At 72.0% G+C, this 56,856-nt stretch carries 53 protein-coding genes and 1 riboswitch (2 of these 54 cut by a window edge); of the genes, 34 read left to right on the forward strand and 19 right to left on the reverse strand.

Features of this window, described 5'->3' with window-relative positions:
- Positions 1-103, reverse strand: the beginning of a protein-coding gene (locus KVT45_RS35580; RefSeq protein ID WP_217553293.1) for a DUF5995 family protein. Its footprint begins 584 nt before the window's first position; the window shows 103 of its 687 coding nt (coding positions 1-103); the start codon lies at positions 101-103; its stop codon lies beyond the left edge, outside the window.
- 123 nt (positions 104-226) lie between these two features.
- Positions 227-1,606: a uracil-xanthine permease family protein gene (locus tag KVT45_RS35585; protein ID WP_217553294.1), complete on the reverse strand. Its 1,380-nt coding sequence runs from the start codon at positions 1,604-1,606 to the stop codon at positions 227-229.
- Between the two features lie 132 nt (positions 1,607-1,738).
- Here KVT45_RS35585 and KVT45_RS35590 point away from each other — a divergent pair, with 132 nt between their 5' ends.
- Positions 1,739-2,998, forward strand: a complete 1,260-nt coding sequence (locus tag KVT45_RS35590; protein ID WP_217553295.1) for an alginate lyase family protein — start codon at positions 1,739-1,741, stop codon at positions 2,996-2,998.
- 86 nt (positions 2,999-3,084) lie between these two features.
- Positions 3,085-3,543 (forward strand): thioesterase family protein, encoded by a 459-nt coding sequence (locus KVT45_RS35595; RefSeq protein ID WP_217553296.1) that lies wholly within the window; start codon positions 3,085-3,087, stop codon positions 3,541-3,543.
- On the opposite strand, the gene KVT45_RS35600 is transcribed toward KVT45_RS35595, so the two are convergent.
- Complete coding sequence (locus KVT45_RS35600) at positions 3,503-4,717, reverse strand: MFS transporter (RefSeq protein ID WP_217553297.1); 1,215 nt, start codon at positions 4,715-4,717, stop codon at positions 3,503-3,505. The two genes, KVT45_RS35595 and KVT45_RS35600, sit on opposite strands and share 41 nt — an antisense overlap.
- Positions 4,718-4,839: 122 nt before the next feature.
- Between KVT45_RS35600 and KVT45_RS35605 the strand changes: the two genes are divergently transcribed.
- The 10 genes from KVT45_RS35605 (at position 4,840) to KVT45_RS35650 (ending at position 14,058) form a co-directional block, all read left to right on the forward strand.
- Positions 4,840-6,111, forward strand: coding sequence for an ROK family transcriptional regulator (locus KVT45_RS35605; RefSeq protein WP_217553298.1), 1,272 nt, complete (start codon positions 4,840-4,842; stop codon positions 6,109-6,111).
- A 249-nt stretch (positions 6,112-6,360) separates the two neighbouring features.
- Positions 6,361-6,491, forward strand: a riboswitch (FMN riboswitch).
- A 156-nt stretch (positions 6,492-6,647) separates the two neighbouring features.
- Entirely contained in the window at positions 6,648-7,253 is a 606-nt protein-coding gene (locus KVT45_RS35610; protein WP_217553299.1) for a riboflavin synthase, read from the forward strand.
- Positions 7,250-7,891: a nicotinamide riboside transporter PnuC gene (gene pnuC, locus KVT45_RS35615; RefSeq protein ID WP_217553300.1), complete on the forward strand. Its 642-nt coding sequence runs from the start codon at positions 7,250-7,252 to the stop codon at positions 7,889-7,891. Before KVT45_RS35610 ends, pnuC begins: the two co-directional genes overlap by 4 nt.
- Entirely contained in the window at positions 7,888-9,180 is a 1,293-nt protein-coding gene (locus KVT45_RS35620) for a bifunctional 3,4-dihydroxy-2-butanone-4-phosphate synthase/GTP cyclohydrolase II (protein WP_217553301.1), read from the forward strand. The genes pnuC and KVT45_RS35620 overlap by 4 nt, the downstream gene beginning before the upstream one ends.
- Positions 9,181-9,228: 48 nt before the next feature.
- A complete protein-coding gene (gene ribH / locus KVT45_RS35625) occupies positions 9,229-9,714 on the forward strand; it encodes a 6,7-dimethyl-8-ribityllumazine synthase (protein WP_217553302.1) in 486 nt (161 codons plus the stop codon).
- Positions 9,715-9,748: 34 nt separating this feature from the next.
- Positions 9,749-10,021, forward strand: coding sequence for a phosphoribosyl-ATP diphosphatase (locus KVT45_RS35630; protein ID WP_030946750.1), 273 nt, complete (start codon positions 9,749-9,751; stop codon positions 10,019-10,021).
- A gap of 46 nt (positions 10,022-10,067) precedes the next feature.
- Positions 10,068-10,916 (forward strand): ATP phosphoribosyltransferase, encoded by an 849-nt coding sequence (hisG, locus tag KVT45_RS35635; protein WP_217553303.1) that lies wholly within the window; start codon positions 10,068-10,070, stop codon positions 10,914-10,916.
- Positions 10,917-10,929: 13 nt separating this feature from the next.
- Positions 10,930-11,385 (forward strand): PH domain-containing protein, encoded by a 456-nt coding sequence (locus KVT45_RS35640; RefSeq protein ID WP_217553304.1) that lies wholly within the window; start codon positions 10,930-10,932, stop codon positions 11,383-11,385.
- Between the two features lie 256 nt (positions 11,386-11,641).
- Complete coding sequence (locus KVT45_RS35645; protein ID WP_217553305.1) at positions 11,642-12,970, forward strand: hemolysin family protein; 1,329 nt, start codon at positions 11,642-11,644, stop codon at positions 12,968-12,970.
- On the forward strand, positions 12,967-14,058 hold the full coding sequence (locus tag KVT45_RS35650) for a hemolysin family protein (RefSeq protein WP_217553306.1): 1,092 nt from the start codon (positions 12,967-12,969) through the stop codon (positions 14,056-14,058). The genes KVT45_RS35645 and KVT45_RS35650 overlap by 4 nt, the downstream gene beginning before the upstream one ends.
- Before the next feature lie 216 nt (positions 14,059-14,274).
- Here the strand turns inward: KVT45_RS35650 and KVT45_RS35655 are convergent, their stop codons facing one another.
- Together KVT45_RS35655 and KVT45_RS35660 are read right to left on the reverse strand one after the other, a co-directional pair.
- A complete protein-coding gene (locus KVT45_RS35655; protein ID WP_217553307.1) occupies positions 14,275-16,137 on the reverse strand; it encodes an AAA family ATPase in 1,863 nt (620 codons plus the stop codon).
- A gap of 430 nt (positions 16,138-16,567) precedes the next feature.
- Positions 16,568-17,188, reverse strand: coding sequence for a uridine kinase (locus KVT45_RS35660; RefSeq protein ID WP_217553358.1), 621 nt, complete (start codon positions 17,186-17,188; stop codon positions 16,568-16,570).
- Between the two features lie 245 nt (positions 17,189-17,433).
- On the opposite strand from KVT45_RS35660, the gene KVT45_RS35665 reads away from it, so the two are divergent.
- The 5 genes from KVT45_RS35665 to KVT45_RS35685 all read left to right on the forward strand — a co-directional run bounded on the left by KVT45_RS35665 (position 17,434) and on the right by KVT45_RS35685 (position 22,497).
- The gene (locus tag KVT45_RS35665; RefSeq protein ID WP_217553308.1) at positions 17,434-18,384 is read left to right on the forward strand and encodes a hypothetical protein; all 951 of its coding nucleotides are present in this window, start codon (positions 17,434-17,436) and stop codon (positions 18,382-18,384) included.
- A 71-nt stretch (positions 18,385-18,455) separates the two neighbouring features.
- Positions 18,456-19,910 (forward strand): amino acid permease, encoded by a 1,455-nt coding sequence (locus KVT45_RS35670; protein ID WP_217553359.1) that lies wholly within the window; start codon positions 18,456-18,458, stop codon positions 19,908-19,910.
- A 200-nt stretch (positions 19,911-20,110) separates the two neighbouring features.
- Positions 20,111-21,535 (forward strand): peptidase C39 family protein, encoded by a 1,425-nt coding sequence (locus tag KVT45_RS35675; RefSeq protein ID WP_217553309.1) that lies wholly within the window; start codon positions 20,111-20,113, stop codon positions 21,533-21,535.
- Between the two features lie 96 nt (positions 21,536-21,631).
- Positions 21,632-21,772 (forward strand): SCO1431 family membrane protein, encoded by a 141-nt coding sequence (locus KVT45_RS35680; protein ID WP_308310962.1) that lies wholly within the window; start codon positions 21,632-21,634, stop codon positions 21,770-21,772.
- 65 nt (positions 21,773-21,837) lie between these two features.
- Entirely contained in the window at positions 21,838-22,497 is a 660-nt protein-coding gene (locus KVT45_RS35685) for a TetR/AcrR family transcriptional regulator (protein WP_217553310.1), read from the forward strand.
- A gap of 56 nt (positions 22,498-22,553) precedes the next feature.
- Here the strand turns inward: KVT45_RS35685 and KVT45_RS35690 are convergent, their stop codons facing one another.
- Positions 22,554-23,786, reverse strand: coding sequence for a glycoside hydrolase family 18 protein (locus KVT45_RS35690; protein WP_217553311.1), 1,233 nt, complete (start codon positions 23,784-23,786; stop codon positions 22,554-22,556).
- 330 nt (positions 23,787-24,116) lie between these two features.
- Here KVT45_RS35690 and KVT45_RS35695 point away from each other — a divergent pair, with 330 nt between their 5' ends.
- A complete protein-coding gene (locus KVT45_RS35695) occupies positions 24,117-25,289 on the forward strand; it encodes an acyl-CoA dehydrogenase family protein (protein WP_217553312.1) in 1,173 nt (390 codons plus the stop codon).
- Here the strand turns inward: KVT45_RS35695 and KVT45_RS35700 are convergent.
- A complete protein-coding gene (locus KVT45_RS35700) occupies positions 25,252-25,503 on the reverse strand; it encodes a hypothetical protein (RefSeq protein ID WP_217553313.1) in 252 nt (83 codons plus the stop codon). The genes KVT45_RS35695 and KVT45_RS35700 overlap by 38 nt on opposite strands.
- A gap of 146 nt (positions 25,504-25,649) precedes the next feature.
- On the opposite strand from KVT45_RS35700, the gene KVT45_RS35705 reads away from it, so the two are divergent.
- Together KVT45_RS35705 and KVT45_RS35710 are read left to right on the forward strand one after the other, a co-directional pair.
- The gene (locus KVT45_RS35705; RefSeq protein ID WP_217553314.1) at positions 25,650-26,747 is read left to right on the forward strand and encodes a hypothetical protein; all 1,098 of its coding nucleotides are present in this window, start codon (positions 25,650-25,652) and stop codon (positions 26,745-26,747) included.
- Between the two features lie 14 nt (positions 26,748-26,761).
- Entirely contained in the window at positions 26,762-27,865 is a 1,104-nt protein-coding gene (locus tag KVT45_RS35710) for a phosphotransferase family protein (protein ID WP_217553315.1), read from the forward strand.
- Between the two features lies 1 nt (position 27,866).
- On the opposite strand, the gene KVT45_RS35715 is transcribed toward KVT45_RS35710, so the two are convergent.
- Positions 27,867-28,325 carry a hypothetical protein gene (locus KVT45_RS35715; RefSeq protein ID WP_217553316.1) on the reverse strand — a complete coding sequence of 153 codons (459 nt, stop codon included), beginning with the start codon at positions 28,323-28,325 and terminating at the stop codon, positions 27,867-27,869.
- Positions 28,326-28,592: 267 nt separating this feature from the next.
- On the opposite strand from KVT45_RS35715, the gene KVT45_RS35720 reads away from it, so the two are divergent.
- From KVT45_RS35720 to fxsA, 4 genes are all read left to right on the forward strand, one after another.
- Positions 28,593-29,033, forward strand: coding sequence for an Lrp/AsnC family transcriptional regulator (locus KVT45_RS35720; RefSeq protein ID WP_066997022.1), 441 nt, complete (start codon positions 28,593-28,595; stop codon positions 29,031-29,033).
- A gap of 166 nt (positions 29,034-29,199) precedes the next feature.
- Positions 29,200-30,807 (forward strand): amidohydrolase, encoded by a 1,608-nt coding sequence (locus KVT45_RS35725; protein WP_217553317.1) that lies wholly within the window; start codon positions 29,200-29,202, stop codon positions 30,805-30,807.
- Positions 30,808-31,436: 629 nt separating this feature from the next.
- Positions 31,437-32,231 (forward strand): polyprenol monophosphomannose synthase, encoded by a 795-nt coding sequence (locus KVT45_RS35730; RefSeq protein WP_217553318.1) that lies wholly within the window; start codon positions 31,437-31,439, stop codon positions 32,229-32,231.
- Between the two features lie 128 nt (positions 32,232-32,359).
- Positions 32,360-32,923: an FxsA family membrane protein gene (gene fxsA, locus KVT45_RS35735; RefSeq protein WP_217553319.1), complete on the forward strand. Its 564-nt coding sequence runs from the start codon at positions 32,360-32,362 to the stop codon at positions 32,921-32,923.
- A gap of 88 nt (positions 32,924-33,011) precedes the next feature.
- Here fxsA and KVT45_RS35740 read toward each other — a convergent pair whose 3' ends face one another.
- From KVT45_RS35740 to KVT45_RS35755, 4 genes are all read right to left on the reverse strand, one after another.
- On the reverse strand, positions 33,012-33,386 hold the full coding sequence (locus tag KVT45_RS35740; RefSeq protein ID WP_010046329.1) for an RNA polymerase-binding protein RbpA: 375 nt from the start codon (positions 33,384-33,386) through the stop codon (positions 33,012-33,014).
- A 289-nt stretch (positions 33,387-33,675) separates the two neighbouring features.
- Positions 33,676-35,031, reverse strand: a complete 1,356-nt coding sequence (locus KVT45_RS35745) for an MFS transporter (protein WP_217553320.1) — start codon at positions 35,029-35,031, stop codon at positions 33,676-33,678.
- A 42-nt stretch (positions 35,032-35,073) separates the two neighbouring features.
- Positions 35,074-35,841 (reverse strand): glycerophosphodiester phosphodiesterase, encoded by a 768-nt coding sequence (locus tag KVT45_RS35750; RefSeq protein ID WP_217553321.1) that lies wholly within the window; start codon positions 35,839-35,841, stop codon positions 35,074-35,076.
- The gene (locus KVT45_RS35755) at positions 35,838-36,491 is read right to left on the reverse strand and encodes a YitT family protein (RefSeq protein WP_217553322.1); all 654 of its coding nucleotides are present in this window, start codon (positions 36,489-36,491) and stop codon (positions 35,838-35,840) included. The genes KVT45_RS35750 and KVT45_RS35755 overlap by 4 nt, the downstream gene beginning before the upstream one ends.
- Positions 36,492-36,592: 101 nt before the next feature.
- On the opposite strand from KVT45_RS35755, the gene KVT45_RS35760 reads away from it, so the two are divergent.
- On the forward strand, positions 36,593-38,095 hold the full coding sequence (locus tag KVT45_RS35760; RefSeq protein WP_217553323.1) for a PLP-dependent aminotransferase family protein: 1,503 nt from the start codon (positions 36,593-36,595) through the stop codon (positions 38,093-38,095).
- Between the two features lie 168 nt (positions 38,096-38,263).
- Here the strand turns inward: KVT45_RS35760 and KVT45_RS35765 are convergent, their stop codons facing one another.
- Complete coding sequence (locus KVT45_RS35765; protein ID WP_217553324.1) at positions 38,264-39,820, reverse strand: hypothetical protein; 1,557 nt, start codon at positions 39,818-39,820, stop codon at positions 38,264-38,266.
- A 37-nt stretch (positions 39,821-39,857) separates the two neighbouring features.
- A complete protein-coding gene (locus KVT45_RS35770; RefSeq protein WP_189268091.1) occupies positions 39,858-40,052 on the reverse strand; it encodes a hypothetical protein in 195 nt (64 codons plus the stop codon).
- A 340-nt stretch (positions 40,053-40,392) separates the two neighbouring features.
- On the opposite strand from KVT45_RS35770, the gene KVT45_RS35775 reads away from it, so the two are divergent.
- From KVT45_RS35775 to KVT45_RS35795, 5 genes are all read left to right on the forward strand, one after another.
- A complete protein-coding gene (locus KVT45_RS35775) occupies positions 40,393-40,785 on the forward strand; it encodes an ankyrin repeat domain-containing protein (RefSeq protein WP_217553325.1) in 393 nt (130 codons plus the stop codon).
- A gap of 301 nt (positions 40,786-41,086) precedes the next feature.
- Entirely contained in the window at positions 41,087-42,505 is a 1,419-nt protein-coding gene (locus KVT45_RS35780) for a HEAT repeat domain-containing protein (protein ID WP_217553326.1), read from the forward strand.
- Between the two features lie 228 nt (positions 42,506-42,733).
- A complete protein-coding gene (locus KVT45_RS35785; protein WP_217553327.1) occupies positions 42,734-43,864 on the forward strand; it encodes a glycosyltransferase family 1 protein in 1,131 nt (376 codons plus the stop codon).
- Entirely contained in the window at positions 43,861-45,066 is a 1,206-nt protein-coding gene (locus KVT45_RS35790) for a glycosyltransferase (RefSeq protein ID WP_217553328.1), read from the forward strand. Before KVT45_RS35785 ends, KVT45_RS35790 begins: the two co-directional genes overlap by 4 nt.
- Complete coding sequence (locus tag KVT45_RS35795; protein WP_217553329.1) at positions 45,063-45,914, forward strand: SGNH/GDSL hydrolase family protein; 852 nt, start codon at positions 45,063-45,065, stop codon at positions 45,912-45,914. Before KVT45_RS35790 ends, KVT45_RS35795 begins: the two co-directional genes overlap by 4 nt.
- A 53-nt stretch (positions 45,915-45,967) precedes the next feature.
- On the opposite strand, the gene KVT45_RS35800 is transcribed toward KVT45_RS35795, so the two are convergent.
- The 5 genes from KVT45_RS35800 to KVT45_RS35820 form a co-directional block, all read right to left on the reverse strand.
- On the reverse strand, positions 45,968-46,837 hold the full coding sequence (locus KVT45_RS35800; RefSeq protein ID WP_217553330.1) for a biotin-dependent carboxyltransferase family protein: 870 nt from the start codon (positions 46,835-46,837) through the stop codon (positions 45,968-45,970).
- Complete coding sequence (locus tag KVT45_RS35805; RefSeq protein ID WP_217553360.1) at positions 46,834-47,451, reverse strand: allophanate hydrolase subunit 1; 618 nt, start codon at positions 47,449-47,451, stop codon at positions 46,834-46,836. Before KVT45_RS35805 ends, KVT45_RS35800 begins: the two co-directional genes overlap by 4 nt.
- Positions 47,452-47,537: 86 nt before the next feature.
- Positions 47,538-48,296: a LamB/YcsF family protein gene (locus tag KVT45_RS35810; protein WP_217553331.1), complete on the reverse strand. Its 759-nt coding sequence runs from the start codon at positions 48,294-48,296 to the stop codon at positions 47,538-47,540.
- A 19-nt stretch (positions 48,297-48,315) separates the two neighbouring features.
- Positions 48,316-49,164 carry a putative hydro-lyase gene (locus KVT45_RS35815; RefSeq protein WP_217553332.1) on the reverse strand — a complete coding sequence of 283 codons (849 nt, stop codon included), beginning with the start codon at positions 49,162-49,164 and terminating at the stop codon, positions 48,316-48,318.
- Positions 49,161-50,480: an MFS transporter gene (locus KVT45_RS35820; RefSeq protein ID WP_217553333.1), complete on the reverse strand. Its 1,320-nt coding sequence runs from the start codon at positions 50,478-50,480 to the stop codon at positions 49,161-49,163. Before KVT45_RS35820 ends, KVT45_RS35815 begins: the two co-directional genes overlap by 4 nt.
- A 172-nt stretch (positions 50,481-50,652) precedes the next feature.
- Between KVT45_RS35820 and KVT45_RS35825 the strand changes: the two genes are divergently transcribed.
- From KVT45_RS35825 to KVT45_RS35840, 4 genes are all read left to right on the forward strand, one after another.
- Positions 50,653-51,351, forward strand: a complete 699-nt coding sequence (locus KVT45_RS35825) for a GntR family transcriptional regulator (RefSeq protein ID WP_217553334.1) — start codon at positions 50,653-50,655, stop codon at positions 51,349-51,351.
- Between the two features lie 187 nt (positions 51,352-51,538).
- Positions 51,539-53,068 (forward strand): hypothetical protein, encoded by a 1,530-nt coding sequence (locus KVT45_RS35830; protein WP_217553335.1) that lies wholly within the window; start codon positions 51,539-51,541, stop codon positions 53,066-53,068.
- Between the two features lie 133 nt (positions 53,069-53,201).
- Positions 53,202-54,071 carry a hypothetical protein gene (locus tag KVT45_RS35835; RefSeq protein WP_217553336.1) on the forward strand — a complete coding sequence of 290 codons (870 nt, stop codon included), beginning with the start codon at positions 53,202-53,204 and terminating at the stop codon, positions 54,069-54,071.
- Positions 54,072-54,111: 40 nt separating this feature from the next.
- On the forward strand, positions 54,112-56,856 hold the 5' portion of the coding sequence (locus KVT45_RS35840; protein WP_217553337.1) for a hypothetical protein. 1,851 nt of this gene lie beyond the right edge of the window; the window shows 2,745 of its 4,596 coding nt (coding positions 1-2,745); it begins with the start codon at positions 54,112-54,114; its stop codon lies beyond the right edge, outside the window.

Consider the following 56,856-nt stretch of genomic DNA (forward strand, 5'->3'; position numbering starts at 1 on the left):
TGAAGACCGCGATGCCGTCGCGCTCGGGCAGGTCCGCGTCCAGGGCGCGCATCCGGGCGACGACGGTGCCGACCGGAGCGGTGAAGTGTTCCAACTGCGCCATGGGGGAAGGGTCCCAGCCCCGGGCCGACGCGCGCGCCGACGGGCCCGGCGCTTCCCCGGAACGGGGGAACGGACCTGCCGCACGGGGCGGGGAGCGCGCCGCGCGGGACGAGGCACCGCCCGCCTACGCCTGGGTGTCGTCGTAGGAGCTGGCGCCCTCGTCGAGGAGCGGGTCCTGGCGCTTGAGGTGGGCCGGGGCCAGGGCGCGCAGGGCGTGGTAGCCGATGATGACCACCAGGGTGCCGAGGGCGATGCCGCTGAGGGAGAAGGTGTCGGTGAACTTCAGGCTCACGTTGCCGACGCCGATGATGATGCCGGCGGCCGCCGGGACCAGGTTCAGCGGGTTGCGCAGGTCGACCTCGGCGTGCAGCCAGATCTGGGCGCCGAGCAGGCCGATCATGCCGTAGAGGATGACCGTGATGCCGCCGAGGACCCCGCCCGGGACCGCGGCCACGATCGCGCCGAACTTCGGGCAGACGCCGAAGAGCAGCGCGAAGCCGGCGGCGGCCCAGTAGGCGGCGGTGGAGTAGACGCGGGTCGCGGCCATCACGCCGATGTTCTCGGAGTAGGTGGTGTTGGGCGGGCCGCCCACGGCGGTGGAGAGCATCGAGGCGACGCCGTCGGCCGAGATCGCGGTGCCGAGCTTGTCGTCCAGCGGGTCGCCGGTCATCTCGCCGACCGCCTTGATGTGCCCGGTGTTCTCGGCGACCAGGGCGATGACGACGGGCAGGGCGACCAGGATCGCGGACCACTGGAAGGACGGGCCGTGGAAGGACGGCAGCCCGATCCAGTCGGCCCTGCCGACGCCGGAGAGGTCCAGGCGCCAGTGGTCGGTGACCTTGCCGCCGGGGCCCATGGAGTGGATCCTGCCGAAGATCCGGTCCAGGGCCCAGGAGAGGGCGTACCCGAAGACCAGGCCCAGGAAGATCGCGATGCGTGACCAGAAACCACGCAGACAGACGACGGCCAGACCGGTGAACGACATCACCAGCAGGGCGGTCCACTGGTCCTGCGGCCAGTAGGTGGAGGCGGTGACCGGCGCGAGGTTGAAGCCGATCAGCATCACCACCGCGCCGGTGACGATGGGCGGCATCGCGGCGTGGATGATCCGCGCCCCGAAGCGCTGCACGGCCACACCCACCAGGAACAGCACCACGCCGACCACGAAGACCGCGCCGGTCACGGTGGCGCTGGTGCCGCCCTGTGCGCGGATGACGGCGGCCACCCCGACGAAGGACAGCGAGCAGCCCAGGTAGCTGGGCACCCGGCCGCGGGTCGCCAGCAGGAAGATCACGGTCGCGACGCCGGACATCATGATCGCGAGGTTGGGGTTCAGGCCCATCAGAACGGGCGCCACGAAGGAGGCGCCGAACATGGCCACCACGTGCTGGGCGCCGAGCCCGACCGTGCGCGGCCAGGAGAGCCGTTCGTCGGGGCGTACCACCGCTCCCGGCGCGGGCGTGCGCCCGTCGCCGTGCAGTTTCCAGCGCACGCCGAGATCCATGGTGGGCTTCGCTTTCTTTGTACGTGAAGACGGTCCGAACCATTGTCACGGCTACCTGGTGGTTCTACGCTCGCACGGTCCTACTCATGAACTGGGTTCACATATCTGATTTCACGTTGATCGGAGTGCTCGATGAGTGGAAGATCCCGCGCGGCCGTTGTGCTGACGGCCCTGGTGGCGTTCGGAGCGGTCCTCGTCCCCTCCGCCCATGCCGCGACCAAGGCCCCGGACACCGCCGTCCTCGACGGCGCCCGGCTCCAGCGCACCAAGGCCGAACTGCGCGCCGGCGACCCGCAACTGCGGCGCGCGCTCGGCGACTTGACGACCCGCGCCGACACCTGGCTGGACCAGGGTCCCTGGACGGTCGTCGACAAGCCCAAGCCCGCCCCGGGCGGCGACGTCCACGACTACCTCAGCCAGGCCCCCTACTGGTGGCCCACCACCGCACCCACCGCCGGCAACCCCTGGGGCTGCCCCTACGTCCAGCGTGACGGCCAGCGCAATCCCGAGGTCGACAGCGGCACCGACCGCCAGGACGTCGAGAAGGTCTTCGACTCGACGTACGACCTCTCCCTGGCCTGGTACTACACCGGCAGGCGGGAGTACGCCGAGAAGGCCGGACAGATCCTGCGCACCTGGTTCCTCGACCCGGCGACCCGGATGAACCCGAACCTGAACCACGCCCAGTTCATCCCGTGCAAGTACGACGGCCGGGCCATCGGGATCATCGACTTCTCCCAGTCGTACACGAGCGTGGTCGACGCGCTGGCGATCCTCGGCACCGGGGCGCCCGGCTGGAGCTCCGGGGACCGGGCGGGGATGCGGAGCTGGAACACGGACTTCCTCGGCTGGCTGAAGAACAGCGCCTTCGGCAAGGAGGAGGGGGCCGCCGCCAACAACCACGGCACCTTCTACGACATGCAGCTCGCCGCCCTCGCCTACGCGACCGGCGACAAGGCGCTGGCCAGGCAGACCGTGCTGGACGCGCGGGCGAAGCGGATCGACCCGCAGGTCGCGGGGGACGGCAGTCAGCCGCAGGAGCTGGCCCGCACCAGGAGCTGGCACTACTCGACCTTCGACCTGGTCGCCTACACCCGGCTCGCGGCCATCGGCCGGCACGTCGGCGTCAACCTGTGGACTTATCAGGGGCCGGCCGGGCAGAGCCTGTTCAAGGCCGTGGACTACCTGCTGCCGGCCGCGACCGGTGCGGCCGCCTGGCCGTATCCGGAGCTGGAGTTCCACCGCTACGCGGCGAGCGACGTCGTGCACGCGGCGGCCGACGCCGGCGACAAGGCGGCCCAGAAGGCGGTACGGAGGCTGGAGACACCGCCCGGCGGTGACCTCTGGGCGCTGCGGCCGGCCGCCGAGCAGCTGGACTCGATCGCGGGCTGACCGGCCCCTCCCCGGCCGGGGCTCCTGAGCGTCCGCTTAGGATGGAGTGTCCCCACCGCTTCGTCCAGTGCTCAGGAGCCCCACCCGTGACCGCCGAAGCCCTGCCCGCCCCGGCCCTCTCCTACGGCCGGCTGCTGCCGGTCAGCGTCCACTTCGACGACCTCGACGCGCTCGGGATGCTGCACAACGCCCGCTACCCGCTGCTGGTGGAGCGCGCCTGGACCGAGTTCTGGCGCGAGCACGGCGTCCGCTTCGACGGCGACTGGGCCACCGCCGGGGACGCCTGCAACGTGGTGAGGGAACTGCGCATCGGCTACGAGGCGCCGGTCACCAGGTCGGGCACCTACGCCGTCCACCTCTGGCTGGAACGGCTCGGCACCACCGGCCTGACCTACGGCTTCCGCTTCTGCTCGCCGGACGGCGCGACCACCTACGCGCAGGGCACCCGGGTGCTCGTCCGGCTGGACGCGGCCACCCTGCGCCCCGCGCCGTGGAGCGAGACGTTCAGGGCCGTGGGTCAGGAACTGCTGAGGCCTGCGGGCTGACCTCCGGGCGGCCGCCCCGCGCCCCGGCGCGTAGCACGCCCGCGAACGCCACCAGCCCCAGCGCCAACACCGTGACCAGGCAGAACGACACCACCAGACTGGTCGCCTGGGCGATTCCGCCGATCAGGCTGGGTGCGATCAGGCCCGAGGTGTAGGTGATCGTCGCCACGCCCGCTATCGCCTGACTCGGGTTCGGCCCGGCGTGCCCGGCCGCCGCGAAGCACAGCGGTACGACCACCGCGATGCCGAGGCCCATCAGCGCGAACCCGGTCATCGCCACCGCCGGCTGCCCGGCGAGGACCACCAGCAGCCCGCCGAACGCGGCCAGCACGCCCCCGGCACGCACGGTGCGGACCGCGCCGAAGCGGTTCACCACCGCGTCCCCGCATATCCGGGCCACCGCCATGGCCAGCATGAACCCGGTGGTGGTGGCCGCCGCGAGCCCCGCCGAGCTGTCCATCCGGTCCCGTAGGAACACCGCCGACCAGTCCAGGCTCGCCCCCTCCGCGAACACCGCGCAGAAGCCCACCGTGCCGATCAGCAGCGCCGACCGCGGCGGCAGCGTGAACCGCGGCGGCGGCTCCTCGTCCTCGCCGGCCCGGACGTCCAGGACGAAGCCGGCCGCCAGTACGCCGAGCACGGTGAGGACGGCCGCCGCCAGGGCGAAGTGCACGCGCGCGTCCGTGCCCAGATGCGCGGCGAGGGTGCCCGCGGCCGAGCCGACCAGGGTGCCCGCGCTCCACATGCCGTGCAGCCCCGACATGATCGACCTGTCCAGCAGTCGCTCGATCTCCACGCCGAGCGCGTTCATCACCACGTCCGCCATGCCCGCACTCGCGCCGTACACGAACATCGCCAGGCACAGCAGATACAGGTTCGTGGCGAGCGACGGCAGGACCAGCGCCAGCGTCCACATGGCGATCAGTCCGCGCAGCGCCGTACGGCTGCCGAAGCGGTGGCTGATCCGGCCGGCCAGCGGCATCGAGCACGAGGCGCCGAACGCCGTGAAAGCGAGCGCGAAGCCCAACTGCCCGGCGCTGAGCGAGGCATGGTCCTGGACCCACGGCACCCGGGTCGCGAACGAGCCGGTGACGGCACCGTGCACGGTGAACACGGCCGCGACGGCGTACCGCGCGCGCTTCACCTCGTGCTGCTCGCGACCCACGTCTTTCATGGTCCTGCCCCTCCCGGCCGGGTACCGCCCCACTGCCCGCCGTAAACTATCAGGGACCCTGCCTGATAGATAGAGAGTTATGTGGCCGTCCTGGGCCATGAGGATCTGGGAGGATGCCCGTCATGCCCGCATCACCGAGCACCGCCCGGGCCATCAACGACCGGCTCGCGCTGAGCCTGCTCCAGGAGGAAGGCCCGCTGACGGCAGGGCAGTTGAAACAGCTGACCGGGCTGTCCCGGCCGACCGTCGCCGACCTCGTCGAACGGCTCACCGCGTCCGGTCTGATCGCGGTGGTCGGCGAGTCGGGCGAGCAGCGCCGGGGGCCGAACGCCCGGCTGTACGGCATCGTCGCCGACCGGGCGTGTCTGGCCGCCCTCGACGTGCGCACCGACAGCGTCTCGGTGCTGGTCTCCGACCTGGTGGGGCGGGTGCTGGCCGACGGGTCGGTGCCGGTGGCGCCGGAGGCGGGGGAGGCGGCGGCCGTGGAGCGGGCGGTGGAGCTGGTGGAGCGCGCGGCCAAGGAGGCGGGGGCGTCCGGGGACGGGGGGCAACTGCACACCGTGGGCATCGGGGCGCCCGGGCTCATCGATCCGGCCACGGGCGAGCTCCGCGACTCGGCCGGCCTGCCCGCCTGGCACCGCCGGCTGGTCGCCGCCCTCCAGGAACGCTTCCCGCAGGCCCGGGTCAGCGTCGAGAACGAGACCAACCTGGCCGCCCTCGCCGAGCAGCGGGAGGGCGTCGCCCGGGACCGCGACACCTTCGTCCTGCTCTGGCTGGGGGACAGCTGCGGCGCCGCCGTCGTCCTCGACGGCGGCCTGCGCCGGGGCGCCTCCGGCGGCACGGGCGAGATCGGCTTCCTGCCGGTGCCGGGCACGCCCGGACTGCCATCGGCGACGGACTGCTCCGGGGGCTACCACTCACTGGTGGGGGCGGCGGCGATCGTGGAGTTGGCGCGGGAGTGCGGGATGGGGCCGGGGGATCTGTCTGCCGACCGCGTGGTCGAGGAGGCGGCCCGCCTGACTGTCGGCGGCGCCCCTGTCGCGCCCCAAAGGGGCGCGGGGAACTGCGCGACCAGCCACGACGGCGCCGCAGCCGACCCTCGACCGAACGCGGCACACGCCCGTTTCCTCGGCGCCCTCGCCGACCGCATCGCCGTAGGCGTCGCCGCCGTCGTTGCGATCCTGGACCCCGGCTGCGTGGTCCTCGGCGGCGAGATCGGCCCCGCCGGGGGAGCGGCCCTCGCCACCCGCGTCGAGGCGCGACTCCGCGGTATGTCGCCGTTGGCGACCGAGGTACGGGCGAGCACCCTGGGCGGCGCGGCCGTCCTGCGCGGCGCCCTGCTCACCGCCCGAGAGCGTGCCCAGGACGAACTCTTCGCGGCGCCGGCCCGCTGACGCCCGCGTTGGGCGGGCCCGGCGACGGGCAAGGGCCGTCGTCACCGCCACCGGGTCCGCTCGAACCCTAAAAGGACTAGACCAGTGGGGTCAATAGGTGTGAATCAGAGTCAAGAGCCCTGGTCCGGGCGCCAGTTGCGTACACGGCGGTCCGTCGGGGAAGTCCAGCGGCGTGAGCTGTGAGGCACCCCACACGGTCCCCTTGCATGGACCACGATCGGGCGTGGCACACTGACCGTGTACCAGAAGCAGCGCACTCCGGGGTCGGTGAAACTCCGAACCGGCGGTTACAGTCCGCGACCCGTCCGCTTCCAGCGGCCGGTTGACCAGGTGAAATTCCTGGACCGACGGTTAAAGTCCGGATGGGAGGCAGTGCGCGGCGGGCGAGCATGTACGTGTGCGCGCCGCCGTATCTGGTCTCGTCCCTCGCGGGCGGGGCCTTGTCGGCGTCGCCCCCGGTGTGTTTGTCCGTACATTCTGTCGTCCGTCGACAGGCCCCGGAGTCCGTGCCCTATTGAGGCAGGAGGACCCGGGAAGTGTTCACCGGAATCGTCGAAGAGCTGGGTGAGATCACCGCCGTCGAGAACCTCGGCGACGCGTCCCGTTTCCGGCTCCGTGGTCCCGTAGTGACCGAGGGCGCGCAGCACGGCGACTCCATCGCCGTGAACGGCGTCTGTCTGACCGTCGTGGAGCACGAGGGCGACGAGTTCACCGCCGACGTCATGGCGGAGACCCTCAAGCGTTCCTCCCTCGGCGCCCTGGACGTCGGCTCCCGCGTCAACCTGGAGCGCCCCACCGCGGTCGGCTCCCGCCTCGGCGGCCACATCGTGCAGGGCCACGTCGACGGCACCGGTCAGGTGCTGGCGCGCACGCCCTCCGAGAACTGGGAGATCGTCAAGGTCTCGCTCCCGGCCGACCTCGCGCGGTACGTCGTCGAGAAGGGCTCGATCACGGTCGACGGCATCAGCCTCACCGTCGTCGAGGCCGGCCCCGACTACTTCACCGTCAGCCTCATCCCCACCACGCTCGACCTGACCACCCTGGGCCGCAAGCAGCCCGGCGACCCGGTCAACCTCGAGGTCGACATCGTCGCCAAGTACGTGGAGCGGCTGCTCGCGAACACGCAGGGAGCGGACCGGTGAACTGGCTGAACTCCGAGGCCTTCACCCTCCTCGGCCAGCACATCATCTGGTCCGACATGATCGGCAACATCCTCGGCCTGATCACCCTCGCCCTCGGCTGGCGCCGCTCGCTGCTCACCTGGCCGGTCCAGTTCCTCTCCGGCCTGGTCCTGTTCATCGCCTTCTACGGCCACCTCGCCGGCAGCGCCGGCAAGCAGGTCGTCGTCATGACGGTCGCCCTGTACGGCTGGTGGCAGTGGAACCGCAACAAGGGCGAGTCCGGCGACGGCCACATCGTCCCGCGCTTCGCCACCTGGCGTGAGCGCGGCGCGATGGTCGCCGCCGCGGCCGCCGGCACGGTCGCCGTCGCCCTGCTCTTCAAGGCCTACCCGTCCCTGTCCTGGGACCCCTGGCCGGACGCCTACATCTTCGTCGGCACCGTCGTCGCCATGTACGCCCAGGCCCGCGGCATGGTCGAGTTCTGGATCGCCTGGCTCCTGGTCGACGTGGTCGGCGTCCCCCTCAACTTCGCCAACGGCTACGCCTTCTCCGGCTTCGTCTACGTCATCTACGGCGCGCTCGTCCTGTGGGGTCTGCGCGACTGGTGGCTGCGCTCCCGCGAGGGCTCGCGGCCCGCTCTGGAAGGAGCACCCGCATGACCGCGGCACCGATCCTGTACAGCACCGACGGCGTCGAGGACCTCACCCTCGACCCGGTCGAGCAGGCCATCGCCGACATCGCGGCCGGCCGGCCGATCGTGGTCGTCGACGACGAGGACCGCGAGAACGAGGGCGACCTCGTCGTCGCCGCCGAGAAGATCACCCCCGAGATCGTCGCCTTCATGATGAGCGAGTGCCGCGGCCTGATCTGCGCCCCCATGGAGGGCGAGGAGCTGGACCGGCTCCAGCTGCCGCAGATGGTCGGTGACAACACCGAGTCGATGAAGACCGCGTTCACCGTCTCCGTGGACGCCTCCGGCGCGCACGGCGTCACCACCGGCATCTCGGCCGCCGACCGCGCCGCCACGCTCCGGCTGCTGGCGAGCGGCCAGGCCGAGCCGACGGACCTGGTCCGTCCCGGCCATGTCTTCCCGCTGCGCGCCCGGCCCGGCGGTGTCCTGGTCCGCAACGGCCACACCGAGGCCGCCGTCGACCTCGCCCGCCTCGCGGGCCTGCGCCCGGCCGGCGCCATCGTGGAGATCGCCGGCGAGGACGGCCGGATGCTCCGTCTTCCGGAGCTGATCCCGTTCGCCCGCAAGCACGGGCTGACGATCATCTCCATCGCGGACCTGGTCACCTACCGCCGGGCCGCGGCCGAGCCCACCGTCCGCCGCGAGGCCGAGGTCAACCTGCCCACCAAGCACGGCACCTTCACGGCGTACGGCTACCGCTCCACCACCGACGGCGTCGAGCACGTCGCCCTCGTCCACGGCGAGATCGGCGACGGCGAGGACGTCCTGGTCCGGGTCCACTCCGAGTGCCTCACCGGGGACGTCTTCGGCTCCGCCCGCTGCGACTGCGGACCCCAGCTCGACGCCGCCCTGGACCGCATCCAGGACGAGGGCCGGGGCATCGTCGTCTACCTGCGCGGACACGAGGGGCGGGGCATCGGGCTGCTGTCCAAGCTGCGCGCGTACGAACTCCAGGAGCGCGGCCGCGACACCCTCGACGCCAACCTCGAACTCGGCCTGCCCGCCGACGCCCGCGACTACGGCGCCGGCGCCCAGATCCTGGCCGACCTCGGGGTGCGCAGCGTCCGCCTGATGACCAACAACCCCGACAAGAGCGACGCGCTGCTGAGCCACGGGCTCAAGATCAGCGGGCGCGAGCCGATGCCCGTACAGGCGGGCGAGCACAACCTCCGCTACCTGCGCACCAAGCGGGACCGGATGGGCCACGACCTGCCCTGGCTGGACACCCCGGCCGTGGCGGCCTGCGGCAACCAGTAACCGTGGCCACCTGCGGCCACCATGAGAGAAACAGCACTGAGGAGAGACGTGAGCGGCAAGGGTGCACCTGAACTGTCCGTACGCAATGTCAGCGACCTGCGGGTCGCCGTCATCGCGTCCCAGTGGCACGAGAAGGTGATGGACGGACTGGTGGACGGCGCCCTGCGCGCCCTGCGCGACCTGGGGATCGACGAGCCGACCCTGCTCCGGGTCCCCGGCAGCTGGGAGCTCCCGGTCACCGCCAAGGTCCTCGCCGGGCGCGGCTACGACGCGATCGTCGCCCTCGGTGTCGTCATCCGCGGCGGTACCCCGCACTTCGAGTACGTGTGCCAGGGCGTCACCCATGGCCTCACCCAGGTCTCCGTCGAGACCGGCGTCCCGGTCGGCTTCGGCGTGCTGACCTGCGACGACGAGGAGTCGGCCCTGGACCGCGCCGGTCTCGCGGGCTCCAACGAGGACAAGGGCCACGAGGCGGTGACGGCGGCGGTGGCCACGGCGGCCACCCTCCGCTCAGTATCTGAACCCTGGCACTGAGCGACGCGGCGATTGGCGTAGTCTGGCGCTCACCATGTCCAACAAGACTTTCGAGGAGCTCTTCACCGAGCTCCAGCACAAGGCCGCCCACGGCGACCCCGCCACCTCCCGCACCGCAGAACTGGTCGGCAAGGGGGTCCATGCCATCGGCAAGAAGGTCGTCGAGGAGGCCGCCGAAGTCTGGATGGCCGCCGAGTACGAGGGCAAGGAAGCGGCCGCCGAGGAGATCTCGCAGCTGCTCTACCACGTCCAGGTGATGATGGTCGCCCGCGGCATCTCGCTGGACGACGTCTACGCCCACCTGTAAAACCCTTTCAGACAACCCCCCTTTCGAAGCGAAGGAAGCCGACCTCATGCTGCGCATCGCCGTCCCCAACAAGGGTTCCCTGTCAGGACCTGCGGCGGACATGCTGCATGAGGCCGGCTACCGGCAGCGCCGGGAGTCCAAGGAACTCCGCATCGTCGACCCGGTCAACGACGTCGAGTTCTTCTACCTCCGCCCCCGCGACATCGCGATCTACGTCTCCTCCGGTCGCCTCGACATCGGCATCACCGGCCGTGACCTGCTCGTCGACTCCGGCGCCAACGCCGAGGAGATCCTGCCGCTCGGCTTCGCCCGCTCCACCTTCCGCTTCGCCTCCAAGCGCGGCGAGGCGAACGGCCTGCCGGACCTCAAGGGCAAGACGGTCGCCACCTCCTACGAGGGGATCGTCGCCAAGCACCTCGCCGACAACGGCGTCGACGCCTCCGTCGTCCACCTCGACGGCGCCGTCGAGACCGCCATCGAGCTGGGCGTCGCCGAGGTCATCGCCGACGTCGTCGAGACCGGCACCAGCCTGCGCAACGCCGGCCTGGAGGTCTTCGGCGAGCCGATCATGAAGTCCGAGGCGATCGTGATCCGGCGCACCGGTGCCGACGCCGAGGAGCCCAAGGTCCAGCAGTTCCTGCGCCGCCTCCAGGGCGTCCTGGTCGCTCGGACGTACGTGATGATGGACTACGACTGCCGTGTCGAGCAGCTGGAGAAGGCCGTCGCCCTCACCCCCGGCCTGGAGTCGCCGACCGTCTCCCCGCTGCACAACGAGGGCTGGGTCGCCGTCCGTGCCATGGTCCCCACCAAGGACGCCCAGCGGATCATGGACGACCTGTACGACATCGGCGCCCGCGCCATCCTGACCACGGCCATCCACGCCTGCCGCCTCTGAGGCCCCGCGCGAGATGTCCGAGCTTCCTTCCCTGCCCGTCACCTTCCGGCCGGGCCTCACCCGCGTGATCCTGCTCACCGCAGGCGTCGCGATCTTCGCCACCATATCCGGGGTCGCACTGCTCCTTGAGCAGCTGGGCCCCGGGGAGAAGCTCAGCTTCGTCGTCACCGGTGCGCTGATCTTCTGGGTGCTGGCCCGGCTGGCCCGGGTGAAGGTGGTCGCCGACGAGTCCGGGGTCACCGTCGTGAACATCGCCGGCAAACGGCGCCTGGAGTGGGCGGAGATCCTCCAGGTGAACCTCCGCCCGGGTGACCCGTGGGTGTTCCTCGACCTCAGCGACGGCACCAGCCTGCCCGCCCTCGGTATCCAGCCGGGCATCGCCAAGCAGCGCGCCATCGCCGACGCCAAGGCCCTGCGCGCCCTCGCCGAGGCCCACCCGATCCACGACCCCGAACAGCATCAGGGCTGAAATCACGCAACTTCGGGGCCGTCTCCGGGCCGCCGCCCCTGCCGTATCGGCCCCTGTCTTGATTAATCTGTTGGCGGAGGCTTTTCACGTCCCGCCTCCACCCCTGTCGCGCGCCCGGCGCACAGGGGTTCCTGCTACCCGAGGAGTGACCCTCTCCGGCGATGGACGGATCGTCCTGTAGTACCTGCGCCGCCCCCTCCCGACATACCGCGGACCGCCTTCACGGAGTCCGCGAAGCTTCGGAGGCGGCGGCATCATGACCACCCCCCTGCTGCTCCTGGCAGCCGCGTTCCTGCTCATCCTCGCCAACGGCTTCTTCGTCGCCGCCGAGTTCGGCCTGGTGACGGTGGAGCGGCCCGAGGCCGAGAAGGCCGCCGCCGACGGCGACAAGCGCGCCGGTACGGTCGTCGAGTCGCTGAAGGAGCTGTCCTTCCAGCTCTCCGGCACCCAGCTCGGCATCACCATCACCTCCCTGGTCGTCGGCATGCTCGCCGAACCGGCACTGGCCGAGCTGCTGCGCGGCCCGCTCACCGCGACCGGCCTCCCGGACGGCGCCGTCTCCGGCATCGCCGTCGTGGTCGGCATGCTGCTCGCCTCGGCGATCCAGATGGTGATCGGCGAACTCGTGCCCAAGAACTGGGCGGTGTCCAAGCCCCTCCAGGTCGCGCGCTTCGTCGCCGGTCCGCAGGCCCGCTTCTCCCGCCTGTTCCGCCCGGTCATCGCCGCGCTGAACACGGTCGCCAACCGGCTCGTCCGCGCCCTCGGCGTCGAACCCGCCGCGGAGCTGGCCTCCGCCCGCACCCCCGGCGAACTGGTCTCCCTGGCCCGGCACTCCGCCCAGGCCGGCGCGCTGGAACAGGACACGGCCGACCTGTTCGTCCGCACCCTGTCCCTGGGCGAACTGACCGCCCAGCACGTCATGACCCCCCGGGTGAAGGTCAGCGCGCTCCAGGACACGGCGACCGCCGAGGACGTCGTCAACCTCACCCGGGCCACCGGACTGTCCCGTTTCCCGGTCTACCGGGAGAAGATCGACGAGATCGTCGGCATGGCCCACCTCAAGGACGCGCTGGCCGTTTCGGTCCACGACCGGCTGCGCACCCCGGTCGGCCGCATCGCCCGCAAGGCCCTGCTGGTCCCCGAGACCCTCCCGGTCCAGCCGCTCCTCGCCCGGCTGCGCTCCGAGCAGCCCATCGCGGTCGTCGTCGACGAGTACGGCGGCACGGCCGGCGTGGTCACCCTGGAGGACATCGTCGAGGAGCTCGTCGGCGAGGTCCGCGACGAGCACGACAGCCCGGACGCACCGGAACTCGCCGCCGCCCCCGCCCAGGACGGCAAGCCCGCCTGGGACGTCGACGGCAGCGTCCGTGTCGACATCCTCCAGCGGATAGGCCTCGACGTGCCCGAGGGTCCGTACGAGACGGTCGCCGGCCTGGTCGCCGACCTGCTCGGCCGCATCCCGGCGCCGGGCGACCGGGCGGAGCTGCCCGGCTGGCGGCTGTCGGTCCGCAGGGTCGGCCACTACCGCGCGGAACGGGTCCGCCTGGTCCGCACCGCCCCCGCCGTCGCGGAGGCCACCCGATGAGCATCCTCCAACTGTTCTTCGCCGCGCTGCTGGTACTGGCCAACGGCTTCTTCGTCGGCGCCGAGTTCGCCCTCGTCTCCGTCCGCCGCAGCCAGATCGAGCCCCTGGGCACGGCCCGGGCCCGCCAGGTCCTCTACGGCCTGGAACGCCTCCCGCAGATGATGGCCGCGGCCCAGTTCGGCATCACCGTCTGCTCGCTGACGCTGGGCGCGGTGGCCGAACCCACGGTGGCCCACCTGCTGGAGCCGCTGTTCGAGGCCGTCCACTTGCCCGAGGACATGATCCACCCGCTGGGCTATGTGCTCGCGCTCGCCGCGGTCGTCTTCTTCCACCTGGTCATCGGCGAGATGGTGCCGAAGAATCTCGCGATGGCGGCGCCGGAGAAGGCGGCGCTGTGGCTGAGCCCCGGCCTGGTGGCGTTCGCCCGCGTGTGCCGGCCGATCACGGTCGCCCTCGGCGCCTGCGCCCAGGGCATCCTGAAGCTCTTCCGGGTGGAGCCGAAGGACGAGGTCGAGGCCGTCGTCACGAGCGAGCAGCTCAACCGGCTCCTGGAGGACTCCGGCCAGGCGGGTCTCCTCGACCCCGAGGAGCAGGAGCGCCTGGAGGACGCGCTGGAACTGGGCTCCCGCCCGGTGACGGACGTGCTTCTGCGCCGCGAGTCCCTGATCACGGTCCCGCCGTCGGTCACCCCGGGGCAGATCGTCGAGCTCACCGCGCGCACCGGCTACTCCCGGTTCCCGGTCGCGGCCGAGTCCGGCGCCTTCATGGGCTACGTGCACGTGAAGGACGTACTCGACCTGGAGGACTCGGACCGGGCGGTACCGCAGCAGATATGGCGGCCGATGACGACGCTGCGGGCCGAGCTGCCCCTCGACGACGCGCTGACGGTGATGCGCCGGGCGGCGACCCACCTGGCCCAGGTGGCCGACGCGAACGGCAGGGTGCTGGGCCTGGCGGCACTGGAGGACGTCCTGGAGCTGCTGGTCGGCGAGGTGACGGACCCGGCACACCGGGATCGGCCGACAACACCGCCGAGAACTCCGGAGCCGAGGGCGAGCGGGGAGCCGGAGGAGGTCATGGCCGGGTGAGGTCGTAGTTCGGCTGCGGGTGCGTGGGGGCTGGTCGCGCAGTTCCCCGCGCCCCTGACGGGGCGCTGCCCAGCCGCGTCTCATCCAGCCGCGGGCGCTCGCGTCAGCTCATCCAGCCGCGGGCAGTCGTGCCGCTGGGGCGGCACGGGTGGGCGCGGGCGGCACCCGGCAAGCGCCGGTGAGCGTCCCCACCCCACGGCCCCACCCCACCCGCACCTACATCCCGGCCGCCGGATCCTGCGGCCCCCGCCCCGACAGCACCTCCCCGTACGCCTGCATCAGGTCCGGCAGTCGCAACGTCGCCAGGTCGTCCCGTGACAGGACCCCCGGATACGCGGACAACCGCAGATCCCGGTACGCACAGCTCTTCTCGTACAGCGTCCGCAGGAACCGCCCGTTGCCCAGCTCGTCGATCCAGCCCTGGTCCACCACGTGCCCGGCGATCGACCGCAGCTCCTCCAGCGCCTCCTCGTCCCACGCGTCCCCGTTCTCGGCCGCGAGTACCTCGCCGATCGAGGTCAGTTCGAGGGGGCGGTAGGAGGGAAAGTCCACGCGGGTCGTGAAGCGGGAGGACAGCCCCGGGTTGGCGGCCAGCAGGCGGTCCATGCCCTCGGGGTAGCCGGCCAGGATCACCACCAGGTGGTCGCGATTGTCCTCGGCCCGCTTCAGCAGCACCTGCAGCGCCTCGTCGCCGTACGCGTCCCCCTTGCCGTAGCCGGAGTTGGAGAGGGAGTAGGCCTCGTCGACGAAGAGCACCCCGCCGATCGCGGAGTCGATCAGCTCGTTCGCCTTCACGGCGGTCTGGCCCAGGTACTCACCGACCAGGTCGGCCCGCTGCGCCTCCACCAGGTGGTCGCCGCCCAGCAGCCCCAGCGCGTAGAACACCCGGCCCAGGATGCGGGCGACGGTGGTCTTCCCGGTGCCCGACGGCCCGGAGAAGACGAAGTGGCGTTTCGGCGGCTGCACCGGCAGCCCCTGCCCGGCCCGCAACCGGGCCATGTTCAACTGCGCGGACAGCGCCTTGACCTGCCGCTTCACGGGCTCAAGGCCGACCATGCGCTCCAGCTCGGCGAGCGCCTCCTCAAGTAACGCGGGGTCGGTCGGCCCGGCCGGCAGCGGAGGCGACGGCACGACCTTCTCGCGCACCGCCGGGTCGATCACCGACGGCATCGCCCCGGTCGGCGGCTCCGGTTCCCCGAACCGCAGATCCCGCCCCTCGGTGCCGAAGAGCGGGTCGAGCATGTCGGGCCCGTCCACGACGTCCTGCCCGGCGCCGGTGAGGGTGATCGCCGCGAAGTCGGCCGTGTCGTCGTACCCGTCGCCCTCGGCTATCGCGGCCAGCCGCGCGGAGGTGTCCATGAAGGCGGGGTCGACGCGGTGCACGGCCCGGTAGAGGGGGAGCGCGGCGGCGCTGCGGCCGGTGCCCTCGTGCGCCCGCGCCAGCCAGTAGCGCAGCTCCTTGCGCTGCGGCTGCTCGCTGCGGCACCGCATCAGCGCCGCGGAGAGCAGTGGTTCGGCCTGGCCGTACATTTCGAGTCGGACCCGGGCCATGCCGCCGAACAGGCCCGCCTCGATGCCGAGCATGGGGTCGTCGAGGAGCGGGTCGGTGTGCCGGATCAGCTGCTCCCAGTCCTTGACCAGGTAGGCCCGGCAGGCGTGGAGGAAGCGGACCTGGGGGTCGGCGTCCACCGGCGGGAGCCCGGCGAGGGCCCGGTCGAGCTCCGGGACGTGCCGGCCGTCCAGCCAGTGCGAGGCGTGGGCGAGAAGGAGGTCGCGCGGGCTCTCAAGGACCGGCTGCACCCACCAGCCCAGCCAGTACCAGGAGTTCAGCGTGCGGCGATGCCGGCCGCGCTGTTCGCCGAAACGGTCCCGGTGCCGGAACATCCGCAGCAGTGCGGTCGTCGTGTCGACGCGCAACGCGTGCAGCCCGAGCCAGCCGTCGGCCATCCCGGGATCCATCCGCACCGCGGTGCGGAACTCCTCCTCCGCCTGCGGATAGGCGCCCATCGTGTAGGCGTCCACACCTCGCAGCCAGGCGAGGTCGGCCGGGGCCTCGGGGCCCTGCGTGCCGAAATCCATCACGTCCCCCACAAACCGTGCCCCCGTGGTTGGCCCCCGGGCTCCCCCCGATGGCCGCCGTTGGTCGAACCGCTGTGCCGCGGACCGGAGTTGCAGGTGCGCGAAGCAGCCGTTCGAAGGTCGCACCGAGGGCATCGTACCTGCGGTTCCGCCGCCCGCCGAAGGGTGCAGCACAGGCCGTTTGGCGAGGTGGGGGCAGACAGGGCGCACGCGGCTCGGTGACCGAGGGTGAGCAGAAGGGCGCACGCGGCGCACACAAAAGGGGTAAAGGGCAGAACGAAGCCCCCGATCACGGGGGAACAACCGGGGGCTTCGCGTCTGCAGGGCGGCTCTGTATGGCCGCACATTCAGAACGTAAGTCCTGTACGGCCCCCCGGTCAAGCCGAGTTGAGGTACTCGGGCAACTTCTTGGAGGTGCTTCTTCACAAGTTCAGCACACAGCGGACGGTCCATCACGGTGGGTGACGGCCTGGTCCGGTCCAACCGTCTTCGCCGGCCCCGGCAGCACCTCATATCCCTTCTGTGACTGTGTCACCAGAAGGTCGGCGTACGGCCTTGAGGGGTCCTCGGAAAAGTGTTCGTGTTCCGCCCTGACCCACTCGGCCCAGAAGTCCCGTTGTTCCGCGCCGTCCCGCGCCCTGCCCCGCGTCCAGGACTCCTCGTGCGGCAGCTCCATCCACAGCAGCCGCGCCAGAAAGGGGCGCAGTGCCCGGCGGCCGGCGCCGACGCCCTCGACGAGGATCACCGGGGCCGGTGGCAGCGGGCGGGGCGGGCCGAAGCGGCGGGTGCGCCAGTCGTAGGGGGAGTAGTGTGCGGTCCCGCCCTCGCCGAGCGGCTCGATCACCTGGGTCAGCAGGCGCCCGGTCCAGGCGAACAGCTCCTCGTGGCTGGCGATGTCGTCGAGGTGCAGCACCGGCGCCCCGCCCAGGGCGGTGGCCAACTGTCCGGCGAACGTGGTCTTCCCGGACCCGGCGTGCCCGTCGACGCCGACGAGGCGGACCGGGCCGCAGGAGGGCGGCAGGGCCCGGAGTGCGGAGGCGAGGTGGTGAATGGCCGTTCCCAGGTGAGCTGCGGTGTGGGGTGTTTTCCGGAAACATTCTAGTAGTGCGGCGCATAGCGGGCGTTTGCGGCCCCGGGGAAGTCGCGGCTTGAACTAATTTCCGGCCGTTCTCCACCGCCCCCATTAATATTTCCGACCGGCTGACCGATATGTCGACCTCATGCGTTTCCGGTGTGCCCGGCCCTGAGTAGGGTGCCTTCAGCGCGCACGCGTCGAACGGGGACGGACAGGGGAAGATGGCCGCGGAGTTATTCGAAGGGCAGTACGTATGGCATCCGGCGGCCGACGACCGCTTGCTCGCGAGCGTATGCGTGGACGTGCGCGCCGGAAGATATCTGAGTGCCCGTGAGGCGCTGGCCGAGACACGTGCCGACTTCGCCCTGCGCGCCCACCGCTCCCTGGTCCTCGCCTCCGAGGCGGCCGGCACCGACCTGGTGGAGCGGTGGCTGGCCGAGGAACCAGGCCCCGAGTCCACGCTGATGTGGGCCCGGGTGGCCGTGCAGCGGGCGATCCGGGCGGCCGACGCCCGTGACGAGCGGGCCGAGGCGCTGGAGCGGATCGCCCTCGCCGCCTGCGACCGGGCCAGTGCCATGAACCCCGCAGACCCCACGCCCTGGGCCGCCAAGCTGGCCATGGCCCGGCTGCACCGCCCGCACGACCCCGCCCCCGGCGGCCTGCTGACCTCCCCGCCCGGCCCCTGGCGGCTGTTCGCGCACACCCTCGCCCTCGACCCCTGGCACCGCGAGGCCCACCACCGCTTCCTGTCCTTCTTCTTCACCCGGTACGGCGGCTCGGTCAACGCGGCCTGGGACGTCGCCGCCTTCCTCGCCCAGCGGGCCCCCGCCGGCTCGGCGCTGCGGATGCTGCCGCTGGTCGCACTGGTGGAGAGCCACAACCCCACCCAGCTGCTCGCCGAGCGGGTCTGGGAACAGCCCCAGTGGCGCAGCACCGCGTTGTCGATCTACCACAACTGGCTGCCCACGGTGGCCGGATACCGCTTCACCCCGGTGCTCGACCTGGCCTACCTCGCGCACGCGCTGGTCATGGCCCGGTGCGAGTTCGAGGCCCGGGCGGTCTTCACGGCCATGGGGCCGTACGCCTCACGCATGCCCTGGAGCGTCTTCGGCGAACCGGCCGACCAGCTCTCCCGGGCCCGCCGCGCCTGCGGCCTGCCCATCCCCTCCTAGAGAAAGGCCGGCACGTGTCAGAACGCACAGCGGACCCCGTCACGCTCGACGACGACGCGACCCTGCACGCGATGGGTTATCCGCGGAAACTCACCCGCCGATTCCAGGCGTTCGACAATTTCGCCATCTCCTTCACCATCATCAATATTCTCTCCGGTATTTTCTCGTCCTTCGGATTCGGTATGAACGCGGGCGGCCCCCGCATTCTCGTGTTCGGCTGGATCGGCGTCTGTGTGATGGTCCTGTGCATCGGCGCCGCCATGGCGGAAGTCGCCTCCGCATATCCGACCAGCGGTGCCCTGTATTTCTCCGCCGGTAAACTCGCCAAACGGCACAAGGGCGCCTGGTCCTGGTACACGGGCTGGCTGAACTTCGTGGGCCAGATCGGCGGCACCGCGGCCACCGGCTACGCGGCCGCCACCTTCATCCAGGCCTTCGTCGCCCTCCAGTGGCCCTCGTACACGCCCACCACTCACCAGACGGTCCTGATCACGGCCCTGATCATCGTCGTCCAGGGCCTCGCCAACACCTACACCGTGCAGCTCGTCGCCCTACTGAACCGGATTTCCGTCTGGTGGCTGCTGATCGGACTCGTGGTGATCGTGAGCACACTGATCGTGATGCCGGACCACCACCAGTCCGCGTCCTTCGTGACGCATTTCGTGAACAACACCGGCTTCACCAACGGCCTTTACGGCGGCCTGCTCGGGCTCCTGGTCACCAGCTGGACCTTCACCGGCTTCGACGGCAGCTTCCACATGTCCGAGGAAACCGTCCAGGCGACCGTCAACGCCCCCAGAGGGATCATCCGGTCCATCGGCTATTCGGCGATCACCGGCCTGATCCTGATGCTCGCGCTGGTGTACAGCATCGGCGACTACACCAAGGTGGCGAGCTCCTCCGCGCCGCCCGTCCAGATCCTCATCGACGGACTGGGCATGGGCTGGGCCAAGGCGATGCTGCTCGTCGTCATCGGCGCCATGCTCTTCTGCGGCCTCGCCAACCTCACCAGCAACACCCGGCAGATCTTCGCCTTCTCCCGGGACGGCGCCATGCCCGGCTCCCGCCTGTGGCACTCGGTCTCGCCCCGCACCCGGACCCCCGTCAAGGCCGTCTGGCTCGCGGTGGCCTGCTCGGTCGCCCTGGTGGTGCCGGGCTGGTGGTCGCACACGGCGTTCACCGCGATCGTCAGCGTCAACGTCGTCGGCCTGTTCCTCGCCTACGCCGTGCCGGTGTTCCTGCGGCTGCGCCTGGGCGACGACTTCCAGCCGGGGCCGTGGAACCTGGGCCGCTGGAGCAGGCCGGTCGGCTGGCTGGCGGTGACCTGGATCCTGCTCAGCAGCATCCTGTTCATGCTGCCGCAGGCCTCGCCGATCACCGTCGACTCGTTCAACTACGCACCGATCGCGCTGGCCGCGGTCCTGGTCGTGGCCACGGTCTGGTGGTTCGCCACCGCCCGCCGCCGCTTCCAGGGCCCGGTCAGCTACGGCCGCCCCGACGAGGTCGCCGCGATGGATCTCATCTGAGCAGTCCGGACGGATCCCGTCCGAACGGTCCGAAGGAGGCCCCGGCGACCGCGCCGGGGCCCTTTCGGTGGACGAGACCAATATTGGTGGGCGTGGCATGAGCGGAAGTGCTGGCAGGGGCATGGCGCCTGCTCCATAGTTGCCCCACAGCCTCTTGCTCCGGATCAGCCGTGACGCGCACACCTGGGGGTCCTCCGCCCATGAGCAGAGCCGAACAGCCGTCCCGCAGAACCGTTCTGACAGCCGCCGCCTCCGTCGCGGTGGCGGCCGTGGCCCAGGGCGTGGTCCCCGCGGTGCCCGCGGTCGCCGCGCCGGAGACCGACGCCGACGAGACCGCCCGGACCGAGACCCGCCGGACCGGGAGCGGCCGGACCGGCAGCGGCCGGGACGGGACCCGCCCGATCGACTACCGCTCCTGGACGACCTACAGCGACTGGAAGACCGGCACCGTCAAGGGCGTCGGAGCCGTCGCCGGCGACCGGCCCGGCGTGGTCATCGGCACCCCGGCCGGTACCACCTCCTACACCGACCCCCACACCGGCACCACCGCCACCTGGGAGTACGCCACTTGGACCGGCCCGGTGCACCAGCCGGCCGTCCCCGCCACCGAGACCATCGCCTCCTGGAACGCGGACACCCCGGCCGGCACCTGGATCAAGGTCGAGCTGCACGGCACCTACTCCGACGGCACCGACACCCCTTGGTACGTGATGGGCCGCTGGGCGGCCGGCGACCAGGACATCAAGCGGACCTCGGTGGACGGCCAGACGGACGGCAAGAGCACCATCTGGACCGACACCTTCGCCGTCGACGACGCCACCACGGGCCTGCGCCTCACCTCGTACCAGCTGCGCCTGACGCTCTACCGCAAGCCGGGCACCAAGCTCACCCCGACCGTCTGGCGGCTCGGTGCCATGGCCTCCGACATCCCGGACCGCTTCACCGTCCCCGCCTCCACCCCGGGCCTGGCCCAGGAACTCAAGGTCCCGCGCTACTCCCAGGAGATCCACAAGGGCCAGTACCCGGAGTACGACAACGGCGGCGAGGCCTGGTGCAGCCCCACCTCCTCGCAGATGATCGTCGAGTACTGGGGCGGCCGGCCCACCTCCACGCAGCTGGCCTGGGTCGACCCGTCGTACACCGACCCCCAGGTCTGCTACGCGGCCCGCTACACCTATGACTACCAGTACGGCGGGTGCGGCAACTGGCCGTTCAACGCCGCCTACGCGTCGACGTACCAGGACCTCCAGGGCGTGATAACGCGACTTGCCTCGCTCACCGACCTGGAGACCCTGATCGCGGCCGGCGTCCCGGCCATAACGTCACAGTCGTTCCTCGCGTCGGAGCTGACCGGCGCCGGTTATGGCACCTCCGGGCACCTGATGACCGTGATCGGCTTCACCGCGGACGGCGACGTGATCGCCAACGACCCGTTCTCGGCCACCGACGACGCGGTCCGACGGGTCTATCTGCGGCGGGAGTTCGAGAACATCTGGCTGCGGACCAAGCGGTACAACGCCAGCGGCAAGGTCGTCTCCGGCACCGGGGGCGTCTGCTACCTGTACTTCCCGGCCTGTCCGAACGCGGCCCAGCTCAAGGCTCTCGCGGCGGTCGGCGTGCGCTGACCGGGCGCGACAGCGGCCCCCGGGCACCCCGGGGGCCGCGTTCCTGTGACCAACCTCTCCACCGCAAAAGCCGCAATCAGTGGCATGGTGGACGTCATGACCACGCACTCCGCCACCGCCGCCCGCGCCCGTACCGGCGGCCCCAAGGACGACGGCCCGAAGGTTCTGGAACACGTCATGGGTTGGACCCTTGTCGTGGTCATCGCCATGTTGGTAACTCAACTCGGTCTGCTGTGACCTGACCCACGACCCGACCTGACATACTGCGGATGTCCCGCAGCCCGTTGAGACCAGGGTCGAAATTGAATATCAGTCAACAGCGTGCCGCCGCCCGTCCCCGGGCGCGCGGCACCGAGCGTTCTGTGGCTCGTCGTGCCGAACTCATCGCCATCGGGCGGAAGTTGTTCGCCGACACCTCCTACGACGCGCTCTCCATGGACGACATCGCCAAGCAGGCGCATGTCGCCAAAGGGCTGATCTACTACTACTTCCAGTCCAAGCGCGGCTACTACCTGGCGATCATCCAGGACTCCGTCGCCGACCTGGTCACCTACGCCGCGAGCGGTCTGGAGCTGCCCCAGGCGGACCGCGTGCACCGCACCATCGACAGCTATCTGCGCTACGCCGAGCACCATCAGGCCGCGTACCGCACGATCGTCAGCGGCGGTGTCGGCTTCGACACCGAGGTGCACGCCATCCGGGACGGGGTGCGCGAGGCGATCGTCGCGACCATCGCGGAGGGCGCCTACGGCCGTACCGACATCGCCCCGCTCGCCAGGACCGGCCTGCTCGCCTGGCTGTGCAGCGTGGAGGGCGCCGCTCTCGACTGGATCGACCGGCCCGTGCTCTCCCGCGAAACCCTGTGCGAGCTGCTGGTCAAGACGCTCGGCGGCACCCTGCGGGCCATCGAGGAACTGGACCCGTCCTACCGCGCCCCGGCCCCGGCCCGCCGGGACACCTGACGCGGAAGGGGCGGAGGGCTCGTGGTCCCCCCGCCCCGAGTCCCCCGTGAAGGGGGCTAGTTGATGGCCTTGATCAGCTCACCGTTGGTGGTGTCGCCGCTCAGCTCCCAGAAGAAGGTGCCGCCCAGGCCCTGCTGGTTCTTGTAGGTCATCTTGGTCGCGATGGTCGCCGGGGTGTCGTAACTCCACCAGTCGCTGCCGCACTTGGCGTACGCCGTGCCGCCCACCGTGCCGGTCGCCGGGCACTTGGTCTTGAGCACCTTGTAGTCGTCGATGCCCTGCTCGTACGTCCCCGCCGCCGGACCGGTCGCCGTACCGCCGGGGGCCGCCTGGGTGACGCCGGTCCAGCCGCGGCCGTAGAAGCCGATGCCGAGCAGCAGCTTGGCCGCCGGGACGCCGAGGCCCCTGAGCTTGGCGATGGTCGCCGAGGTGTAGAAGTTCGCCGTCGGGATGCCGGAGTAGGAGTTCAGCGGCGAGTGCGGGGCCGTCGGACCGGTCGAGGCCCAGGCGCCGAAGTAGTCGTACGTCATCGGGTTGTACCAGTCGACGTACTGTGCCGCGCCCGCGTAGTCGGCCGCGTCGATCTTGCCGCCGCTGGTGGCGTCGGCGGTGATCGCCGCCGTGACGAGCGAGCTGCTGCCGAACTTCGAGCGCAGTGCCGCCATCACGTTCCGGAACGCGTCCCGCCCGCTGGTGTCGCAGGTGTTGCCGCAGGCGTTCGGGTACTCCCAGTCGATGTCGATGCCGTCGAAGACCCCGGCCCACTTGGAGTTCTTCACCAGGTCGTAGCAGGACTGCGCGAAGGCGGTGGGGTTCTTGGCGGCCTCGCCGAAGCCACTGGACCAGGTCCAGCCGCCGAAGGACCAGAGGATCTTGAGGTTCGGGTGTTTCTTCTTCAGCTTCAGCAGCTGGTTGAAGTTGCCGCGCAGCGGCTGGTCCCAGGTGTCCGCGACGCCGTCCACGGACTCGGCTGCGGTGTAGGTCCGGTCGGTGGCCGCGTACGAGTCGCCCATCGCGCACTTGCCGCCGGTGACGTTGCCGAAGGCGTAGTTGATGTGGGTGAGCTTCGCGGCCGAACCGGAGGTCTCGACGTTCTTGACCAGGTAGTTGCGCTGGTAGGTACCCCATTCCGTGAAGTAGCCGACGACCTTGGAGCCGGCCTGCACCTGGGGAGCGGACGGGGCGGCCGCGGACGCGGTGCCCGCGCCTGCCAGCAGCCCGGCGCCGAGGACGGCGCAACAGGCCGCGGAGAGCAGCGCCCGGAACCGGGAGCGGTGAGAGGTGTGCATCGGGTGTCTCCTCCTGGGGGAGAGGGGAACGCGCGCCGATTGGCATGAACGCGGTAAAGCGTTGGTCATGAACCTTAGGAGGACTAGACCAGTCAGGTCAATGGTTCGGACCAATTTCGCGGGTTGCGAATGTTGTCCTGGATTTCCTGAAGTAAGCGGTCGTTAACTGGTGACGGGAGGTCCCCGATCGGGCATACTCACTGCGCAGCCGCAGGTCAGCAGCTTCCGAGACCCGGAACGCCGACCTCGGCCGCAACCGAACGACAGGCGGAGCCGCCCCTATCCCGCGGGCCGTGACCGCCGCTGCCCGACAGGGAGGAGACCGTCGCCATGTCCGACCGCGACCCGCAGCCGGTGGAGCGTCAACTGCCCACGGACGAGGCGAGGGACCTGCTAGCGCTGGTCCGGGAGATCGCCCGGCGTGAGATCGCGCCGAAGGCGGCCGAGGAGGAGGACGCCGGGCGCTTCCCGCGCGAGGTCTTCACCCTGCTCTCCGAGTCAGGCCTGCTCGGCCTGCCCTACGACTCCGAGTACGGCGGCGGCGACCAGCCCTACGAGGTCTACCTCCAGGTCCTGGAGGAACTGGCCGCGGCCCGTCTCACCGTCGGCCTCGGCGTGAGCGTGCACACCCTCGCGAGCTACGCGCTCGCCGCCTACGGCACCAAGCAGCAGCAGGTCGAGCACCTGCCCGCGATGCTCGGCGGCGGCCTGCTCGGCGCCTACTGCCTCTCCGAGCCGGCCTCCGGTTCGGACGCGGCCTCCCTGCGCACCAGGGCCGTCCGGGACGCCGACTCCTGGGTGATCAACGGCACCAAGGCCTGGATCACGCACGGCGGCATCGCCGACTTCTACACGGTCATGGCCCGCACCGGCGCCGAGGGCTCGCACGGGATCACCGCCTTCCTGGTCCCCGGCGACGCCGAGGGCCTCAGCGGCGCGGTGCCCGAGAAGAAGATGGGCATGAGGGGCTCGCCCACCGCCCAGGTCCACTTCGACGACGTCCGGGTCCCCGACGAGCGCCGCCTCGGCGAGGAGGGCCAGGGCTTCGCCATCGCCCTCTCGGCGCTGGACTCCGGCCGGCTCGGCATCGCGGCCTGCGCGATCGGCGTGGCCCAGGCGGCCCTGGACGAGGCGGTCGGCTACGCCACCGGGCGCCGGCAGTTCGGCCACCCGATCTCCGACTTCCAGGGCCTGCGGTTCATGATCGCCGACATGGCCACCCAGATCGAGGCCGGCCGGGCCCTCTACCTCGCGGCGGCCCGGCTGCGCGACGCGGGCCGCCCGTTCGCCAAGCAGGCCGCCATGGCCAAGCTGCACTGCACCGACACCGCGATGAAGGTGACCACCGATGCCGTCCAGATACTCGGCGGCTACGGCTACACCGCGGACTTCCCGGTCGAGCGCTACATGCGCGAGGCCAAGGTCCTGCAGATCGTGGAGGGCACCAACCAGATCCAGCGGATGGTCATCGCCCGTCATGTGGCGGGGCCGGAAAGTCGCTGAAGTCGCTGAACTGCCCGCGTGTGACCGTCGGGGCCGCCAGCCTGGCCCACTCCGGGTCGTGGCGGCCCGGCAGGGCGCGACCCCGGTCGGCCCAGGTCTGCATCAGATCGCGGTAGATGGGCGGATCCAGCGGCGTAGGCGGCGGAAGCGATGCCGCGGGCGGGGGTACGAAGATCCGGCGCTGACGGCCGAGGGCGGTGTAGGTGGTCGTCATGCCCGGCCAACGCGGGGGCGGCCGTCCTGGTCACCGATCTCCCGAATCGTGCGTGAGTTCGTGGACGTCCGGTCCCGGATCTGGCCTCTCCCTGTTTTCTGACGTACCGTCAGCCGGACCGTCTCCAGCCTCCGGGGAGGCCTGCCATGGCCGACGACCGTCCCGTGCCGCTCGACGAGTACCCCGTGCACCAGGTCCCGCTCTCCATGAAGCACGTCGCCACCGGGGACCGGAACGCCTACGACCGCTGCATCTTCCACGTCCTCGACCACGACGGCCGCGCCCTGCTCATCCTCGGCCTCGGCGTCTACCCGAACGTCGGGGTGATCGACGCCTACGCCACCCTGCGCACCGGGGACACCCTGCACGCGGTCCGTGCCTCGGACGCCCTGGGCGACGACCGGATGCGCCTCACGGTCGGCCCGCTGCGCATCGAGGTCGAGGAGCCGCTCCGGCGCTTCCGGCTCCGCTGCGACGACTCCGTTTTCTGCGACCTCACGTGGACCGCCGGCTTCCCGGCCCTGTGGGAGCCGCACCACCTCCAACGCCGGGGTGACCGGCTGACGTTGGAGGGCCGCAGGTTCGTGCAGGCCGGGGGAGTGTCCGGGGTGATCCGGGCCGGCGGCGAGGAGTACCGCGTCGACCCGGCCGGCTGGACCGGCACCCGGGACCGCAGCTGGGGCGTCCGCCCGATCCCGGGGGAGGAGGGCGGGCGGCTCGCCGAGGAGAACCCGACCGAGGGCTTTCACTGGATCTGGTGCCCGGTCCGCTTCGAGGACCGCTTCCTGATGCTCGTCACCCAGGAGGACGCCGACGGCTACCGCACCCTGAACGACGCCACCCTGGTCCGCCCCGGCCGGCGCGACCGCCAACTCGGGTGGCCGCGGACCGAGATCACCTACCGCTCCGGCACCCGTCATCCCGAGCGTGCCGTCGTCCACCTCGGCGACCCGCGCAAGCCACAGGAGCTGGAGGTGGAGATCCTCGCCTCCTCGCCGCTCGCGGTCGGCGCCGGATACCCACCGGCCGACGACTGGCAGCACGGCACCTGGCAGGGCCGGGCCTGGGCGGACCGCCGTACCTACGACCTGACCGCGCCGCACCCCCGCGCGGCCTTCGGCGTCACCGACCACTCCGCCCGCTTCCGCCTGGACGGGCGGACCGGCCACGGCATCTTCGAGCACGGCTCGTTCGGCAGACACGATCCCAGCGGCTTCACCGGCTTCGACTCGGTGGCGCCCTGAAGGAGGAGGCCGGGATGACGACGAAACCGCGCCCACGCACCACGACGCGCGACCCGGAGGACCTCACGCGCCGGCTGACCGCCTGGCTGGACACCCGGCTCCCGGGCGCCAAGGCCGTCGGCGTCACGGTCCCCGCCTCCAACGGCATGTCCAGCGAGACCCTGCTCTTCGAGATCGAGCACCCCGAACCGCCTCTGCGCGCCTGCGTCTTGAGGCTGGCGGCGGATCCGTCGGCGTACACGGTCTTCCCGTCGTACGACCTCACCCGGCAGTACCGCACGATGCGGCTGGTCGCCGACCGCACGGACGTGCCCGTGCCCCGCGTCCTGTGGCTTGAGGAGGACCCCGGACCGCTCGGCGCGCCCTTCTTCGTGATGGAACGGGTCGCGGGGCGCGTCCCGCCCGACGTCATGCCCTACACCTACGAGGGGAACTGGCTGCACGCGGCGACCGACGCCGAACGAGAGCACCTCGAAGCCGCCTCCGTCGGTCTGCTGGCCCGGCTGCACGACCAAGTCCCCCTGGCCGAGGCGGAGTTCCTCGCCCTCCCCGGGGACGGCGACGCCCTGCACCGGCACGTCGAGTCCCAACGGCACTACTACGACTGGGTGGTGGCCGGACTCGCCCGCTCACCCCTGATCGAGGCCGCCTTCGACCGGCTGGCGGACCTGTGGCCGCGCGAGCCCGGCACGCCGGTCCTCTGCTGGGGCGACGCCCGCATCGGGAACGTCCTCTACGACGGCTTCGACCCCGTCGCCGTCCTCGACTGGGAGATGGCGGCACCGGCCCCGCGCGAGGTGGACCTCGGCTGGACCGTCTACCTGCACCGCTTCTTCCAGGACCTCACGGCCGCCGCCGGACAGCGGGGACTGCCCGGGTTCCTGCGCCGCGACCGCGTCGAGGCCCGCTACGCCCGGCTCACCGGCCACATCCCGCGGGACATGGACTTCTACACCCTGTACGCGGCCCTGCGGCACGCGATCGTCATGCTGCGCGTCGCCTACCGGCAGGTGTACTTCGGAGAGGCCGCCGTCCCCGCGGATCCGGACACGCTGATCCTGCACCACGGCAGCCTGCGGGCCATGGTGCAGGGCAGGTACTGGGATGCGGTGCGGTGACTCAGGCGGCCTGACGGCTGACGACCATGCCGCCGTGGCGCATCGCCGGTACGTGCATCGGACGTGAGCCCGGGCCGCCGACGTGCGAGAAAGGCTGCGTCCGCCAGTCCAGACCCTGCGGGAGGGTGAGCAGGAGGGCGGTGTCCTGCTCCTGCGGCTCGACCGACTCGTCCGCCGACGGCGCGTCGTCCGCCGCGCGGCCCGTACCGGCACAGACCGTGAGACCGAACGGGTTCCACGGCGAGGCGCACAGCGCGTGCTCCGGCAGGAACTCCTCGTCCGCCAGCAGCGCGATGGACTGCGTGCAGTCCGGGCAGATCACCCGGAACATCTCGAAGGTGTCGTACGCGTCCAGCTCCTCGGCCTCGTAGAGGTCGGGTTCGACGCCCTCCGGCTCGGGCTCGACCACCAACTGCGGGCGCTTGGGCGTGGTACGACCAGGGCGCTTAAGACTCTGCATGGGTAACTCCCCCTCGGGCTGGGCCGTTACGGCGCTGCGGCCTCGACCACAGCAAGCACTTCCCGTCCGATCTCGGCGGTAATCACGAGACCATCACGGAGCCCGTTCGAGAGCTGTGGCGTTCGTCACATGCCGGACGCAGGTGCCCGCTGCGGTCGTTTTGTCCCTCAGATGGCTCACAGCCTGCCCTCCCTGACATCACGAACCGGCCATGACCTGGGCCGCTGAGCTATCCGTGGAGATCAGGCGCACTGTAGTTTTTGCGCCATGGAGGAGCTGGACCGTCAAATCGTGCAGCTGCTCGTCAAGGACGGGCGGATGAGCTACACGGACCTGGGCAAGGCCACGGGTCTGTCCACGTCGGCCGTGCACCAGCGGGTGCGCCGGCTGGAGCAGCGTGGCGTCATCCGCGGCTATGCCGCGGTCGTCGACCCGGAGGCCGTGGGGCTGCCCATGACGGCGTTCATCTCGGTGAAACCGTTCGATCCCAGCGCCCCCGACGACATCGCGGACCGCCTGGCCGGCGTCCCGGAGATCGAGGCGTGCCACAGCGTGGCGGGCGACGAGAACTACATCCTCAAGGTGCGCGTGGCGACCCCGCACGAACTGGAGGAACTGCTGGCGCGGCTGCGGAGCCTGGCGGGGGTGTCGACGCGGACGACGGTGGTGCTGTCGACGCCGTACGAGGCTCGGCCGCCGAAGATCTAGGTCCAACCGCCGTGGGGCTGTCGGTCGCGTGTCGACCGCGGGTACGTCGTGGCTGGTCGCGCCCACGCGGCGGAGCCGCATATGGATACAGCCCCGCGCCCCTTCGGGGGCGCTTTCGGGTGCCCCTCGTTCAGAGTGATCGGTGTGAGGGGCGAGACTGGTCCCCATGACTGAGCGTGCCCCCGAACCCAAGACCGTTCTTCTCCGTCGTGGAGAGGTTCACAGTCCCGCCGATCCGTTCGCGACCGCGATGGTCGTGGAGCGGGGGCAGGTTGCCTGGGTCGGGTCCGAGGGGGCCGCCGACGCCTTCGCGGACGGGGTCGACGAGGTCGTCGACCTGGACGGCGCCCTGGTCACCCCCGCCTTCACGGACGCCCATGTCCACACCACGTCCACCGGGCTCGCCCTGACCGGCCTCGACCTGTCCGGCGCGGGCTCGCTGGCCGCGGCGCTGGCGCTGGTCAGGGACTTCGCCGCCGGCCGTCCGGACGACCGGGTCCTGCTCGGGCACGGCTGGGACGCCTCCCGCTGGGCCGACGGCCGCCCGCCGACCCGCGCCGAGCTGGACGCGGCCACCGGCGGACGTCCGCTCTACCTCTCCCGTATCGACGTCCACTCGGCGGTCGTCACCACGGCCCTGCTGGACCTGGTCCCGGGCGCGGTGCCCCGCGAGGACGCCCCGCTCACCAGTGACGCCCACCACGCCGTACGCGCCGCCGCGTTCGCGGCCGTGACGCCCGCCCAGCGTGCCGAGGCCCAGCGCATCGCCCTCGCGCACGCGGCCTCCCTCGGTATCGGCACCGTGCACGAGTGCGGCGGGCCGAAGATCTCCTCCGAGGACGACTTCACCGGTCTGCTTCGGCTCGCGACCGAGGCGGCCGGCCCCAGGGTCGTCGGCTACTGGGCCGAGGAGGACGCCGACAAGGCGCGGGAGCTGGGTGCGCTCGGCGCGGCCGGCGACCTGTTCGTGGACGGGGCCCTCGGCTCGCACACCGCCTGCCTGCACCAGCCGTACGCCGACGCCGGTCACACCACCGGATCCGCCTATCTGGACGCGGCCGCCGTCGCCGCCCATGTCGCCGCCTGCACCGAGGCGGGTCTGCAGGCCGGCTTCCACGCCATCGGCGACGCCGCCGTGACCGCCGTCGTGGAGGGCGTGCGCGCCGCCGCCGAGAAGGTCGGCCCGGCTCGCGTCCGCGCCGCCCGGCACCGCGTCGAGCACGCCGAGATGCTCACCCCCGAGCACGTCGCCGCGTTCGCCGAGTTCGGTCTGATCGCCTCCGTGCAGCCCGCCTTCGACGCGCTGTGGGGCGGGGAGGACGGTATGTACGCCCAGCGGCTCGGTGCCGAGCGGGCCCGCACCCTCAACCCGTTCGCCGCCCTCCTCAAGGCCGGGGTCCCGCTCGCCTTCGGCTCCGACAGCCCCGTCACCCCGCTCGATCCCTGGGGGACCGTCCGGGCCGCCGCCTTCCACCGGACGCCCGAGCACCGGGTCTCCGTACGTGCCGCGTTCACCGCGCACACCCGCGGCGGCTGGCGCGCGATCGGCCGGGACGACGCGGGCGTCCTGGTGCCCGGCGCACCCGCCGACTACGCGCTCTGGCGCACCGACGAACTGGTGGTGCAGGCGCCGGACGACCGGGTCGCCCGCTGGTCCACCGACCCGCGCTCCGGCACCCCCGGCCTGCCCGACCTGACCCCCGGCCGCGCGCTGCCGGTCTGTCTGCGCACCGTGGTGGGCGGCCGGACCGTGTTCGTACGACCGGGCGAGTGACCCGCCGCATTCGTACGGCCGGGCGAGTGATCTCCCGGGGTGGCGCGGCCGTGATCGACGGCCGCCGCTCCGTCTCGCGACCTGCGCATCCTCCGCGCTGACCAGGGCTTTGAGGTAGTTTCCGCAGGTCAAACGGCTGTTGACAGCCAGCGGCAGCGGGCCGGTAGGTTCGGCCGAGTCCACCACCGGACGCCCGACCGGGGAGCAGTTCGCGCACTCGTCGCAGCGCCGCTGGGTCAGGGACGGTGTGCCGCACCGGGGCACCGTCACTGGGAGCCAGGCTCAGCGCCCGCGCCGACGAGGGAACGTTCCGGCCGGTCGGGAGGTGTGACCCGGGTGGGGCCCGGACGCTCAGTAGACAACGGCTTTCGGTCGACCCGCAGCCAGCGGGTCCCAGGTCGGCCCGAAGGGCGCCGGGCCCCCATCCGTAGGGGAAGAGGGTGGCTCCGCGGGGGAACAAAGTGGCCTCGCGGGGGAACACGGTGGCGAAAGCGCGGATGGCGGCCACCCGAAACGGGCATCCTTACCCCGTTCTTGCGGAATCGACACCACCATACGAACGAGCTGTCGCGTCAGCGCAGGCCGCGGCCACTATGGTGGTCCCCTGCGTACGACATGAAGGGGCAGCAGTGAACGACGGCGACGGGACCCTCGCGGCACAGGCCCAGGGGAGGCGGTTCGGCCCGCTCGGCACGGCCTTGGTGATCATTCCCACGTACAACGAGGCGGAGAACATCAAGTCCATCGTCGGCCGGGTGCGGCAGGCCGTCCCCGAGGCGCACGTGCTGGTGGCGGACGACAACAGCCCTGACGGCACGGGCAAGCTCGCCGACGAACTGGCCGCCGAGGACGACCATGTCCAGGTGCTGCACCGCAAGGGCAAGGAAGGCCTCGGCGCCGCCTACCTCGCGGGCTTCCACTGGGGCATGGACAACGGTTACGGCGTGCTCGTCGAGATGGACGCCGACGGTTCCCACCAGCCGGAGGAGCTGCCCCGGCTGCTGACCGCGCTGAAGGGCGCCGACCTGGTGCTCGGCTCCCGCTGGGTGCCCGGCGGCCGGGTCGTCAACTGGCCGAAGTCCCGTGAGTTCATCTCCCGGGGCGGTTCCCTGTACTCGCGCCTCGCGCTCGATCTCCCGCTCCGGGACATCACCGGCGGCTACCGCGCCTTCCGCCGCGAGACCCTGGAGGGCCTGGGGCTGGACGAGGTCGCCTCGCAGGGCTACTGCTTCCAGGTCGATCTGGCCCGCCGGGCGGTCAAGGCCGGCTTCCAGGTCGTCGAGGTGCCCATCACCTTCGTCGAGCGGGAGTTCGGCGACTCCAAGATGAGCCGGGACATCCTCGTCGAGGCGCTGTGGCGGGTCACCTCGTGGGGCGTCACCGAGCGGGTGGGCAAGATGACCGGCAAGGGCAAGTCCTCCTAGCACCGGCCAGGGCAGGCCCTCCTGGCACCGGCAACGGCAGGCCCTTCCGGCGGACTCCGGCGAACCGCACAGTTCCGGCTGATCATCCCCTTATGCCGCACTGAGCCGGGCCCAGGCACACTGGGTGCATGACGACTGGCGCGCAGACCCCTCCGTACACCGCCCGGCCCCGGCGCTCCCGGCTCGGCAGATACCTGCCGCTGGCTGCCGCGGTGTGGCTGGTGCTGGAGATCTGGCTGCTGACGGTGGTCGCCGGCGCGGCGGGCGGCATGACCGTCTTCCTGCTGCTGGTGGCGGGCTTCGTCGCCGGTGCCGTGGTCATCAAGCGCGCGGGCCGGCGCGCCTTCCGGAGCCTCAACGAGGCGATCCAGCGCGGCGGCTCCTCGGAGCGCGGTGGTGGCAACGGCCTGATGATGCTGGGCGGCCTGCTCCTCATGATCCCCGGCCTGGTCTCCGACGCCCTCGGCCTGCTGCTCCTGCTGCCGCCGGTCCAGAAGGCGGTCTCCCGCCTCGCGGAACGCACCCTCGACCGCAGACTCCGCGCCGCCGCCCCCGGCACCCTGGGCAACGCCTTCCAGCAGGCCCGTATGCACCGCCCGGACGGAAAGGTGGTCCAGGGCGAGGTGATCCGCAACGACGGTCCCGAGCCGGGGGACGAGCCGACGGGAGAGCGGCCGCCGCTGACGCGCTGATGATCCCGGCACGGGACGACCGAGGGCGCCGTACGTTCACAGAACGTACGGCGCCCTCGGTGGTTGTGTCGGCTTCCGTCAAGCGGAACTATGCGGACTTGCGGCTGTCCCTGGGATGAATCGCGATGTTCATCGCCCCGGAACGCAGAACCGCCAGACGCTCCTCAAGGACCTCTTCGAGTTCCTCACGGGTGCGCCGCTCCATCAGCATGTCCCAGTGGGTACGCGCGGGCTTGGCCTTCTTCTCTTCAGGGCCGTCGCCGTCTACCAGAAGTGCCTGGGCCCCGCAGACCTTGCACTCCCACTCCGGCGGGATCTCCGCCTCGACCGAGAAGGGCATCTCGAAGCGGTGCCCCTTCTCGCATGCGTACTCCACGGCCTGGCGCGGGGCCAGGTCGATACCGCGGTCCGTCTCGTAGCTGGTCACCACGAGGCGCGTACCGCGAAGAGCTCGCTCACTCATGAATCGTGCCTCCCGGGCTTGTCGCCCACAGGACAGGTGTCGCTGTCGTCGTCATCCGGTCAACGTCCGGTCGGCGGTAAAGATTCCCGTTCCGGGTCATGCGTCGCCGTCGTAGCCGCCCCTTGTTGTACCCACCGGCGCCCGGTTTGTCACATCTGCTAACAGATGTCACCCAGCGTTTCGGCATCTTTGACGCGCAGTAACGGTACGCCTGGCAGGCCAAACGCGTACACTACCGCCCTTCCGCGTTGAACGCTAAATCTTCTGTTGGATCTTTCCGCTGGATCTTCTAAACCTTCTGCGGGACCGGATTGCCGGCCTCGCTGATCGCCTGTCGCACCGGCACCCGCGCGAGCAGCGCGAACCCGATGACGAAGAAGGCCACCAGCGAGATGATCGCCGAGCGGTAGCTCCCGGTCAGCTGGTAGGTGATCCCGAACAACAACGGTCCCAGCCAGCTCATCCCCCGATCGCTCATCTCGTACGCCGCGAAGTACTCGGCTTCTTTTCCGGGCGGTACGAGATGCGAGAACAGTGAGCGGGACAGGGCCTGGCTGCCGCCGAGGACCAGGCCGATGCCACCCGCGAGGACGAAGAACCACACCGGTGCCTCGGCCGGCAGGAAGTACCCGGCCGCCAGCGTCACCGTCCAGGCCACCAGTGATCCGAGGATCGTGCGTTTCGCCCCGTACGTCCTGGCCAGCCGCCCCATCGTCAGGGCGCCCGCCACGGCCAGCACCTGCACCAGCAGGACCGCGACGATGAGCGTCGACTGGCCGAGCCCGAGTTCCTCGGAGCCGTAGACGGACGCCTGGGAGATCACGGTCTGGATGCCGTCGTTGTAGATGAGGTACGCCAGCAGGAAGGAGAGCGTCAGTGGATGGCGGCGCATGTCCCTGGCGGTCGCCGCGAGTTGCCGCAGCCCCGGCGCCGTGGCGCCGGCCTCCTGGCCGCGCCGGCCGCCCCGGTCGCGCAGCCGCCGCAGCGGTACGAGGGTGAAGGCGCCCCACCACAGGCCCGCCCCGGCCAGGCAGATGCGGACCGCCTCCGTCTCGGAGAGGCCGAAGGAGTCGTGTGCGGAGTAGAGGACCAGGTTGACGATCAGCACAAGTGAGCCCGACGCGTAGCCGAAGGCCCAGCCCCGGGAGGAGATGGTGTCGCGTTCCTCGGGAGGGGCGATCTGGGGGAGGTAGGAGTTGTAGAGCATCAGGGCGACGGACTGGGCGGCGTTCGCGACGATCAGCAGCAGCCCGCCGAGCAGATAGCGGTCGCCGTCCAGGAAGAACATGCCCGTCGTCGCCGCGGCCCCGGTGTACGCGGCCGCGGCGAGCAGCTGCTTCTTGCGGCCGGTACGGTCGGCCGCGCTGCCCACCAGGGGCATGAGCACGACCGCGAGGATCACCGACAGGGAGACCGAGTAGGCGAAGAAGGAGCCCGCCCGGACCGGTATGCCGAGCGGATGCACATAGCCGTCGGCGTCCGCCGCGTGGTCGGCGACCGATGTGAGGTACGGGCCGAGGAACACGGTGAGGACGCTCGTCGAGTAGACCGAGCACGCCCAGTCGTAGAAGTACCAGCCGCGCTGTTCGCGCCGCAGCTCGGTGGCCTCGTCGAAGACCTCCGTCCGCACGGTTTCGGTGCCCACCCGCGCCCTTGCCCTCTCCCGCAGCAGTACCGCCCGCGCGCCTCAGAACCAGACGCCGCGCTTCTGCATGACCTCACGCAACGTGTCGATGTGATCGGTCATGATGCCATCGACTCCCAGGTCCAGGAGCCGGTGCATCCGATCGGGCTCGTTGATGGTCCATACGTGCACGTGCAGCCCGCGCGCGTGGGCGGCGCGCACGAAGCGCCGGTCGACCACCGGGACGCCCGACTGGGACTCGGGCACCTGTGCCGCGACCGCCGACCGGCGCACCGCCGCGGGCAGTCCCCAGGAGCGCAGCCGCAGCCCGACCACACCGCGCGTGCCGAACGAGGTGGCGAGGCGCGGCCCCGCCAGCCGCTGCGCCCGCAGCACCCGCACCTCCGAGAACGACCCGACGCACACCCGGTCGTAGGAGTCCGTCTTCTCGATCAGGTCCAGGAGCGGCCGCAGGGCCGGCTCCGCCTTGGCGTCCACGTTCCAGCGGACGTCCGGGAACTCCTCCAGCAGCTCCTCGAAGAGGGGGAGCGGCTCGCGGCCGGCCACGCGCGCGTGCCGTACGTCCTCCCACGGCAGGTCGCCGATCCGGCCGGCCCCGTCGGTGACCCGGTCCAGTGTGTCGTCGTGGAAGGCGACGAGCCTGCCGTCCGCCGTGGCGTGCACATCCGTCTCGATGTACCGGTAGCCGAGCTCGACCGCCCGCCGGAACTGCGCCACGGTGTTCTCCAGGCCGTCCGCGGCTCCGCCTCGATGGGCGAAGGCGATGGGGCCGGGGTGGTCCAGGTACGGGTGGCGTATCAGCGTGCTCACTTCCGCAGTATGGCGCGCTCGGGTGACCCCGTGGCAACGACCGTGCTGCGGCCGGATGCCGCCGGGACGGCGAACACCTTCAGGAACAGCTGTGCGAGCGGGCCGATGGACACGGCGTAGAGCAGGGTGCCGACGCCCACGGTCCCGCCGAGCGCGAACCCGGTGACGACCACCGCGACCTCGATCGCCGTACGGATGAGCCGGATCGAACGGCCGGTACGCCGGTGCAGCCCCGTCATCAGGCCGTCCCGGGGACCGGGCCCGAAGCTCGCCGCGATGTACAGACCGGTCGCCGCCCCGTTGAGCACGATGCCGGCCGCCATCAGCGGAATCCGCACCGCGAACCCGTGCACCTCGGGGACGACGGCGAGCGCGGCGTTCATGGCGAGGCCGATGACGAAGACGTTGGAGACCGTGCCGAGGCCCGGCCGCTGGCGCAGCGGGATCCACAGGAGCAGCACGGCCGCCCCCACGATGATCGACACCGTGCCGATGCTGAGCCCGGTGTGCCCGGCGAGCCCCTGGTGCAGCACACCCCAGGGCTCAAGGCCGAGGCCCGCCTCGACGAGAAGCGCGGAACTCACGCCGTACAGCGTGAGCCCCGCATAGAGCTGGACCAACCGTCGCCCGAGACGGCCTTGCGTGGACAAGGGATACCCCCCTGGTGGTAAAGGTGGACTGACCCATGTCACTCTGTGGCTCGGGAGGGAAAGCCATCCATGGCCAATTCGGGGAAGGTGGACTGATTCGCATGGCGCAGTGGACCTCGGCGGTGGGGGCCGCACAGCTCGCCCGGCTGCTCAACTCGCAGCAGGACCGCCCGGTCGGCCCCGGCACCCGGCGTCCGCCCGCCTACCGCGCCCTCGCCGACGGCATCCGGCTGCTGGTCCTGGAGGGCCGGGTCCCGGTCGCCGCCCGGCTGCCCGCCGAACGCGAACTGGCCCTCGCCCTGTCCGTCAGCCGTACGACGGTGGCGGCGGCCTACGAGGCGCTGCGCGCGGAGGGCTTCCTGGAGTCCCGCCGGGGGGCGGGAAGCTGGACCGCGGTCCCGGCGGGCAACCCGCTGCCGGCCCGTGGCCTGGAACCCCTGCCCCCCGAGGCGCTCGGCTCGGTGATCGACCTGGGCTGCGCCGCTCTGCCGGCCCCCGAGCCGTGGCTGACCCGCGCGGTCCAGGGTGCCCTGGAGGAACTCCCGCCGTACGCCCACACCCATGGCGACTACCCGGCCGGACTCCCCGTCCTCCGTTCGATGATCGCCGAGCGCTACACGGCGCGCGGGATCCCCACCATGCCCGAGCAGATCATGGTCACGACCGGTGCGATGGGCGCGATGGACGCGATCTGCCACCTCTTCGGCGGCCGGGGCGAGCGCATCGCCGTCGAGTCGCCGTCGTACGCCAACATCCTCCAGCTGATGCGGGAGGCCGGCGCCCGTCTGGTGCCGGTGGCGATGGCCGACGGGCTGAGCGGCTGGGACGTGGACCGCTGGCGCCAGGTACTGCGGGAGGCGGCGCCCCGGATCGCGTACGTGGTCGCCGACTTCCACAACCCCACCGGGGCGCTCGCCGACGACGACCAGCGGCGCCGGCTGGTGGACGCGGCCCGCTCGGCGGGCACGGTGCTGGTCGCCGACGAGACGATGAGCGAGCTGTGGCTGGACGACGACGTGGAGATGCCCCGCCCCGTCTGCGGCTTCGATCCGGCGGGTTCGACCGTCATCACGGTCGGCTCGGCCAGCAAGGCGTTCTGGGCGGGGATGCGCATCGGCTGGGTCCGGGCGGCTCCGGACGTGATCCGCAGCCTGGTCGCCGCGCGGGCCTACGCCGACCTGGGCACGCCGGTGCTGGAGCAGCTGGCGGTGAACTGGCTGTTCAGCACGGGGGGCTGGGCCCAGGCCGTCGAGCTGCGCCGGGCCCAGGCCCGCGAGAACCGCGAGGCGCTGGTGACGGCGGTACGGCGGGAGCTGCCGGAGTGGGAGTTCGAGGTGCCGAAGGGCGGGCTGACGCTCTGGGTCCGGGCGGGCGGCCTGTCCGGCTCGCGGCTGGCGGAGGCGGGGGAGCGGGTGGGGGTACGCGTCCCGTCCGGTCCGCGGTTCGGGGTCGACGGGGCCTTCGAGGGCTATGTACGCCTTCCGTTCACCGTCGGAGGGGCGGTGGCGGAGGAGGCGGCGGCGCGGCTGGCTGCGGCGGCGCGGTTGGTGGAGGCGGGGCTGAGTGGGGGGAGTGCGGAGGCGCCGCGAACTTTTGTCGCGTAGCGGCCGGTAGTGCTTCGGCTGCGGGCGGGTGGGGGCTGGTCGCGCAGTTCCCCGCGCCCCTTACGGGGCGCTTCGCAGCTACTCAGCTGCGGGCAGGCGTGCCGCAGGGCGGCACGGGTGGGCGCAGCGGCACCCCGCAAGCGCGGGCGAGCGACACCCGCCCCCACCTCAGCCCTCGGCGACCACAGCCTCCAAAGGCGCCGCCTGCTCCACCACCTCACTCCTCGGCGGCAACAAAGCCAGCACCGCCTCCCGGTCCACCTCGCTCGTCGCGTCGTCGTACGGATCCGGCGTCGCCGGCACCTGAAGCCGCAGCACCGGCCCGTGCCCCAGCCGCGCATACCCCCGCCCCGGCGGCACCTGAGCCAACGGCGTCGTGTGCGGCGGCGCCCCCAGTGCCGCCGCCAGCTCGTCCGGCAGCGCCGGTCCCAGTACGACACGCGCGCGCGTGTGCCGTTGTACCGCCTCGCTCAACACGTCCGCGCTGTCGAGCTGTTCGGCGACCACCACGGTGACGTTCGCCGCGCGGCCGTGCCGGAGAGGGACCTGGAGGAGGGCCTGCGGGTCCTTGTGCCCGTCCGCCGAGGCCAGATGGACGAAGGCGCTCGGGCGGTCGAGGAGGATCCACAGGGGCCGCCGGCAGTCGTCCGGCGGCGGATGGCCCGCCTGGCGCGCGCGGTTGAGCGCGATGAGCCGCCGTTCCGTCTCGTTCGCGGCCCACTCCAGGCTGGCCAGCGCCCCGGCGAGCCCGCACTCCACGGCGAGGACCCCGTCCCGGCCGTTGAGGCACAGGTACTCGCCGGTGCCGCCGCCCTCGACGATGAGGACGTCGCCGTACTGGAGGGTCTGCAGGGCGATGGAGCGCAGCAGGGTCGAGGTGCCGCTGCCGGGGCGGCCCATGACCAGCAGGTGCGGCTCGGTGGAGCGGGCGCCGGTGCGCCAGACCACCGGCGGTACGTCACGCTGCTCGTCGCCGTACGCGAGCGGGAGCGTGCGCTGGACCTCGCTGGGGTCGGTGAACCCGAGGACCGTCTCGCCCGGCGCGGTGACGAACCGCTGGGCGGCGATGTCGGTGGGCAGCGGGGCGAGGACGGTGACCGTGAGCCGGTTGCCCTCCTCGTCCCACGCGAAGTGGTACTCGCGGCCCCGCCCGGACTTCGCGGTGAGCAGGTGCTCGATCCGGGTGCGGGCCTCGGGCTCGCCGTCCGGGAAGTACGCGGGGTAGCGGATCAGAAGCTGGCCGAGGCGGCCCGCGTCGTCGAACTCGTGGGCGAGGAAGGCCTTCTCCCACTCCCCGCCGTGTGCGTACAGCGGCGCCGGGTCCTCGGCGGCCGAGAAGTACGGCACCAGGGCCTCGTACAGGGACTGGAGCCGCTGGGTCTGCGACTCGTCGGGGCCCTCCGGCGGGGGCGGGGCGTGGTCACGGCCGTGCCAGGCGCTCGCCGCCATCAGGGTGATGACGGCGAGCAGGGGTCCGTACGGCACCAGCGCCACGACCAGGACGACCGAGGCCACCAGGAACAGCAGTGGCCCACGCTTGTCCTTCGGTGTCTCCGCCCACCTGCGCCGCCCGGCCGAGGCCAGCCGACTCAGCCCGCGGGTCACGGTGATGAGCGGGTGGAGGACGTCGGTGGCGTTGTCGGCAGCCGTCCGGGCCAGCTCCCGGCTTCGGGCGAGCTGCGCGGTGCCGTTGCTCAGAATGCGGGGGAGGGGGCGCCGGGCCACTGCTGTCTCCTGATGGTGCGTACGGGCGGGAGGAGCGTCAGAACTTGATGCCGCCGAGCAGGCTCGCCAGGCTCTCGCCGCCTGCCTTGATGCTCGGTGCGATGGCCGTGCTGGCGAGATAGAAGCCGAAGAGTGCCGAGACCGTGGCGTGCGACGGCTTCAGTCCGTCCTTGCGGAAGAAGAGGAAGACGACGATGCCGAGCACGATGACGCCTGAGATGGAGAGGATCATTTGAGATCTCCTGGTGTCGAGGGGGGACAGTCACCATGAGTTCTTCCAGGATCACAGCAGGTATCCATACGATTAAAGGTGCAATTGGGTGAAATTCTGTGAATTTCACCCAATTGGTGGATTATTTCTGACCTGCAGTGACCGGGCCGGCCGCCTTCCGGTGCGGGAATGTGATCGTTCGGCGGGACTGGGGTGATCTTTACCTCGGGCAGATCCGGTCATGTTCACCCTGGGCCAGTACGCTGGCGATTCACTCGTACGGCCCCACGGCCCGCCCGTTGCCGTACGCTCCCTCAGTCCACGAAAGTCCCCGCAGCGCACAGGAGAGGCGGTCCGGCCGATGAGCGAAGCCCCCGACCCCGAGGTCGTGGAGCTGGCGACCAAGATCTTCGATCTGGCCCGGCAGGGGCGGACCGAGGCGCTCGTGACGTACCTCGACGCGGGCGTTCCGGCCAACCTCACCAACGACCGCGGGGACTCCCTCGTGATGCTCGCCGCCTATCACGGGCACGCCGACGCGGTGCGCGAGCTGCTCGCCCGGGGTGCCGAGGCGGACCGGGTCAACGACCGAGGTCAGACCCCCCTCGCCGGAGCGGTCTTCAAGGGCGAGACGGAAGTGGTCAAGGCGCTGGTGGAAGCCGGCGCGGACCCGGCGGCGGGCACTCCGTCGGCCGTCGACACTGCACGGATGTTCGGCAAGGCGGAGGTTCTGGAACTGTTCGGTACCTCCTGACCCATCTGTTCTGACCAGCTAAAACACACAAAACGGGGGAGGCGGTACAGGGCCGCCGAAATTTCGGTCGCGGCAGGTCGAAGTGCCGAGTCATCATGACGTCGTGATTCACGGACGCGATGGCTGGGCAGGTGTTGCCGCACCGCGCGGGCCGTGATGCGGCCCGCATGGGCCACTGACGAGAGGCAGAGAGAAATGGTCTACAGCAAGCAAGAGACGGCGGGCGCTCCGACGTTGTGTCACGCGGCCAGGTAGTGCGTGTTCTCCGGTTGCGTCGACGCTTGATGTGAGGCTGTTTCCCATGTTCGATCCGGTCATAGCGCCCAGCGGTACGCTGCTCGGCCTGCTTCAGCGGGGCCGCGGCGACGGCACGCTGCACGCGCTCACCGCCCCGCGCGCCGAGGCGCTCGCGGCGCTGAACCACTGTGTGCTCCACGACCCCCGCCACGACTGGCAGGTGGAGAACCGCTCTCTGTACTACGCCCGGCTCTACGTCGACCTGCACGGCGAGCTGGACGCCATCGAAGCGCACCTCTTCGACCCCGAGGACGTCCTCGACACCGAGGAGTCCCGCACCGGCCTCGCGCTGGCCGTGCTCGGGCACCTCGCCTCCTACGGCAGGAGGGACGCGCTCGAACTGCTGCGCAGGTACGCCGCGACCGGCTCGAACTGGGCCTGGGCCCTGGACGAGCTGGCGCTGCGCGACGACGACGCGGGCCTGCGCGCCCTCGCCGCCCCGGTGCTCGCGCGCTTCACCGCGGACGCCGAGGGCGAGGCCGAGCTGGCCGTCGCCGTACGGGACGCCTTCGAGCCACGGCCCTGGCGGCTTTGGGCCGAGGATCCCCGCGAATCGATCGGCACGCGCGTGCGTGCCGCGCAGGAAACCGGCTGTTTCGACCGCTGGCAGCGCCAGATGCGACCTACCGGGCCCCGTCCGGGGTGGAGCGTGCGGGCCGTCTTCGAATGGGCCCAGCAGGGCGTCGAGCGCGGCGCCGCCCTCCATGTGCCGGCCGCCCGCTGCCTGGTCGCCGTCGCCGGGCCCGAGGACCGGCCGGAGATCCTCCAGGCCGCCAAGGACGGCATCGACGGAGCCCGCTGCACCGCCCTGCGCTACCTCGCCGACAGCAACGACCCCGACGCGCTGAACCTGATCGAGGCCGCGGTGGCCGACGGCACGGTGACCGTCGTGGAGGCCGCCGTCGACGCCTTCGAACGCATGCGCAGTATCGCCGCCGTCGAGCGCGCCCGGGGCTGGGCCCGCCGGCCCGACGCCCTCGGGGCCGCGGCCGGCCGGATGCTGGCCTGCCGGGGCGGCACCAAGGACAGCGAACTGGTCCTCGCCGCGTTGCGGGAAGCCGTACGCGGCGAAGGCCCGGACGCGCCGACGCTGTGGACCCTCGTCGACGGCACCGGACGCCTCGGCATCGTCTGCGCCGCGCCCGTCCTGCGCCATGTCTACCGCGAGACCGCCTCGTCCCACCTCCGTGGCCGCGCCGCCCGCGCCCTGGCCGCCACCGATCCCTCCTTCGCCACCGGCTTCGCCGTCGAATGCCTGTGGGACTGCGAGGAGACCACCCGCGAAATCGCCGCCCGGCACGCCGAGACCGGTGACGCCCGGGTCGTCGAACAGCTCCGCCGGCTCGCCGCCGATCCCGCCGAGGAGGCGGAGGTCCAGACGGCCGTACGCAGCCGCATCGGACCGGACCCGGCCGCCATGTGACATATCACTGCACCGCGCACCTGCTTCACCACGGGAACCACGGGGGATCCCGCACACGTTCCATCCGCGGAAGACCGCCCGCCGGGTGAACAACCGGTGACCGGCGAGTCGGCCGGGTGTGGACGCCGGCTGGCCTGCTCGGGTGTGCAGGCCAACGCTCATGGGACGTTTAACCATCGGAAAGATCCACTTTGACGCGGCCACGTCCAGCGCGGCGACAACACCGGTATGCGTGTCGTCATCGTGACCGAATCCTTTCCCCCCGATGTGAACGGCGTGGCCCACTGCGCGCTCCAGACCGCCCGACACCTCGTCGATCGCGGTCACGCTCCCCTCGTCGTCGCACCGGCTCCCGCCCCCGGAAACAGGCTCGCCGCGGCCGCCGCGCCCTGCCCTGTCGTCCATGTCCCCTCCCTTCCGCTCCCGGGCTATCCCCAGGTCCGCGTGGCTCTCCCCAGCCGCAAGCTCGCCGCCGCGTTGATCGAACACCGCCCCGACGTGGTGCACCTGGCCAGCCCCTTCATCCTCGGCGTCCGCGGCATGGCCGCCGCCGCCCGCCTCGGCATCCCGGCCGTCGCGGTCTACCAGACCGACCTGGCCGGATACGCCCGCACCTACGTGGGCGCCGGCGAGGCGGCCGCCTGGCGGCGGATCCGGTCCGTCCACGGCGCCGCCGACCGCACCCTCGCCCCGTCCACCGCCTCTATCAGCGACCTGGAGGCGCACGGGGTGCCCCGGATCCAGCTGTGGCAGCGCGGCGTGGACACGGTCCGCTTCCGTCCCGAGTTCCGCGACGAGGCGCTGCGCCGCGAGATCGCCCCGAACGGCGAGGTCATCGTCGGTTACGTCGGCCGTCTGGCGCCGGAGAAGCAGGTCGAACTCCTCGCCGGGGTCTGCGGCCTGGAGGGCGTGAAGGTCGTGATCGTGGGCGACGGGCCCGCTCAGGCCCACCTCACCGAGGTGCTGCCGGGCGCGGTCTTCCTCGGCCGCCGCACCGGCGACGACCTCGCCCGGATCTTCGCCTCGTTCGACGTCTTCGCGCACACCGGCCCCTTCGAGACGTTCTGCCAGACCGTCCAGGAGGCCATGGCCAGCGGAGTCCCGGTCGTCGCGCCCGCCGCCGGCGGCCCGATCGACCTGGTCGACCACGGCCGAACCGGGTTCCTGGTCCCGCCGCGCGACGCCGGTGCCGTACGGGAGGCCGTGGCCTCGCTCGTCGCCGACGCCGGGATGCGGGCCTCGTTCGGCCTCGCCGCGCGGATCACGGTCGAGGGCCGCACCTGGGCGGCGGTCGGCGACCAGCTGATCGGCCACTACGAGGACGTGCTCGCGGCGCGCCGGCCGGTGGTGGCGGCATGAGCGGCACCTCGTCGGGCCCCCTGCGCATCGTCCGGCTCGCCAACTTCGTCGCCCCCGCCTCGGGCGGTCTGCGCACCGCCCTGCGCGAGCTCGGCAAGGGCTTCGTGGCGGCCGGGCACGAATCGGTCCTGATCGTGCCGGGCGAGCGCTACTCGGACCGGGTCGAGGAGCAGGGCCGGGTCATCACACTGCCCGGCCCGCTGCTGCCCGGCACCGGCGGCTACCGCGTCCTCGTCGACAAGAAGCGGGTGCAGAACATCCTGGAGCACCTCGCCCCGGACCGCCTGGAGGTGTCCGACCGCACCACCCTGCGCTGGACCGGCCGCTGGGCCCGGCGCGCCCGGATACCCGCGGTGATGGTCTCCCACGAGACCGCCGACGGAGTCCTGCGCACCTGGGGCATGTCCGAGAACATGTCCCGGCGCACCGCCGACGCGCTCAACATCCGTACGGCGCACACGTACGCGCGCGTGGTGTGCACCACCGAGTTCGCCGAGCGCGAGTTCATCCGCATCGGCGCGCGCAACGTCGTACGCGCCCCCCTGGGCGTAGACCTGACGGGCCGCCACCCCTCGCTGCGCGACTCCGACCTGCGGGCCCGGTACGCGCGCGAGGACGAGGCACTGCTCGTCATGTGCTCGCGGCTCTCCGTGGAGAAGCGGCCCGGCACCGCCATCGACGCCGTCGAGGCGCTGGTACGGCGCGGGCGCCGGGTGATCCTGGTGGTGGCAGGCGACGGGCCGCTGCGGGCGCGTCTGGAACAGCGGGCGCGCGAGCGCCGGCTGCCGGTGACCTTCCTGGGGCACGTCTCCGACCGGGACACCCTGGGCGCGCTGCAGGCGTCCGCCGACGTCGCCCTGGCGCCCGGGCCCGCGGAGACCTTCGGGCTCGCCGCCCTGGAGGCCATGGCCTGCGGGACGCCCGTGGTCGCCAGTGCCTCCTCCGCGCTGCCCGAGGTGATCGGGTCCGCGGGGGCCACCGCGGCCGACCGGGGGGAGGCGTTCGCCGACGCCGTGGAGATGCTCCTGGAGCGGCCCGGCGCCGAGCGCCGGGAAACGGCACGCGCGCGTGCGGAGTGCTTCGGCTGGGGAACGGCCGTGGAGGCGTTCCTCGCCGCGCACGACGCGCCGGTGCTGTCCCGTCGCGACGAGAACGGAACGACGGCACCGGTCCGTCGTGTCGTGCCGGAGGGCGTGGCATGAGAACGGTTCGTTTCGTGGCGCTCGGGGACTCGCTGACCGAGGGCGTGGGCGACCCCGCCGGCGACGGGTGGCGCGGCTGGGCCGCGCTCCTGGCCGGCGGGCTCGCCGCGAAGGAGGTGGAGTTCACCAACCTCGCGGTCAGCGGGGCACAGACCCGGGACGTGCTGGAACGCCAGACCCCGGCCGCACTGGAACTGCGCCCCGACATCGTCGCCGTCGTCATAGGCGTCAACGACACCCTGCGCTGCACTTTCGACATCCACGCGGTGGCCGAACGGCTCGACAAGGTCTACGCGGAGCTGACCGCGCAGGGCGCGACGCTGCTCACGGCGTGCCTGCCCGACCCCGGTTCGATGTGGGGACTGCCGGGCGCCCTGTCCCGCCCGCTGGCCCGCCGGGGGCGTGCGGTCAACATGGTGGTGCACGCCCTGTCCGAGCGGTACGGGGCCGTCCATCTGCACGCGGCGGAGGGCGCCTGGCTCACCGACCGCGAGATGTGGAGCGCGGACCGGCTGCACCCGGGCGAGCGCGGGCACCGGCAGCTCGCCGTCCGCTTCCACGCCCTGCTCGCCCCGCTGGGTATGGCGACGGGGACGGCGCCGTCCCCCGAGCCGGAGTTCCCGCCGCCGACGAAGAAGGCGAGCCTCCTCTGGCTGGCCACGGCCGGCACCGCCTGGGTGATCAGGCGCTGCCGGGACCTGCTGCCCCAGCTGCTGCGGCTGGCCGTCGACGAGATGCGGCACCGCCGCAGGGGCACCAGCGCCCGCCTGGACCTGAGTGCGTCCGCCGCCGTCTCCGCCGCGCTGGCCGCCCTCCAGCCGCCGGAGCGGCCCGCCGACGCCGCGTGACGAGGCCGCTGTGGTGGTGCAGCTGAGGCGTACGGCGGTTCAGCGACGGCGGTTCAGCGACGGCGTACGGCCACGAAGCGGACCGGGACACCAGGGACCGCCTGGGCCGCCGCCGGGAGGTCGGTGGCGCGGACCACCGCGATCACCGGATAGCCGCCGGTGGTCGGATGGTCGGCCAGGAACACCACCGGACGGCCGTCCGGTGGAACCTGCACGGCACCGAGGACCATGCCCTCGCTGGGGAGTTCACCGGGACGGGCCCGCTCCAGGGCGGGCCCTTCCGTGCGCAGCCCGATGCGGTTGCTCGCCGACGACACGCGGTACGCGCGCGAGGTGAACGCCCGCACGGCTGCGGGCGTGAACCAGCCGGCCCGCGGGCCGAGCGTCACCCGCAGCACGAGTTCCGCCGGCGGGGACGGCTGCGGAACGACGTCCACGCGCGCGTGCGGGCCCACAGGGGTGCCCAGCGGCAGCACATCGCCGTCCGCCAGCGGAGCGGGACCGAGCCCGGAGAGCAGATCCGTGGCCCGGCTGCCCAGCACCGGCTCCACGGCGATACCGCCGGAGACGGCCACATAACCCCGTACGCCGGATCGGGCCGCTCCCACCTCCAGCAGTTCCCCGGCCGGAACCACGACGGGCGCGCCCCAGGCCGCCGGACGCCCGCCCACCGTGACGGGGCACGGCGCACCGCCGACCGCCACCACGACGGTCGAACGCGGCCGCACGGCGCATCCGTTGAGCGTCGTCTCCAGAACGGCCGCGTCCGGTGCGTTGCCGACCAGCCGGTTCACGAGCGCAGCGGCGGGCACGTCCAGCGCCCCGGAGCGGGGCACCCCCAGATGCGCGTACCCGGGCCGCCCCCGGTCCTGCACGGTGGTCAGCGCACCGGCCCGTACGACGACGAGCGCGCGGTCGGTCATGCGTCCCCCACCGGCACGAACCGCACGCGTGTCCCCGGCGCCAGCAGCGCGGCCGGCACGCGCGTGTGGTCCCACAGCACCGCGTCCGTCGTCCCGATCAGCTGCCAGCCGCCCGGCGACGACCGCGGGTACACACCGGTGTACGGCCCGGCCAGCGCCACCGCGCCCGCGGGCACCGCGGTACGCGGGGTGGCCCGGCGCGGCACGTCGTAGCGGTCCGGTAGCCCGGTGAGGTAGCCGAAGCCGGGCGCGAAGCCGCAGAAGGCGACCGTGAACTCGGTCTCCGCGTGGATGCGGGCCGCCTCCCGCTCGGGCACCCGCCAGTGGGCGGCGACCTCGGCGAGATCCGGGCCGTCGTAGCGCACGGGCAGCTCGATCGCCGCACGCACGCGTGGGGGAGTGGGCGGGACCACGGTGGCGGCCAGTTCGGTGGCCCGCCGGGCCGGGTCGTCGAGACCGTCGAGCAGGACGGTGCGGGCGGCGGGCACGATCTCGCGGACCGACAGCGAGCCCTCCGCGCGGCGGCGCAGCAACTCTGCGTGCAGAGCCTGGGCCTCCGCGCCGGAGCCGACCTCGACCAGGAGGGCGTCGTCGCCGACCGGATGGATCGTCATGGGCGTGGCTGACGGCGGGCTCGTGCTCACGCTCGTGTCCACACACGTCCTCATGCCCGTCCTCACGCTCGTCGTCATGCTTGTCGTCATGCGAAGGCCGCCACGGTCACGCCCGCCGCCGCGAGCCGCGCGCGCACCCTGCGTGCCAACTCCACGGCGCCCGGGGTGTCGCCGTGCAGACAGAGTGAGCGGGCGCGCACGGAGATGCGTGCGCCGGAGTGCGAGATGACCGCGCCGGAGCGCGCCAGTTCCACCGAGCGCTCCACGACCGTCTCCGGGTCGCTCACCACCGCGCCCTCGTGCCCGCGTGGGACCAGCGTCCCCTGGTCGGTGTACGCCCGGTCCGCGAACGCCTCCGTCACGGCCGGCAGCCCCGCCTGCTCCGCCAGCGCCAGCACCCGGGAACCGGGCAGCCCCAGAACGGGCAGCGAGGCGTCCGCGAGGAGCACGCCGTCGACCACCGCGGCGGCCTGCTCCTCGTCGTGCACGACCCGGTTGTAGAGCGCGCCGTGCGGCTTCACGTACGCCACGCGCGCCCCGGCCGCACGGGCGAAGACCTCGAGGGCGCCGATCTGGTAGGCCACCTCGGCCGCCAGCTCGGCGGGCGGCACGTCCATCGCGCGCCGCCCGAACCCCGCCAGGTCCCGGTAGGACACCTGGGCGCCGATCGTCACCCCGCGCCCGGCCGCCAGCTCGCACACCCGCCGCATGGTGGCCGCGTCCCCCGCATGGAAGCCGCAGGCCACATTGGCGCTGGTCACGACGGACAGCAGCTGCTCGTCGTCGGTGAGCCGCCAGCGGCCGAAGCCCTCGCCGAGATCGGCGTTCAGGTCGATCGAGGTCATGGATGCGCTGTCTCTCCTGTCAGGCCACGCGGTACTGCTCGTCGCGGGCGTCGGTGATGAACATCTGGCCCGGCGCGTGCGTGATGGCGAACGGCGGCCGGGAGGCCATCACCGCCGCCTGCGGGGTCACCCCGCACGCCCAGAACACCGGGATGTCGTCCGGGTCGGCGTCCACCGGGTCGCCGAAGTCGGGCCGGCCGAGGTCGTCGATGCCGAGCGCCGAGGGATCGCCGCAGTGTACGGGGCCTCCGTGCACCGCCGGGAGCAGACTGCTCTCCCGGATCGCGGTCGACAGATGCTGCGGCGGCACCGGGCGCATGGACACCACCATCGGCCCCCGCAGCCGTCCCGCCGGACGGCACGGCCGGCTGGTCACGTACATGGGCACGTTCCGGCCCTGCTCGACATGGCGTATCGGCACCCCTGCCCCGGCCAGCGCCCACTCGAACGTGAAGCTGCACCCGAGCAGGAACGACACCAGATCGTCCCGCCAGTACGCGCGCACGTCCGTCGGCTCGTCCACCAGCTCCCCGTCCCGCCACACCCGGTAGCGCGGCAGGTCGGTACGCAGGTCCGCGCCCTCGGCGAGTTCGGTGCCGGTCGCACCGGCGTCGGTGACGTCGAGCACCGGACAGGGCTTCGGATTGCGCTGGCAGAACAGCAGCATGTCGTACGCCCAGTCGGCGGGCACCGAGATCAGGTTGGCCTGCGTATGACCGGCCGCGACCCCGGCCGTGGGGCCCGTGAGGCCTTCCCGGAAGCGGGCCCGGGCACTTCTCGGGCTCCACGCGTGCGCGTGCTCGTCGACGAGCGTGACGGGGCGGTCTTCCGTGGCCAGGGTGAGAACGTGATCTTCCGTACGGTTCACGCCAGTTCCTTTCCGCGCGTCTCCGGCAGTCCGAACAGGGCCAGGGCCGCGAGTGCGTAGCCGGCCGCGCCGAAGACCAGCGCGCCGCCCACGCCCCAGCTGTCGGCCAGGAAGCCCACCAGGGTCGGGAAGACCGCGCCCACCGCGCGGCCCGTGTTGTACGTGAAGCCCTGCCCGGTGCCGCGCACCGCCGTCGGGTACAGCTCGCTCAGGTACGAACCGAAGCCGCTGAAGATCGCCGACATGCAGAAGCCGAGCGGGAAACCGAGCACCAGGAGCAGCGTGTTGGCGCCGCCCGGGATGTTCGCGTACGCCAGCACGCAGGCCGCCGACAGCACGGCGAACAGCCAGATGTTGCGGCGTCGGCCCAGCCGGTCGGTGAGGTAGCCGCCGGTGAGGTAGCCGAGGAACGCTCCGGAGATCAGGAAGGTCAGATAGCCGCCGGTGCCGACGACCGACAGACCGCGCTCGGTCTTGAGATACGTGGGGATCCAGGTGGCCAGCGTGTAGTAGCCGCCCTGGACACCCGTGGACAGCAGGCCCGCGAAGACCGTGGTGCGCAGCAGACCGGGCGCGTCGGCCGTGCCCGGCCGGAAGATCGCGGCGAACGAGCCGCGCTGCGGACTCTGTTCGCGTGCCGCGACCGCCTGCGGGGCGTCGTGCACCCGGCGCCGCACCCACACCACGAGGAGCGCGGGCAGCGCGCCGGTCCAGAACATCACCCGCCAGGCCATGTCGTCGCCGACGAACGAGAAGACCAGCGTGTACACGATCGCGGCGAGGGCCCAGCCCACGGCCCAGGAACTCTGGATCGCGCCCAGCGTGCGGCCGCGGTGCCGGGCGCTCGCGTACTCGGCGACCAGGATCGCGCCGACCGCCCACTCGCCGCCGAAGCCGAGGCCCTGGAGGGCGCGGAACACCAGCAGGGTCTCGTAGTTGGGCGCGAAGCCGCAGGCCACCGTGAAGACCGCGTAGGTGACCACCGTGATCATCAGGGCGCGGACCCGGCCGACCCGGTCCGCGAACACGCCCGCCGCGGCGCCGCCCACCGCGGAGACCACCAGGGTGACGGTGGTGAACAGGCCGGTCTGGGCGCTGTCCAGACCGAAGTACGCCGCGAGCGCGACCATGCTCAGCGGCAGGGTGAAGTAGTCGTAGGAATCCAGGGCATATCCGCCGAAAGCACCGGCGAACGCGCGCCGACCGCGCGGACCGAGGGCGCGCAGCCAGCCGAACGCGCCGTCCTCGGCGGTGCGTTCACCCCTGCCCGGGTGCGCGTCGGAGGTCAGGGCCTGCGGTGGAGGAGTCGTGCTCATGGGCACCTCGCAGAAGAGGGACGGAGGGTGCGGGACTGAGCGGTGCGGGGCCGTGCCGAGGTCTTGCCGAGGGTCCTGCCTGGGTGAGCGTGATGAGCACCGTAGAGGATCGTTCAACGATCCTTCAATACCCACGTTGTTTCGTTCCTGTGTCTGCGGTTGAATTCCGGGCATGGCAGAGCAGCTGACGGGACTGGCCGACGACCGCGCCCTCCTCGGGCGGACCAGCACCGCCGAACGGGTCTCCGACATCCTCAGGAGCCGTATCGCGGACGGTTACTTCCCGCCAGGCACCCGCCTGTCCGAGGACGGCATCGGCGGCGCGCTCGGCGTCTCCCGCAACACCCTGCGCGAGGCGTTCCGGCTGCTCACCCACGAACGCCTGCTGGTCCACGAACTCAACCGGGGCGTCTTCGTCCGGGTCCTGACCGTCGAGGACGTCGAGGACATCTACCGCACCCGCGCCCTCGTCGAGTGCGCCGTCGTGCGCGGTCTCGGCGAGCCGCCGTACGCCCTGGAGGGCCTGTCGGCGGCGGTCGCGGAGGGGCAGTCGGCGGCCACCGCGGATGACTGGAAAGCAGTGGGTACGGCCAATATCCACTTCCACCGGGAGCTGGTCGCCCTGGCCGGCAGCGAGCGCACCGACGAACTGATGCGCAGCGTCTTCGCGGAACTCCGCCTCGCGTTCCACGTGGTCGACGACCCCCACGCCCTGCACGAGCCGTACCTGGCCCGCAACCGGGAGATCCTGCAGTCGCTGGAGCACGGCGACAGGTGCGGCGCCGAGCGCCTGCTGGAGACATACCTCACGGACTCGCTGGAGCGAGTGGTGGAGGTCTACCGCCGCCGAGTCGACAGCGCCCCGCAGTGAACCGCCCCGCACTGAAGCGCCCCGCAAGGGGCGCGGGGCTGTGTTGAATTTGCGGCTACCGCCGCGTGGGCGCGACCAGCCCCCACCGGCCCGCACTCTGACAACCGGCCTGCAGTACCCGGCCCCACCGGCGGAGCCACCCGCGTCGTTTGGGCCGATGTCAGACCCAGGACCTAGTCTGTGCACCGTGACTTCGCCTGCATCGACGGACAGCGTGCCGCCCCAGCTCAGCGCGGGGCCGCGCCCCGCACCGGGCCCGGCCGCCGACGAGGGGCTGGCGCGGCGGCTGCGCGCGCTCGCGTGCACCGCGCCGCTGCACGACCTCGACGCACGCAAGGCGAACCTGGCCGGCGAGTACTCGGTGTACGGCATGGCCGAGGTGGCCCTCTCCGCCATCGACCTGGTCACCCTGAACATGGACTTCGACACCGGCGCCGACCACGAGCAGATCGTCGCCCGGCTGATCCCGCGCATCTCCGCCCAGACCCCGCACCGCCCCGTCGCCGAGCACGAGCGCGTGGCCCGCTGGGTCCTGGAGAACCTGATCAACGTCGGCAGCGTCGACCGCGGCTTCCGCGCGGTGTACGGCACCTTCGCGTCGGACGGGTCGTACGTCCGCCGGGACTACGACTTCAAGCTCATCGAGGAGGTGCCGGGCCCCGGCGGCACGGTGTACCTCCGTACCACCGACGAGGCGGTCAACGTCCTCGTCGGCGCCCTCGACACGGACGTCACCAGCGCCCAGATCGCCGCCGAGGTCAAGCTTGAGGTGCTGATCAACCGCGGGCGGCTCGCCGACGCCCAGCTCGCCGCGGAGCAGGCCCGCTACCGGACCGTGCAGTACTCGGAGAGCCTGCGCCGGGCCCTGGAGGCCACCCGGCGCAATGTCCGCGCGGTGGACTGGCTCAACGCCGTCCCCGACATGATCGCCGAGGCACTCGACCACGTCGCCGACAGGTACCGGCACGAGAACGCGATCCTCACCAACATCCGCAAGGCCCGCGACGAGACCGAGGAGCCCGAGAACAAGCGGCGCGCCGCCGAGCTCGTCGACATCGTCAAGGACTGCATCCGACGGCACACCCAGTTGCAGTCGCGACTGCTGGAGGCCGGGCCGCTGTTCCGCGCGGAGCAGGACCGGCAGGCGTTCGCGACGCCCATGACGACGTCGGGTACGGATCTGTACGGGCACCTCCTCGCGCCGCTGCTGCCGTTGCCGCTGGAGCAGGCGAGCCGGGTCACGGGGGCGTTCTTCGCGCGCGGGACCGGGCTGCGGACGCCGGTGTCGGTGCGGGTGGGCGACCTCGTCGACATACTGCTGACGCCGCCGGTCGAGCGGGAGCACCTGGGCGCGGAGATGCCGGAGCCGGACCTCATCGCCACGCCGGACGACAGCCGGTTCAGCGAGGAGCAGCTGGCGGACGCCATGCGGTTGCTGGACCTGCCGGCCGACGCGCCGCGCCGGTTGTCGGGGCTGCTGGCGGAGGCGCGGCGCACAGGGGGCGAGGACCTGGCCTACCTCGTTGCTCTGCTGGCGGTGCACGCTGCCAGCCCGGCTGTCGGTACCGCCTATCGGCAGGGTGAGGAGAAGCTGCTGTTCGCGGTGGACGACGGCACGGAGCTGGACGACCCCGGATTCGGTGGTGCCGATCTGATCGTGGGGACCGCTTTGCTGGATGCGGTGGGGATGGCTGCGGATCGGACCGAGGCCGCGTGATGTTGTGTGCCGGGTGCGGGTACGTCGTGGCTGGTCGCGCCCACGCGGCGGCAGCCGCAAATTCAACACAGCCCCGCGCCCCTAAAGGGGCGCACCAGTGCATCCCTGCTTTCAAGATCGAGGAGTTGTCGTTGTGAGCGAGTACGTCGAGGCTGAAGCGGTTGTCGCGTCGGCGAGTGCTGCCGTCACGCCCGCCGACGCCGCCGACGCGGCTCGGCTCGTCGCCTTCGGGTTGCAGCCCAAGTTGCAGCCCGCGCGTGACCAGGAGTACACCGAGCTGCTGCGGCGGTACCGGGAGGACCCTCCGTTCGCGCGGCTCGCCGATGCCGTGGCCGCCGGGCTGGGGCTGGTGGTGCTGGAGGTCTCCCCTCGCGCGGGGATGGCGGTGACCGCCGCCGAGGACTCGGTGTTCGCCGTTCGCATGGGCGACTACGCACGTCGCACGTCCGCGGACGGCAGCGACCGGTTCCTGCACGGGCTCGCCCATCTCGCCGTCGCCGCGCTGGCGTTCCCGCGCCCCGAGGACCTGGCCGACGACGGCTACATCGGGCGGATCACGGTCAACGGCGTCGACGCCTTCGTCCGGCAGGCCTGCCGCCGCCTGGAGGAGCGGGCCGATGAGCTGGGGGAGAACACCGACCCGGCCACCGACGCGCCCGGTCTGGAGGCCGCCTGGCGGATCTGGGCCAGACGCAGCGCGACCGGCGCCACCAAGGACGCCCGCCGGCTGGCCGGTTCCACCACCGGAATCATCGGCAAGGCGGTCGTCTTCCTCACCGACTCCGGGTTCCTCCAGCGCACCGGTGACGACCAGGGCGGCACCTACCGCACGACGGCCCGCTACCAGCTCCAGGTGCGGGACATGGCCGGCAGCGCCGCCATGGCCGAGCTGCTGGAACTCGGCGTCGTCCCGGTCACCGACGGCACGGCCAGCCTGCTGCCCGCCTCCGACACCGAGGACCTGGACCTGGTCGCCGACGCCGGTCTGCCGTTCCACTCCTGAGCCGTCACCACCCTTTTCCCACGTCTTACGAGAGTCCGCCATGTACGAGCTGTCCCGGGTCCGCCTCTACTCCATCGGGCCGGCCGGTGCGCGCTACGCCGACACCGTGCTGGACCTGCGGGGTGTCGGCGAGCCCGTGCCCGACCCCGCGCCGACCCAGGCGGAGTTCTTCGAGGAGGAGCCGGTCGGCCCGCCGCGCCGGCCCGCGCCCGCCGGCGTGCTCTTCCTGGAGAACGGCGGCGGCAAGTCGGTGCTGCTCAAGCTGATCTTCTCGGTGATGCTGCCGGGGCACCGCAACACCCTCGGCGGCGCCAGCTCCGGCGTGCTGCGCAAGTTCCTGCTCGCCGACGACTGCGGACACGTCGCCCTGGAGTGGCAGCACACGCTCACCGGCGAGTGCGTGGTCGTCGGCAAGGTGAGCGAGTGGCGGGGACGGCAGGTCTCCAACGACCCGCGGAAGTTCGCCGAGGCCTGGTACTCGTTCCGGCCCGGTCCCGGACTCTCGCTGGACAGCCTGCCGGTCGCCGAGTCCACCGCCGTACGGCCGTCCGTCGAGGGCGCCTCCGGCGCGCAGGGGCGACGGCGCACCATGAAGGGCTTCCGGGACGCCATCACCGAGGCGGGCAAGTTCTATCCGCATCTGGAGGTGCACTGGGAGGAGATCCACGACCGCTGGATCGAGCACCTCGGCGAACTCGGCCTGGACCCCGAACTCTTCCGCTACCAGCGCGAGATGAACGCCGACGAGGGCGAGGCCGCCGGCCTCTTCGCGGTGAAGAAGGACTCCGACTTCACCGACCTGCTGCTGCGGGCCGTGACCGACACCCGGGACACGGACGGGCTCGCCGACTTGGTCGGCGGCTTCGGCAACAAGCTGGGGCGGCGTGCCGAGCTGATCGCCGAACGGGACTTCACCGCCGGGTCGGTGGACCTGCTCGGGCGCATCGTGGAGGCCGCGGAGGCGCGGTCACGTGCGCGTGACATCCACGCGGGCGCCGAGCGCCGTACCCGCGCGCTGGCGCGGCGGTTGTCCGCGCGGGGCGTGCAGGAGCGGGTGCGCGCCGCCGACCTCGCCCAGCGGGTCACGGCCGCCGCCTACGCCGTCACGCACTCCGAGGGCGCCCGGGAGCGCAGCGCGCTGATCGCCGCCGAACTCGCCTACCGGCACGCCTCCCTGGCGCTGGCCGTCGGCGAGAAGTCGGCCGCCGCGCAGAAGCGCGAGCTGGCCGACGCGCGCACCCTGCACTCCGCCTGGCAGGCCGCCGAGGCCGCGCTGCGTCACCGCGCCGCCGCCGACCGCGTCGCCCGCGTGGCCGCCGCCATCCAGGAGGCCGAGCGGGACGCGGCCCCCGCCCTCGCCGCCCGTGCCAAGGCCGCCGTCGAGCTCGTACGGGCCCTGCACACGGCCGCAGAGAGCGCCGAGCACCTCGCCAACGAGGAGGAGGAGCGGTCCGCCGCGCTCCAGGAGGTCAGCGACTCCGCGTACCGGGACTCGACCTCGGCCGCCACCGAGGCACAACGCGCCCGCAGCGAGGCCGGGCACCTTCGGCAGCGGCTCGGCGAGGTCGAGCAGGAGACCGCCGAGGCGGTCCGCGCGGGCTGGCTCGACGACAGCGCTCCGGACGCCGATCCGGCCCGGGCCGCGCTCGCGGCAAGCGACGCCGAGAAGACGGCCGTGGCCGCCTGGGACACCGCCCGCGAGGCCTCCCGCAGGGCGAGCGAGCACGCGCGCGAGGCGGCCTCCGCCGAGTCCCGCGCCGAACTCACCGCCGCCCGCGCGGCCGACGCCGCGACGGCGGCCGAGCGGACGTACGACTCCGAGAAGCGCCTGGCCGAGAGCCTGGCGGCGGAGGAGCGGCTCACCGAGCTGCTGGGCCTCACCGGCTCGCGCACCGCCATTCCTCGGCCCCGCCACGAGGGCGGCGACGACAGGCTCACCCCCGAGGAACTCGACCGGTTCGCCGACGAGTTGCGGGAGCTGCTGGACGACGCCGTCGGTTCCGCCGAGCGGCACCTGTTCGAGCTGCGCACCGCGGCCGCCGACGACTCCCGGATCCTCGGTGCCCTCGGCGACGGCGGACTGCTGCCGCCCGGCCCCGACGTCCTCGCCACCGTCGAGTTCCTCGGCGAGCACGGCATCCCGGCACTGCCCGGCTGGCGCTACCTCGCGCAGGCCGTCGACCCCGCCGACCACGCGCGCGTGCTCGCCGCCCGCCCCGAACTCGTCGACGGCGTCATCATCACCGACCCCGACACGCACGCCCGTGCCCGCGAGACGCTCGGCGAGGCGGCTCTGCTGCCGCGCTCCGCCGTGGCCGTGGGCACCGCGGCCGCCCTGCTCGCGCCGACGCCGGCCGCCGACGCCACCCCGGGCGACGTGTTCCTCGTACCGCCGAACCCCGCCATGCACGACGAGCACGCCGCCGACGAGGAGCGGCAGGCCCTGCGCGCGCGGGCCACCGAGCGGGACGAGGAGATCCGCACCCTCGCCGCGCGGCTCGGCAAGGACCGCGAACTGGCCGCGCGGCTCGCCTCCTGGCGCACCGGCTGCCCGGCCGGGCGGCTCGTGGAGCTGGCGCAGGAGGCCCGGGACGCACGGGTGTTCGCGGAGGAGTCCGAGGCCGAGCTGGCCGAGGCGCGGACCGTGCGCGCGGAGACCGAGGAGACCGCCGCCGAGGCCGCGCAGGTGCGTGACGAACGGCAGGAGGCCGCCCAGCGGGCCCGGCGCGCGGCCGACGCCCTCGCCGGTCTGGCGTTCCGGCTGCGCGAACGGGCCGGCTGGCAG

The sequence above is a fragment of the Streptomyces sp. GbtcB6 genome, assembly GCF_019091475.1.
Taxonomy (GTDB): domain Bacteria; phylum Actinomycetota; class Actinomycetes; order Streptomycetales; family Streptomycetaceae; genus Streptomyces; species Streptomyces hyaluromycini.

Bases quoted from the DNA above. Each gene is read 5' to 3' on its own strand.
- KVT45_RS35805 (WP_217553360.1), bottom strand. From the start codon at position 47,451: ATGACGATCCATCCGGTCGGCGACGACGCCCTCCTGGTCGAGGTCGGC.
- KVT45_RS35680 (WP_308310962.1), top strand. From the start codon at position 21,632: ATGACCACGCACTCCGCCACCGCCGCCCGCGCCCGTACCGGCGGCCCC.
- KVT45_RS35645 (WP_217553305.1), top strand. From the start codon at position 11,642: ATGACCACCCCCCTGCTGCTCCTGGCAGCCGCGTTCCTGCTCATCCTC.
- KVT45_RS35820 (WP_217553333.1), bottom strand. From the start codon at position 50,480: ATGAGCACGACTCCTCCACCGCAGGCCCTGACCTCCGACGCGCACCCG.
- KVT45_RS35675 (WP_217553309.1), top strand. From the start codon at position 20,111: ATGAGCAGAGCCGAACAGCCGTCCCGCAGAACCGTTCTGACAGCCGCC.
- KVT45_RS35725 (WP_217553317.1), top strand. From the start codon at position 29,200: ATGACTGAGCGTGCCCCCGAACCCAAGACCGTTCTTCTCCGTCGTGGA.
- KVT45_RS35600 (WP_217553297.1), bottom strand. From the start codon at position 4,717: ATGAAAGACGTGGGTCGCGAGCAGCACGAGGTGAAGCGCGCGCGGTAC.
- KVT45_RS35770 (WP_189268091.1), bottom strand. From the start codon at position 40,052: ATGATCCTCTCCATCTCAGGCGTCATCGTGCTCGGCATCGTCGTCTTC.
- KVT45_RS35655 (WP_217553307.1), bottom strand. From the start codon at position 16,137: ATGGATTTCGGCACGCAGGGCCCCGAGGCCCCGGCCGACCTCGCCTGG.
- KVT45_RS35720 (WP_066997022.1), top strand. From the start codon at position 28,593: ATGGAGGAGCTGGACCGTCAAATCGTGCAGCTGCTCGTCAAGGACGGG.
- KVT45_RS35585 (WP_217553294.1), bottom strand. From the start codon at position 1,606: ATGGATCTCGGCGTGCGCTGGAAACTGCACGGCGACGGGCGCACGCCC.
- KVT45_RS35605 (WP_217553298.1), top strand. From the start codon at position 4,840: ATGCCCGCATCACCGAGCACCGCCCGGGCCATCAACGACCGGCTCGCG.
- KVT45_RS35800 (WP_217553330.1), bottom strand. From the start codon at position 46,837: ATGACCGACCGCGCGCTCGTCGTCGTACGGGCCGGTGCGCTGACCACC.
- KVT45_RS35780 (WP_217553326.1), top strand. From the start codon at position 41,087: ATGTTCGATCCGGTCATAGCGCCCAGCGGTACGCTGCTCGGCCTGCTT.
- KVT45_RS35740 (WP_010046329.1), bottom strand. From the start codon at position 33,386: ATGAGTGAGCGAGCTCTTCGCGGTACGCGCCTCGTGGTGACCAGCTAC.
- KVT45_RS35825 (WP_217553334.1), top strand. From the start codon at position 50,653: ATGGCAGAGCAGCTGACGGGACTGGCCGACGACCGCGCCCTCCTCGGG.
- KVT45_RS35700 (WP_217553313.1), bottom strand. From the start codon at position 25,503: ATGACGACCACCTACACCGCCCTCGGCCGTCAGCGCCGGATCTTCGTA.
- KVT45_RS35695 (WP_217553312.1), top strand. From the start codon at position 24,117: ATGTCCGACCGCGACCCGCAGCCGGTGGAGCGTCAACTGCCCACGGAC.
- KVT45_RS35795 (WP_217553329.1), top strand. From the start codon at position 45,063: ATGAGAACGGTTCGTTTCGTGGCGCTCGGGGACTCGCTGACCGAGGGC.
- KVT45_RS35790 (WP_217553328.1), top strand. From the start codon at position 43,861: ATGAGCGGCACCTCGTCGGGCCCCCTGCGCATCGTCCGGCTCGCCAAC.
- fxsA (WP_217553319.1), top strand. From the start codon at position 32,360: ATGACGACTGGCGCGCAGACCCCTCCGTACACCGCCCGGCCCCGGCGC.
- KVT45_RS35650 (WP_217553306.1), top strand. From the start codon at position 12,967: ATGAGCATCCTCCAACTGTTCTTCGCCGCGCTGCTGGTACTGGCCAAC.
- KVT45_RS35665 (WP_217553308.1), top strand. From the start codon at position 17,434: ATGGCCGCGGAGTTATTCGAAGGGCAGTACGTATGGCATCCGGCGGCC.
- KVT45_RS35670 (WP_217553359.1), top strand. From the start codon at position 18,456: ATGGGTTATCCGCGGAAACTCACCCGCCGATTCCAGGCGTTCGACAAT.
- KVT45_RS35590 (WP_217553295.1), top strand. From the start codon at position 1,739: ATGAGTGGAAGATCCCGCGCGGCCGTTGTGCTGACGGCCCTGGTGGCG.
- hisG (WP_217553303.1), top strand. From the start codon at position 10,068: ATGCTGCGCATCGCCGTCCCCAACAAGGGTTCCCTGTCAGGACCTGCG.
- KVT45_RS35710 (WP_217553315.1), top strand. From the start codon at position 26,762: ATGACGACGAAACCGCGCCCACGCACCACGACGCGCGACCCGGAGGAC.
- KVT45_RS35640 (WP_217553304.1), top strand. From the start codon at position 10,930: ATGTCCGAGCTTCCTTCCCTGCCCGTCACCTTCCGGCCGGGCCTCACC.
- KVT45_RS35690 (WP_217553311.1), bottom strand. From the start codon at position 23,786: ATGCACACCTCTCACCGCTCCCGGTTCCGGGCGCTGCTCTCCGCGGCC.
- KVT45_RS35760 (WP_217553323.1), top strand. From the start codon at position 36,593: ATGGCGCAGTGGACCTCGGCGGTGGGGGCCGCACAGCTCGCCCGGCTG.
- KVT45_RS35810 (WP_217553331.1), bottom strand. From the start codon at position 48,296: ATGACCTCGATCGACCTGAACGCCGATCTCGGCGAGGGCTTCGGCCGC.
- KVT45_RS35715 (WP_217553316.1), bottom strand. From the start codon at position 28,325: ATGCAGAGTCTTAAGCGCCCTGGTCGTACCACGCCCAAGCGCCCGCAG.
- KVT45_RS35775 (WP_217553325.1), top strand. From the start codon at position 40,393: ATGAGCGAAGCCCCCGACCCCGAGGTCGTGGAGCTGGCGACCAAGATC.
- KVT45_RS35630 (WP_030946750.1), top strand. From the start codon at position 9,749: ATGTCCAACAAGACTTTCGAGGAGCTCTTCACCGAGCTCCAGCACAAG.
- KVT45_RS35785 (WP_217553327.1), top strand. From the start codon at position 42,734: ATGCGTGTCGTCATCGTGACCGAATCCTTTCCCCCCGATGTGAACGGC.
- KVT45_RS35620 (WP_217553301.1), top strand. From the start codon at position 7,888: ATGACCGCGGCACCGATCCTGTACAGCACCGACGGCGTCGAGGACCTC.
- KVT45_RS35705 (WP_217553314.1), top strand. From the start codon at position 25,650: ATGGCCGACGACCGTCCCGTGCCGCTCGACGAGTACCCCGTGCACCAG.